The organism is Escherichia albertii NBRC 107761 = DSM 17582 (assembly GCF_000759775.1).
GTDB classification, from domain to species: Bacteria; Pseudomonadota; Gammaproteobacteria; order Enterobacterales; family Enterobacteriaceae; genus Escherichia; species Escherichia albertii.
In genome coordinates, this window is record NZ_BBMY01000014.1 from 1 (window position 1) to 57,671 (window position 57,671).

Annotated in this window: 56 protein-coding genes and 4 pseudogenes; 16 read left to right on the forward strand and 44 right to left on the reverse strand. The window is 51.4% G+C overall.

The features are described from left to right. A partial coding sequence (locus EA14781_RS04000; protein WP_042335396.1) for a hypothetical protein occupies positions 1 to 446 on the forward strand: 446 nt, incomplete at its 5' end. 137 nt (positions 447 to 583) lie between these two features. Here EA14781_RS04000 and cobB read toward each other — a convergent pair. Genes cobB through lolC form a run of 5 tightly spaced genes read right to left on the reverse strand, consistent with a single transcriptional unit; the run spans position 584 to position 5,497 of the window. Next, positions 584 to 1,405 carry a Sir2 family NAD+-dependent deacetylase gene (gene cobB / locus EA14781_RS04005; protein ID WP_000952754.1) on the reverse strand — a complete coding sequence of 274 codons (822 nt, stop codon included), beginning with the start codon at positions 1,403 to 1,405 and terminating at the stop codon, positions 584 to 586. A 15-nt stretch (positions 1,406 to 1,420) separates the two neighbouring features. Further along, complete coding sequence (gene nagK, locus EA14781_RS04010) at positions 1,421 to 2,332, reverse strand: N-acetylglucosamine kinase (RefSeq protein WP_000291317.1); 912 nt, start codon at positions 2,330 to 2,332, stop codon at positions 1,421 to 1,423. Positions 2,333 to 2,359: 27 nt separating this feature from the next. After that, positions 2,360 to 3,604 carry a lipoprotein-releasing ABC transporter permease subunit LolE gene (gene lolE, locus EA14781_RS04015; RefSeq protein WP_001251383.1) on the reverse strand — a complete coding sequence of 415 codons (1,245 nt, stop codon included), beginning with the start codon at positions 3,602 to 3,604 and terminating at the stop codon, positions 2,360 to 2,362. Further along, positions 3,604 to 4,305 carry a lipoprotein-releasing ABC transporter ATP-binding protein LolD gene (gene lolD / locus EA14781_RS04020; protein ID WP_001059715.1) on the reverse strand — a complete coding sequence of 234 codons (702 nt, stop codon included), beginning with the start codon at positions 4,303 to 4,305 and terminating at the stop codon, positions 3,604 to 3,606. The genes lolE and lolD overlap by 1 nt, the downstream gene beginning before the upstream one ends. Then, positions 4,298 to 5,497, reverse strand: a complete 1,200-nt coding sequence (gene lolC, locus EA14781_RS04025) for a lipoprotein-releasing ABC transporter permease subunit LolC (protein ID WP_000284706.1) — start codon at positions 5,495 to 5,497, stop codon at positions 4,298 to 4,300. Before lolC ends, lolD begins: the two co-directional genes overlap by 8 nt. Positions 5,498 to 5,818: 321 nt before the next feature. Here lolC and mfd point away from each other — a divergent pair, with 321 nt between their 5' ends. Together mfd and ldtC are read left to right on the forward strand one after the other, a co-directional pair. Next, positions 5,819 to 9,265, forward strand: coding sequence for a transcription-repair coupling factor (gene mfd / locus EA14781_RS04030; RefSeq protein ID WP_002461988.1), 3,447 nt, complete (start codon positions 5,819 to 5,821; stop codon positions 9,263 to 9,265). Between the two features lie 250 nt (positions 9,266 to 9,515). Further along, complete coding sequence (gene ldtC / locus EA14781_RS04035) at positions 9,516 to 10,478, forward strand: L,D-transpeptidase LdtC (protein WP_000594307.1); 963 nt, start codon at positions 9,516 to 9,518, stop codon at positions 10,476 to 10,478. 81 nt (positions 10,479 to 10,559) lie between these two features. Here the strand turns inward: ldtC and bhsA are convergent, their stop codons facing one another. Continuing rightward, complete coding sequence (gene bhsA, locus EA14781_RS04040; protein ID WP_000800162.1) at positions 10,560 to 10,817, reverse strand: multiple stress resistance protein BhsA; 258 nt, start codon at positions 10,815 to 10,817, stop codon at positions 10,560 to 10,562. 239 nt (positions 10,818 to 11,056) lie between these two features. Between bhsA and comR the strand changes: the two genes are divergently transcribed. Then, a complete protein-coding gene (gene comR, locus EA14781_RS04045) occupies positions 11,057 to 11,689 on the forward strand; it encodes a TetR family copper-responsive transcriptional repressor ComR (protein ID WP_000963396.1) in 633 nt (210 codons plus the stop codon). A gap of 58 nt (positions 11,690 to 11,747) precedes the next feature. Here the strand turns inward: comR and EA14781_RS04050 are convergent, their stop codons facing one another. The 22 genes from EA14781_RS04050 to yceD all read right to left on the reverse strand — a co-directional run bounded on the left by EA14781_RS04050 (position 11,748) and on the right by yceD (position 30,818). Further along, positions 11,748 to 12,287, reverse strand: coding sequence for a glycine zipper 2TM domain-containing protein (locus tag EA14781_RS04050; RefSeq protein WP_002461985.1), 540 nt, complete (start codon positions 12,285 to 12,287; stop codon positions 11,748 to 11,750). 226 nt (positions 12,288 to 12,513) lie between these two features. Next, on the reverse strand, positions 12,514 to 13,818 hold the full coding sequence (gene ndh, locus EA14781_RS04055; protein WP_002461983.1) for an NADH-quinone dehydrogenase: 1,305 nt from the start codon (positions 13,816 to 13,818) through the stop codon (positions 12,514 to 12,516). 407 nt (positions 13,819 to 14,225) lie between these two features. Then, the gene (gene ycfP / locus EA14781_RS04060) at positions 14,226 to 14,768 is read right to left on the reverse strand and encodes an alpha/beta hydrolase YcfP (protein WP_000587933.1); all 543 of its coding nucleotides are present in this window, start codon (positions 14,766 to 14,768) and stop codon (positions 14,226 to 14,228) included. 22 nt (positions 14,769 to 14,790) lie between these two features. Next, positions 14,791 to 15,816, reverse strand: coding sequence for a beta-N-acetylhexosaminidase (gene nagZ / locus EA14781_RS04065; protein WP_000529282.1), 1,026 nt, complete (start codon positions 15,814 to 15,816; stop codon positions 14,791 to 14,793). A 10-nt stretch (positions 15,817 to 15,826) separates the two neighbouring features. Further along, positions 15,827 to 16,651 (reverse strand): thiamine kinase, encoded by an 825-nt coding sequence (thiK, locus tag EA14781_RS04070; protein WP_001116780.1) that lies wholly within the window; start codon positions 16,649 to 16,651, stop codon positions 15,827 to 15,829. Beyond that, complete coding sequence (lpoB, locus tag EA14781_RS04075; RefSeq protein WP_000164433.1) at positions 16,632 to 17,273, reverse strand: penicillin-binding protein activator LpoB; 642 nt, start codon at positions 17,271 to 17,273, stop codon at positions 16,632 to 16,634. Before lpoB ends, thiK begins: the two co-directional genes overlap by 20 nt. 13 nt (positions 17,274 to 17,286) lie before the next feature. Then, positions 17,287 to 17,664, reverse strand: a complete 378-nt coding sequence (locus tag EA14781_RS04080; RefSeq protein ID WP_001225301.1) for a YcfL family putative periplasmic lipoprotein — start codon at positions 17,662 to 17,664, stop codon at positions 17,287 to 17,289. A 2-nt stretch (positions 17,665 to 17,666) separates the two neighbouring features. Beyond that, complete coding sequence (gene hinT, locus EA14781_RS04085) at positions 17,667 to 18,026, reverse strand: purine nucleoside phosphoramidase (protein WP_002461978.1); 360 nt, start codon at positions 18,024 to 18,026, stop codon at positions 17,667 to 17,669. Positions 18,027 to 18,307: 281 nt separating this feature from the next. Next, the gene (gene ptsG, locus EA14781_RS04090; protein ID WP_000475697.1) at positions 18,308 to 19,741 is read right to left on the reverse strand and encodes a PTS glucose transporter subunit IIBC; all 1,434 of its coding nucleotides are present in this window, start codon (positions 19,739 to 19,741) and stop codon (positions 18,308 to 18,310) included. 294 nt (positions 19,742 to 20,035) lie between these two features. Next, positions 20,036 to 20,833 carry a metal-dependent hydrolase gene (locus EA14781_RS04095; RefSeq protein WP_000480241.1) on the reverse strand — a complete coding sequence of 266 codons (798 nt, stop codon included), beginning with the start codon at positions 20,831 to 20,833 and terminating at the stop codon, positions 20,036 to 20,038. Between the two features lie 10 nt (positions 20,834 to 20,843). After that, complete coding sequence (gene holB, locus EA14781_RS04100) at positions 20,844 to 21,848, reverse strand: DNA polymerase III subunit delta' (protein WP_001267904.1); 1,005 nt, start codon at positions 21,846 to 21,848, stop codon at positions 20,844 to 20,846. Further along, positions 21,845 to 22,486, reverse strand: coding sequence for a dTMP kinase (gene tmk, locus EA14781_RS04105; protein WP_001256992.1), 642 nt, complete (start codon positions 22,484 to 22,486; stop codon positions 21,845 to 21,847). Before tmk ends, holB begins: the two co-directional genes overlap by 4 nt. Continuing rightward, complete coding sequence (gene yceG / locus EA14781_RS04110; RefSeq protein WP_000757190.1) at positions 22,476 to 23,498, reverse strand: cell division protein YceG; 1,023 nt, start codon at positions 23,496 to 23,498, stop codon at positions 22,476 to 22,478. The genes tmk and yceG overlap by 11 nt, the downstream gene beginning before the upstream one ends. Before the next feature lie 2 nt (positions 23,499 to 23,500). Next, positions 23,501 to 24,310, reverse strand: a complete 810-nt coding sequence (pabC, locus tag EA14781_RS04115; RefSeq protein WP_000478663.1) for an aminodeoxychorismate lyase — start codon at positions 24,308 to 24,310, stop codon at positions 23,501 to 23,503. A gap of 119 nt (positions 24,311 to 24,429) precedes the next feature. Continuing rightward, complete coding sequence (gene fabF, locus EA14781_RS04120; protein WP_000044662.1) at positions 24,430 to 25,671, reverse strand: beta-ketoacyl-ACP synthase II; 1,242 nt, start codon at positions 25,669 to 25,671, stop codon at positions 24,430 to 24,432. Between the two features lie 88 nt (positions 25,672 to 25,759). Further along, on the reverse strand, positions 25,760 to 25,996 hold the full coding sequence (gene acpP / locus EA14781_RS04125; protein WP_000103754.1) for an acyl carrier protein: 237 nt from the start codon (positions 25,994 to 25,996) through the stop codon (positions 25,760 to 25,762). Between the two features lie 210 nt (positions 25,997 to 26,206). Beyond that, positions 26,207 to 26,941 carry a 3-oxoacyl-ACP reductase FabG gene (gene fabG, locus EA14781_RS04130; protein WP_001008531.1) on the reverse strand — a complete coding sequence of 245 codons (735 nt, stop codon included), beginning with the start codon at positions 26,939 to 26,941 and terminating at the stop codon, positions 26,207 to 26,209. A gap of 12 nt (positions 26,942 to 26,953) precedes the next feature. Continuing rightward, positions 26,954 to 27,883, reverse strand: a complete 930-nt coding sequence (gene fabD / locus EA14781_RS04135) for an ACP S-malonyltransferase (RefSeq protein ID WP_000191391.1) — start codon at positions 27,881 to 27,883, stop codon at positions 26,954 to 26,956. A gap of 15 nt (positions 27,884 to 27,898) precedes the next feature. Further along, on the reverse strand, positions 27,899 to 28,852 hold the full coding sequence (gene fabH / locus EA14781_RS04140; protein ID WP_000288126.1) for a beta-ketoacyl-ACP synthase III: 954 nt from the start codon (positions 28,850 to 28,852) through the stop codon (positions 27,899 to 27,901). 68 nt (positions 28,853 to 28,920) lie between these two features. Further along, complete coding sequence (plsX, locus tag EA14781_RS04145) at positions 28,921 to 29,991, reverse strand: phosphate acyltransferase PlsX (protein WP_000197593.1); 1,071 nt, start codon at positions 29,989 to 29,991, stop codon at positions 28,921 to 28,923. Between the two features lie 80 nt (positions 29,992 to 30,071). Further along, positions 30,072 to 30,245, reverse strand: coding sequence for a 50S ribosomal protein L32 (gene rpmF, locus EA14781_RS04150; RefSeq protein WP_000290727.1), 174 nt, complete (start codon positions 30,243 to 30,245; stop codon positions 30,072 to 30,074). A 51-nt stretch (positions 30,246 to 30,296) separates the two neighbouring features. Then, positions 30,297 to 30,818: a 23S rRNA accumulation protein YceD gene (gene yceD / locus EA14781_RS04155; RefSeq protein WP_001174476.1), complete on the reverse strand. Its 522-nt coding sequence runs from the start codon at positions 30,816 to 30,818 to the stop codon at positions 30,297 to 30,299. A gap of 197 nt (positions 30,819 to 31,015) precedes the next feature. Between yceD and yceF the strand changes: the two genes are divergently transcribed. Then, positions 31,016 to 31,600 carry a 7-methyl-GTP pyrophosphatase gene (yceF, locus tag EA14781_RS04160; RefSeq protein WP_000040070.1) on the forward strand — a complete coding sequence of 195 codons (585 nt, stop codon included), beginning with the start codon at positions 31,016 to 31,018 and terminating at the stop codon, positions 31,598 to 31,600. A 69-nt stretch (positions 31,601 to 31,669) separates the two neighbouring features. Here the strand turns inward: yceF and rluC are convergent, their stop codons facing one another. Beyond that, positions 31,670 to 32,629 (reverse strand): 23S rRNA pseudouridine(955/2504/2580) synthase RluC, encoded by a 960-nt coding sequence (rluC, locus tag EA14781_RS04165; RefSeq protein WP_000846328.1) that lies wholly within the window; start codon positions 32,627 to 32,629, stop codon positions 31,670 to 31,672. 572 nt (positions 32,630 to 33,201) lie between these two features. On the opposite strand from rluC, the gene rne reads away from it, so the two are divergent. Beyond that, entirely contained in the window at positions 33,202 to 36,411 is a 3,210-nt protein-coding gene (rne, locus tag EA14781_RS04175) for a ribonuclease E (protein WP_000827345.1), read from the forward strand. A gap of 197 nt (positions 36,412 to 36,608) precedes the next feature. Here rne and flgL read toward each other — a convergent pair whose 3' ends face one another. The 11 genes and pseudogenes from flgL to flgB form a co-directional block, all read right to left on the reverse strand. Next, the gene (gene flgL / locus EA14781_RS04180; protein ID WP_001212798.1) at positions 36,609 to 37,562 is read right to left on the reverse strand and encodes a flagellar hook-associated protein FlgL; all 954 of its coding nucleotides are present in this window, start codon (positions 37,560 to 37,562) and stop codon (positions 36,609 to 36,611) included. A gap of 11 nt (positions 37,563 to 37,573) precedes the next feature. Beyond that, positions 37,574 to 39,217, reverse strand: coding sequence for a flagellar hook-associated protein FlgK (flgK, locus tag EA14781_RS04185; RefSeq protein ID WP_000096433.1), 1,644 nt, complete (start codon positions 39,215 to 39,217; stop codon positions 37,574 to 37,576). Between the two features lie 65 nt (positions 39,218 to 39,282). Next, positions 39,283 to 40,224 carry a flagellar assembly peptidoglycan hydrolase FlgJ gene (flgJ, locus tag EA14781_RS04190; RefSeq protein WP_002461974.1) on the reverse strand — a complete coding sequence of 314 codons (942 nt, stop codon included), beginning with the start codon at positions 40,222 to 40,224 and terminating at the stop codon, positions 39,283 to 39,285. Next, positions 40,224 to 41,321: a flagellar basal body P-ring protein FlgI gene (flgI, locus tag EA14781_RS04195; RefSeq protein ID WP_002461973.1), complete on the reverse strand. Its 1,098-nt coding sequence runs from the start codon at positions 41,319 to 41,321 to the stop codon at positions 40,224 to 40,226. Before flgI ends, flgJ begins: the two co-directional genes overlap by 1 nt. Before the next feature lie 11 nt (positions 41,322 to 41,332). Beyond that, a pseudogene (flgH, locus tag EA14781_RS04200) lies at positions 41,333 to 42,032 on the reverse strand (flagellar basal body L-ring protein FlgH). A 54-nt stretch (positions 42,033 to 42,086) separates the two neighbouring features. Continuing rightward, positions 42,087 to 42,869 (reverse strand): flagellar basal-body rod protein FlgG, encoded by a 783-nt coding sequence (flgG, locus tag EA14781_RS04205; RefSeq protein ID WP_000625842.1) that lies wholly within the window; start codon positions 42,867 to 42,869, stop codon positions 42,087 to 42,089. Positions 42,870 to 43,022: 153 nt separating this feature from the next. Beyond that, positions 43,023 to 43,778: pseudogene (gene flgF, locus EA14781_RS04210) on the reverse strand (flagellar basal-body rod protein FlgF). Between the two features lie 19 nt (positions 43,779 to 43,797). Further along, a pseudogene (gene flgE / locus EA14781_RS04215) lies at positions 43,798 to 45,002 on the reverse strand (flagellar hook protein FlgE). 24 nt (positions 45,003 to 45,026) lie between these two features. After that, positions 45,027 to 45,722: pseudogene (gene flgD, locus EA14781_RS04220) on the reverse strand (flagellar hook assembly protein FlgD). An 11-nt stretch (positions 45,723 to 45,733) separates the two neighbouring features. Beyond that, on the reverse strand, positions 45,734 to 46,138 hold the full coding sequence (flgC, locus tag EA14781_RS04225) for a flagellar basal body rod protein FlgC (protein WP_001196462.1): 405 nt from the start codon (positions 46,136 to 46,138) through the stop codon (positions 45,734 to 45,736). A gap of 3 nt (positions 46,139 to 46,141) precedes the next feature. Continuing rightward, entirely contained in the window at positions 46,142 to 46,558 is a 417-nt protein-coding gene (gene flgB / locus EA14781_RS04230) for a flagellar basal body rod protein FlgB (RefSeq protein WP_000884691.1), read from the reverse strand. A 154-nt stretch (positions 46,559 to 46,712) separates the two neighbouring features. Between flgB and flgA the strand changes: the two genes are divergently transcribed. The 3 genes from flgA (at position 46,713) to flgN (ending at position 48,162) form a co-directional block, all read left to right on the forward strand. Beyond that, a complete protein-coding gene (gene flgA, locus EA14781_RS04235; RefSeq protein ID WP_000955986.1) occupies positions 46,713 to 47,372 on the forward strand; it encodes a flagellar basal body P-ring formation chaperone FlgA in 660 nt (219 codons plus the stop codon). Between the two features lie 75 nt (positions 47,373 to 47,447). Then, positions 47,448 to 47,741: a flagellar biosynthesis anti-sigma factor FlgM gene (flgM, locus tag EA14781_RS04240; RefSeq protein ID WP_000020868.1), complete on the forward strand. Its 294-nt coding sequence runs from the start codon at positions 47,448 to 47,450 to the stop codon at positions 47,739 to 47,741. Positions 47,742 to 47,745: 4 nt separating this feature from the next. Then, a complete protein-coding gene (gene flgN / locus EA14781_RS04245; protein WP_000197326.1) occupies positions 47,746 to 48,162 on the forward strand; it encodes a flagella biosynthesis chaperone FlgN in 417 nt (138 codons plus the stop codon). A 39-nt stretch (positions 48,163 to 48,201) separates the two neighbouring features. Here flgN and murJ read toward each other — a convergent pair whose 3' ends face one another. The 4 genes from murJ to rimJ form a co-directional block, all read right to left on the reverse strand. Continuing rightward, on the reverse strand, positions 48,202 to 49,740 hold the full coding sequence (murJ, locus tag EA14781_RS04250) for a murein biosynthesis integral membrane protein MurJ (RefSeq protein WP_001050660.1): 1,539 nt from the start codon (positions 49,738 to 49,740) through the stop codon (positions 48,202 to 48,204). Positions 49,741 to 49,849: 109 nt separating this feature from the next. Continuing rightward, positions 49,850 to 50,773, reverse strand: coding sequence for a Gfo/Idh/MocA family protein (locus tag EA14781_RS04255; RefSeq protein WP_000723805.1), 924 nt, complete (start codon positions 50,771 to 50,773; stop codon positions 49,850 to 49,852). 1 nt (position 50,774) lies between these two features. Further along, positions 50,775 to 51,422 carry a YceH family protein gene (locus EA14781_RS04260; protein ID WP_000877091.1) on the reverse strand — a complete coding sequence of 216 codons (648 nt, stop codon included), beginning with the start codon at positions 51,420 to 51,422 and terminating at the stop codon, positions 50,775 to 50,777. 10 nt (positions 51,423 to 51,432) lie between these two features. Beyond that, positions 51,433 to 52,017 carry a ribosomal protein S5-alanine N-acetyltransferase gene (rimJ, locus tag EA14781_RS04265; RefSeq protein WP_000468186.1) on the reverse strand — a complete coding sequence of 195 codons (585 nt, stop codon included), beginning with the start codon at positions 52,015 to 52,017 and terminating at the stop codon, positions 51,433 to 51,435. A 235-nt stretch (positions 52,018 to 52,252) separates the two neighbouring features. Here rimJ and mdtH point away from each other — a divergent pair, with 235 nt between their 5' ends. The 7 genes from mdtH (at position 52,253) to EA14781_RS04300 (ending at position 57,604) form a co-directional block, all read left to right on the forward strand. Beyond that, positions 52,253 to 53,461: a multidrug efflux MFS transporter MdtH gene (mdtH, locus tag EA14781_RS04270; protein WP_000092181.1), complete on the forward strand. Its 1,209-nt coding sequence runs from the start codon at positions 52,253 to 52,255 to the stop codon at positions 53,459 to 53,461. A 174-nt stretch (positions 53,462 to 53,635) separates the two neighbouring features. Beyond that, the gene (locus tag EA14781_RS04275; RefSeq protein ID WP_002461965.1) at positions 53,636 to 54,196 is read left to right on the forward strand and encodes a lipoprotein; all 561 of its coding nucleotides are present in this window, start codon (positions 53,636 to 53,638) and stop codon (positions 54,194 to 54,196) included. 105 nt (positions 54,197 to 54,301) lie between these two features. Further along, the gene (gene pyrC / locus EA14781_RS04280) at positions 54,302 to 55,348 is read left to right on the forward strand and encodes a dihydroorotase (RefSeq protein ID WP_000126570.1); all 1,047 of its coding nucleotides are present in this window, start codon (positions 54,302 to 54,304) and stop codon (positions 55,346 to 55,348) included. 73 nt (positions 55,349 to 55,421) lie between these two features. After that, a complete protein-coding gene (dinI, locus tag EA14781_RS04285; RefSeq protein WP_001217770.1) occupies positions 55,422 to 55,667 on the forward strand; it encodes a DNA damage-inducible protein I in 246 nt (81 codons plus the stop codon). A gap of 288 nt (positions 55,668 to 55,955) precedes the next feature. Then, complete coding sequence (bssS, locus tag EA14781_RS04290) at positions 55,956 to 56,210, forward strand: biofilm formation regulator BssS (RefSeq protein WP_000414438.1); 255 nt, start codon at positions 55,956 to 55,958, stop codon at positions 56,208 to 56,210. A 114-nt stretch (positions 56,211 to 56,324) separates the two neighbouring features. Continuing rightward, entirely contained in the window at positions 56,325 to 57,443 is a 1,119-nt protein-coding gene (solA, locus tag EA14781_RS04295; protein ID WP_000872745.1) for an N-methyl-L-tryptophan oxidase, read from the forward strand. Positions 57,444 to 57,490: 47 nt separating this feature from the next. After that, positions 57,491 to 57,604 carry a YceO family protein gene (locus EA14781_RS04300; protein WP_001253741.1) on the forward strand — a complete coding sequence of 38 codons (114 nt, stop codon included), beginning with the start codon at positions 57,491 to 57,493 and terminating at the stop codon, positions 57,602 to 57,604. Positions 57,605 to 57,671 lie beyond the last annotated feature (67 nt).

A 57,671-nucleotide genomic window follows, 5' to 3' on the forward strand; every position in this document is an offset into this window, starting at 1 on the left:
CCAGCGGTCTGGACGATAAACATCTCGGCCTTCTGATAGAAAATCACACGCTGGCTTATTTACATGCCGATCTTTGGTATCAAGGAATCAATAATGCGCTAAATATTCTACAAGCACAGATATTAAACCAGCCTACGCCGCCGCTAACGTATTATCCACATTCCGGGCAAAGCCATGAAAATGATCCTCCCGGCAGTACCACAACTTTAGGATTTTTCACCTGGGCCGCTACGTTCATCATCTTTGCTGTCATTTTTAACTACACGACGCGCTTTTATTATGCGTTAAAGTTTGCTGTGGCTATGACTATCGCCAATATGGGTTATCAGTCTTTATGTTTGTACATCGATAATAGCTTTGCAATTACCAGAATATCGCTGCTCTGGGCGGGACTGGTAGGTGTCTGTACGTTTCTTGCCGCGCTGCTATTGACGAGTAAACGGTAAAAGAGGCAGTAAAGTGTGCGTCTATTATGCCGGATGCGACGCGAACGCCTTATCTGGCCCACAAAACCCGCAAATTCAATTAATTGCGTCCCCTTGTAGGCCTGATAAGCGTAGCGCATCAGGCAATGCTTCCTGCTTTATAAGCCCTTCAGCAACGTCTCAACAAACTCCGGCACAACCTGACTCGCCGGGCCGTAATGTTTCTCGGCAAATTCATTACCGACCTGACTCGGTTCAAGATTGAGTTCAACAGTATGCGCGCCATGCAATTTTGCTTCATGGACAAAACCAGCCGCCGGATAAACATGCCCGGACGTGCCAATGGCAATGAAAATATCAGCCATTGATAAAGCCGTATAAATTTCATCCATACCGAGCGGCATTTCGCCAAACCACACGACATGCGGGCGCAGCTGCGCCGGGAACTGACAGCAGTGGCATTTGTCTTCCGGCGTGACGTCACCCGTCCAGTCGAGAACTTGCCCGCTTCGAGTACAACGCACTTTCAACAATTCCCCATGCATATGAATCACATTGGTATTGCCCGCACGTTCATGCAGGTTATCGATATTCTGCGTCACCAGCAAAAAGCGATCGCCGAGAGCTTCTTGCAGTTTTGCCAGCGCAAGATGCGCGGCGTTAGGTTGAATTTCTGGCTGCTGTAACTGACGGCGGCGAGCATTATAGAATGCCTGTACCAGCTCAGGATCGCGATCAAAACCTTCTGGTGTAGCCACATCTTCTACCCGATGTTCTTCCCACAGACCATCTGCGGCGCGAAAGGTACGAATACCTGATTCCGCAGAAATCCCTGCCCCAGTCAGTACGAGTACTCTTGGTTTTTCCATTGCTTCCGACACCACTTTATCTCTGAAAAAAATACGCTGACGCAAACGCTCACGCAGGCGACGTTTATTTTTACGAAAACGACTTAACCGATGACCCCGACGCGACAGCATAACAACCTCTGATGTTTAATCGGTTAGATGTAGGAAGGCAGCACCACGCATTCCTCCCGCATCTCCGTGGCGTGCGCGTTCAATACGCGGGACACGAGCTACAGGTAAGAGATGACGAGGCAACCTTTCCGCCAGTTGCGATGTGATTGCCGGGAAATTGGATAATCCGCCGCCAATGACCACCAAATCTGGGTCAATAATGGTCAGAATATTTCCCAGACAAACCGCTAATAAATCCAGATAACGCTCAACATGCGCCCTTGCCTGCTCATCGCCTTGATCATAAAGCGCAATGATCTCGGGAGCCTGCAACGGTTGATGATAATAGTGTTGATACAGCCACGCAAAGCCACGACCAGACAGATAGTTTTCAATACAGCCATGCTGACCACAGCCGCAGCGGCGTAACGGAAAATCCAGCCCCATCAACGTTAATGCATCAACAGGCAAACGCATATGACCAAACTCACCCGTGATGTAGCTTTTGCCGGTAATCGGTTTCCCGTTGAACACCAGCCCACCACCAACGCCTGTACCAAGAATCAACCCCATCACCAGCGGATATTGGGTAAACTCATCGTCCCAGGCCTCAGAAAGAGCAAAACAGTTGGCATCATTATCCAGACGGACGTCCCGCTCCAGACGTGCGCTCAGGTCGGCACGCAGCGGTTTACCGCTGGCGGCGGGGACATTGGCGGCATACAGCGTGCCATCTTCTGTTTCCGGCATTCCCGGAATGCCGATGCCAACAGAACCTTTACTGCCAAAACGCTGGTCAGCTTCGCTAACCAGCTCACACACTGCATCTAAAAATGCGTCATAGCTGTCACTTGGCGTCGGCACCCGCTTTTCCCACTGCAACTGCCGGGAGCTGTCGAACACGCCCAGCGCAATTTTCGTTCCGCCAATATCAAACCCGTAATACATTGCCGCTCCTTGTTTAATGTACTGCCTTTACTGGCCGCTAAGGACTCGCGCAGGGTCAATATTACTGGCGCGCCGCGCCGGATACCAACTTGCCAAAAGACTCAGCAACAATGCTGTGACCAGTACGTAGAAGACATCCAGCCAGTGTAATTCCGATGGCAGGAAGTCAATAAAATAGATATCGCTGGAAAGGAATTGATGACCAATCAGCTTTTCAATCCAATCAATAATCGAGGTAAGTTTAAGCGAAACCACCACGCCGATAACGACACCGCACAAGCTGCCAAGCAACCCCGCCAGCAATCCATACCAGACGAAAATAGCGCGAATTAAACCGTCTTTCGCGCCCAGCGTTCTTAATACTGCGATATCGCCACTCTTGTCTTTCACCGCCATCACTAAAGTGGAGACGATGTTGAAACACGCTACGCCAATCACTAACACCATTGCCAGATACATAATGGCGCGGATCATCTGGATATCACGATACATGTAGCCGTAAGTACCTATCCAGCTCTTAATATAAACATAGCTGTTGGTCACTTCACCCGCATCGCGTACCAGTTTGTTGGCGTTAAAAACATCTGTCATTTTAAGGGCAATACCTGACACGCTGGAGCCCATATCAAGATATTGCTGGGCATCTGCCAGTGGGATCATGGCAAAACTGTGATCGAGTTGACCGCTCAACTGCAAAATACCAGCAATGTGCAAGCGCACGCGTTTCGGCTGCATCAGTTTATGCTCGGGATTCGAGTTTGGGATCATGATCGATACCCAATCGCCCTGCTTCACTTTCAGCGCATCCGCCACGCCTTTGCCGATGATAATCTGCTGCTCACCGGCTTTAAAATGGTTCCAGGCATCTCCCTGAACAAACGAAGGCAGCGCGCTAAGTTGCTGTTCCTGCTGTGGATCAACACCTTTCACCTGCAGAGCGCGCAGATTCGTACCGCTTTCTACCAGTCCGGTGAAATTGATATATGGCGCAGCGGCGGCAATACCTGGCACTTTCTGCACCTTATCCAGTGCTTCTTGCCAGTTGGTCCACGGCTGGTTAACCGCTTCGATTTCACCATGCGGCACCACCGCCAGAATGCGGTTATTCAGTTCGCGTTCAAAGCCGTTCATCGCACTTAAGCCGACGATCAAAACGGCTACGCCAAGTGCAATGCCAATGGTAGAAATAACGGAGATCAGCGACACCATGCCGCCGCGTCGCCGTCCGCGACTAAAGCGCAGGCCAATTAATAACGATAAAGGCATCGCCATTACTCTGCCCCCATCAGGCTTAGTTCCGCCGTCAGCCGTCCATCACGCATTTCCAGTTGACGGCTCATACGTTTCGCCAGTTGCAGATCGTGCGTCACGACTAAAAAGGCAGTTCCCTGCAAACGATTGAGTTCCCCAAGCAACTGGAAAATACTGTCTGCGTTACGCGCATCAAGGTTGCCAGTCGGTTCATCCGCCAGCACCAGACGCGGGTTATTCACCAGCGCACGAGCAATCGCCACACGTTGACGTTCGCCGCCGGAAAGCTCTGAAGGACGGTGATTCGCGCGATGCTCCAGCCCCACGGCTTTGAGCATTTCCAGCGCTCGGCTGTTGATTTCAGCGGGCTTTTTCTTGCCAATCAGCAGCGGCATAGCCACGTTTTCCAGCGCAGTAAAGTCCGGTAGCAAGTGGTGAAACTGATAAATAAAGCCCAGTTTCTGGTTACGTAGTTCCGCTTTCGCCGCCGACGACAATTTGCTTATTGGCTGACCATTAAAAATGACATCGCCGGAGGTTGGCGTATCCAACCCGCCCAACAAGTGCAGCAAGGTACTTTTACCAGAACCAGAGCTGCCGACGATCGCCATCATTTCACCTTCGCCCACGCTGAAACTGACATTGTGCAGCACATCGGTTTGCACACTGCCTTCCTGATAGCGTTTGCACAGGTTGTCGCATTGCAACAGGATATTATTCATAACGTAAAGCCTCAGCGGGTTGAGTGGCGGCAGCGCGCCAGGAAGGATAAAGCGTAGACAACAGCGCGATAGCCATCGCCACCAGCGCAATCACAATGACCTGCAATGGTTCGATAGCCACCGGCAGCGCCGCGCCATCAAGCAGGACGCCAATTATCGGCATCAGATTATTCAACTGGCTGGCAAGCAGCGCGCCAAGCGCGGCTCCGAGTATTGCACCGATAATTCCGGCGCTGGCTCCCTGAACCATAAAGACCATCATGATTTGTCGCGGAGTTAGGCCTTGCGTTTGCAGGATTGCCACTTCGCCCTGCTTCTCCATCACCATCAGCCCCAGCGATGTAATAATGTTAAAGGCTGCAACGGCGACAATCAGACTCAGCAGCAAGCCCATCATATTTTTTTCCATACGTACGGCCTGGAACAGCTCGCCTTTACGGTCACGCCAGTCCTGCCATTTGCTGCCTTCAGGCAATTTTTGCTGGCTTAAAGAGTCGACTTTCAGCGGCTCATCCAGCCATAAACGCCAGCCGGTAATATTGCCCGCCGGATAACGCATCAGACGCGAGGCATCCTCAATATTCACCAGCATTTCATAGCCGTCGACCTCACTGTTGGCGGCAAAAGTGCCAATCACGTTAAACAGGCGCTGGCTGGGTATACGCCCCATTGGCGTAAACTGGCTGGCGGAAGGGACCATCACACGGATTTGATCTCCGCGATTCACGCCCAGCAGTGAGGCAAGCTGCTCCCCGAGAATGACATTATATTTCCCCGGTTCAAGGTCGGCTTGTTTCACATTGACCAGATAAGGCGTTAAAGGATCTTTTTGCGCAGGATCGATACCCAGCATGACGCCGACTGCCACGCTACGTGCGCTTTGCAGTACCACATCACCAGTGGTTATCGGCGCGACGCGATTTACGCCGTCCAGTTTGACTGCCGTTTCCGGGAGTTGCTGCGGGTTAAGTGAGCCATGCTCAGAAGAGAGAATTGCCTGTGGCATCAGGCCAAGGATGTTGTTTTGCAGCTCGCGCTCAAAGCCATTCATCACTGACAATACTGTGACCAGCGCCATCACTCCGAGGGTGATGCCAATGGTAGAAAGCCAGGAGACGAAACGACCGAAGCGATCCGCTGCACGCCCACGCATGTAACGCAGGCCAATAAATAGAGCGACAGGTTGGTACATGAAATCCGTCTGGTTGCTGTTAGCAAAGACACGAGTATATAAGCGAAAGTGGAATGGGTAAACGTCTGAACTGTAAGTGATCGTCAGGGTTAATCTGAAAAGCAGTCGTAAATCAATTAGCTAGCAAACTGTGTTTTTATCACTTCTCCGGGCTGAACGTTAGCGGAAAAAAGCCAAATATCCGGGTTCCCGCCCCCCTCTCCCCGGCAGGGGCGATTCAATTTGCCAAACCATGTTGATTACGGATAATGAACGGCATTGCTTATAGGAGATATGCCCCCATATGTTGAGGCATATCCTAACGAGAATCTGACAACCGTTATGCCTGAACAATATCGTTATACGCTGCCCGTCAAAGCGGGTGAGCAACGTCTGCTGGGCGAGTTAACCGGCGCTGCCTGCGCGACGCTGGTAGCGGAAATTGCCGAACGTCACGCTGGACCAGTGGTGCTTATTGCGCCAGACATGCAAAATGCCTTGCGTTTGCAAGACGAAATCAGCCAGTTCACCGACCAGATGGTGATGAATCTGGCAGATTGGGAAACTCTCCCCTACGACAGTTTTTCGCCTCATCAGGACATTATCTCCTCACGCCTTTCGACCCTTTACCAGTTGCCATCGATGCAGCGCGGCGTACTGATTGTTCCGGTGAATACGCTTATGCAGCGTGTCTGTCCGCACAGTTTTCTCCACGGTCATGCGCTGGTAATGAAAAAAGGCCAGCGTTTGTCTCGCGACACTCTGCGCGCACAACTGGACAGCGCCGGATATCGCCATGTTGATCAGGTGATGGAACACGGCGAATACGCTACGCGCGGTGCGCTGCTGGATCTCTTCCCGATGGGCAGCGAACTCCCTTATCGTCTTGATTTCTTTGATGACGAAATTGACAGCCTGCGGGTGTTTGACGTCGACAGCCAGCGTACGCTGGAAGAAGTCGAAGCCATCAATCTGTTGCCCGCCCACGAATTCCCGACCGATAAAGCGGCAATTGAACTGTTCCGCAGTCAGTGGCGCGACACCTTCGAAGTGAAGCGTGATCCTGAGCACATTTATCAGCAAGTCAGTAAAGGCACATTGCCTGCCGGAATCGAGTACTGGCAGCCATTGTTCTTCAGCGAACCGCTGCCGCCACTGTTCAGTTATTTCCCTGCAAACACATTGCTGGTAAATACTGGCGATCTGGAAAACAGCGCCGAGCGTTTCCAGGCCGATACGCTGACGCGTTTTGAAAATCGCGGCGTCGATCCAATGCGGCCTCTATTGCCGCCACAATCGCTCTGGTTGCGGGTAGACGAGTTCTTCTCAGAGCTAAAAAACTGGCCCCGCGTGCAGTTGAAAACCGAACATTTACCGGCGAAAGCAGCAAATACCAATTTAGGTTTCCAGAAACTGCCAGATCTGGCCGTTCAGGCGCAACAAAAAGCGCCGCTGGATGCGCTACGTAAATTTCTTGAGTCTTTTGACGGTCCGGTGGTGTTCTCGGTAGAAAGTGAAGGCCGCCGTGAAGCGCTGGGTGAACTGCTCGCCCGAATCAAAATTGCTCCGCAACGCATTATGCGTCTTGATGAAGCCTGCGACCGTGGGCGTTATCTGATGATTGGTGCTGCCGAACATGGTTTTGTCGATACAGTGCGTAATCTGGCGCTGATTTGCGAAAGCGATCTGCTCGGTGAACGCGTTGCCCGTCGCCGCCAGGACTCACGGCGCGCCATCAACCCCGACACACTAATCCGCAACCTCGCGGAACTGCATATTGGCCAGCCGGTGGTCCATCTGGAGCACGGTGTCGGACGCTATGCCGGAATGACCACGCTGGAAGCAGGCGGCATTACTGGCGAGTATCTGATGCTCACCTACGCTAACGACGCCAAATTGTATGTTCCCGTGTCATCGCTACACCTGATTAGCCGTTACGCAGGTGGCGCGGAAGAAAATGCCCCGCTGCATAAACTTGGCGGCGATGCGTGGTCACGCGCGCGGCAGAAAGCGGCGGAAAAAGTGCGTGATGTGGCGGCGGAATTGTTGGATATCTACGCGCAACGCGCCGCCAAAGAGGGCTTCGCGTTTAAACACGATCGTGAGCAGTATCAATTGTTCTGCGACAGCTTCCCGTTTGAAACCACGCCGGATCAGGCGCAAGCCATTAATGCTGTGCTTAGTGACATGTGTCAGCCGCTGGCAATGGATCGTCTGGTGTGCGGCGATGTTGGCTTTGGTAAAACGGAAGTCGCGATGCGCGCCGCTTTCCTGGCGGTGGAAAACCACAAACAAGTGGCGGTGCTGGTGCCTACCACCCTTCTCGCGCAACAGCATTACGATAACTTCCGCGACCGTTTCGCCAACTGGCCGGTACGTATCGAAATGATCTCCCGTTTCCGCAGCGCCAAAGAACAGACGCAAATCCTTACGGAAGTGGCGGAAGGGAAAATCGATATTCTGATCGGTACGCACAAACTGCTGCAAAGCGACGTCAAGTTTAAAGATTTGGGGCTGTTGATTGTCGATGAAGAACACCGCTTCGGGGTGCGTCATAAAGAGCGTATTAAAGCAATGCGCGCGAACGTTGACATCCTGACGCTCACCGCGACGCCAATTCCACGTACGCTGAATATGGCGATGAGTGGAATGCGCGATCTGTCGATTATCGCAACCCCCCCCGCCCGTCGTCTGGCGGTCAAAACGTTTGTCCGCGAATACGACAGTCTGGTGGTCAGAGAAGCTATCCTGCGTGAAATTCTACGCGGGGGGCAGGTTTACTATCTCTACAATGACGTGGAAAACATCCAGAAAGCCGCAGAACGACTGGCGGAACTGGTACCGGAAGCGCGGATAGCCATCGGTCACGGACAGATGCGCGAACGCGAACTGGAACGGGTGATGAATGATTTCCATCATCAGCGTTTCAACGTGCTGGTTTGTACCACGATTATCGAAACCGGGATCGACATCCCAACCGCTAACACCATTATTATTGAACGCGCGGATCACTTCGGTCTGGCACAATTACACCAGTTGCGCGGTCGTGTCGGACGTTCGCATCATCAGGCATATGCATGGCTGCTGACGCCGCATCCAAAAGCGATGACTACCGATGCGCAAAAACGTCTCGAAGCAATTGCCTCGCTGGAAGATCTTGGTGCAGGTTTTGCGCTGGCAACGCACGACCAGGAGATCCGCGGTGCGGGCGAACTGCTTGGCGAAGAACAAAGCGGTTCGATGGAAACCATCGGCTTCTCACTGTATATGGAGTTGCTGGAAAATGCCGTCGATGCGCTGAAAGCCGGACGCGAGCCGTCGCTGGAAGATCTCACCAGCCAGCAAACGGAAGTCGAACTGCGAATGCCGTCGCTGTTGCCGGATGACTTCATCCCTGACGTGAATACGCGTCTGTCGTTCTATAAACGTATTGCCAGTGCCAAAACGGAAAACGAGCTGGAAGAGATCAAAGTCGAACTTATCGATCGCTTCGGCCTGCTGCCGGATCCGGCGCGTACCCTGCTGGATATTGCCCGTCTGCGCCAGCAAGCGCAGAAACTGGGGATCAGGAAGCTGGAAGGTAATGAGAAAGGCGGCGTGATCGAATTTGCCGAGAAGAATCACGTGAATCCAGCCTGGTTAATTGGTCTGTTGCAAAAACAACCGCAGCATTATCGACTTGATGGCCCGACGCGCCTGAAGTTTATTCAGGATTTGAGCGAGCGGAAAACGCGTATCGAATGGGTACGTCAGTTTATGCGAGAGCTGGAAGAGAACGCGATCGCTTGATGGCTAATCGGGGGGCGTTTCGCTAAATTACCTGATGCGCTGCACTTATCAGGCCTACACAGGATGCTCCGTGTGTTGCATTTGTAGGCCGGATAAGGCGTTCATGCCACATCCGGCATGAAATGGCATCTCTGCCTCCCCAACATTTACAAATTCTTTGCACTTCCCTGCACTATCCGACACAGCCTACATTCATAATCCATACTTATCTTTTATTCCAATAACCTGTTATTTTTTATGGATTTTGGTGATGATCAAAATGCGTTTTTCTCGCTGGTTGACGTTTTTTACGCTCGCCGCTGCCATAACGCTGGCGCTACCGGCAAAAGCCAATACCTGGCCGCTGCCGCCAGCGGGCAGTCGTCTGGTTGGCGAAAACAAATTTCATGTGGTGGAAAATGATGGCGGTTCGCTGGAAGCCATCGCCAAAAAATATAACGTCGGTTTTCTGGCGCTGTTGCAGGCTAATCCAGGCGTTGATCCGTATGTGCCTCGTGCGGGTAGCGTATTAACCATTCCATTGCAAACTTTACTGCCTGATGCGCCACGCGAAGGTATTGTTATCAACATTGCGGAATTGCGTCTCTATTACTACCCTCCGGGTAAAAACGCAGTAACTGTATATCCAATTGGCATTGGTCAGTTGGGTGGCGATACGCTTACGCCAACGATGGTAACCACTGTTTCAGACAAGCGCGCTAACCCGACCTGGACGCCTACCGCAAACATCCGCGCCCGTTATAAAGCCCAGGGCATCGAACTTCCAGCAGTGGTTCCGGCGGGGCCAGATAACCCGATGGGCCATCATGCGATTCGTCTGGCGGCCTATGGCGGCGTCTATTTACTGCACGGTACAAACGCCGATTTCGGTATTGGTATGCGAGTAAGTTCTGGCTGTATCCGCCTGCGCGATGATGATATCAAAACACTTTTTAACCAGGTTACCCCTGGCACCAAAGTGAATATTATCAATACGCCAATAAAAGTATCGGCGGAACCAAACGGCGCACGCCTGGTAGAAGTGCATCAGCCTTTATCAGAGAAGATTGATGACGATCCACAATTGCTGCCGATTACGCTCAACAACGCAATGCAGGCATTTAAAGATGCGGCGCAAACTGACGCGGAAGTGATGCAGCATGCGATGGATGTACGCTCCGGGATGCCGGTGGACGTGCGTCGTCATCATCAAGTGAACCAACAAGCGCTGTAAATCCCGAATAAAAAATCCCCGCGACACGGCATGTTACGGGGAAAAAAATCAGCAGTAGCAGGCATTAATGAGGGTTAATGCTTATTTATAAATTACTGCTGTTCCATGGAGGGTATTCGGACCGGTTACAGAAGTAATACGGAAAGATTTTGCGCCCATCTCATCCGCTTTTTGCGCTAACTGCTCTTCCAGCGATCCCAGATTAGTCCCTGCGTTAGCACTAATCGTCCCCACTTTCTGTTGACCTTCTGGTGTAGCCTGAACTTCGACGGCCGCAAAGCTGGCGAATGATATAGCGCTTAAAATAGCAGCAGTGATGAGGGTTTTTACGTTTTTCATAATAGTGGCCTTATGCAGGTGAATGGCGTCGCAAGCAATTACTTAACGATCGATAACTAAATGATAGATGTGATCTGGATCACATACAAGAAGTTTTTTATAACAATCATTAATTAATTTAAAAGACTATAAATTTCATACAAATAGCAAATGATTATTTTTCTGATCACCAGACTGGTGAACGGAGGTGATTATTTTTATAATAACCATTCATTCTCAGCCACAGGTACAACGGCATCATGGCAATTGACTCAACACCTTGTGTAAAAAAAAGTCGTGGCCGCCCAAAAGTGTTCGACAGGGACGCCGCACTTGATAAGGCCATGAAATTGTTCTGGCAACACGGTTATGAAGCGACTTCTCTTGCGGACCTCGTCGAAGCGACCGGAGCCAAAGCGCCGACGCTATACGCGGAATTTACCAACAAAGAGGGGTTATTCCGCGCCGTTCTCGACCGCTATATCGAGCGTTTTGCCGCTAAGCATAAAGCACAGCTGTTTTGTGAAGAGAAAAGCGTGGAGTCTGCGCTGGCTGACTATTTTGCTGCCATCGCCAGCTGTTTTACCAGTAAAGACACCCCGGCTGGCTGCTTTATGATCAACAATTGCACCACGCTCTCTCCAGATTCAGGTGATATCGCCCATACACTAAAATCACGTTATGCCATGCAAGAACGCACCCTGCAGCAGTTTTTACATCAACGGCAGACTCGTGGTGAAATCCCCTCTCACTGTGACGTGGCGCATCTCGCCGAATTTCTTAATTGCATTATTCAGGGAATGTCGATTAGCGCCCGTGAAGGCGCATCGCTGGAAAAACTAATGCAGATTGCTCAGACAACGTTGCGCTTATGGCCAGAGTTGGTGAAGTAGCGTAAAAAAAGCCCCTCAACCTGAGCGAATGAGGGGCTAAATTGCAAAACGCAGCTTTTTATACTTTGTTATTCAGAATTAATTGCCCATTGCCATCCAACGGGATCTGCGTGCCTGGATCATGATCCATGCGGATTTTGCCTTGCTGATCGCCAATCTTGTAAGTTACGTCATAACCGAGCATTTTTTCTGATTTGTCATACACGGTTTTACAACGTTGTTGGGTAGTTGTGTAAGTATCGCTTTCCTGCAGAGATCCCTGAATCTGGTTACCGGCATACCCGCCGCCGAGCGCCCCAACCACCGTAGCAACGTCTCTACCACGACCACCGCCAAACTGATGCCCTATCACCCCGCCAGCTACCGCTCCAAGAACAGAACCGGTAATACGGTTTTCATCCTGTACCGGACGGCGATGGGTCACCGTGACATTACGACATTCCTGGCGCGGCGTTTTAATGGTTTCCTTGATTGGGGTTGCAGAAACAACCTGAGCATATTGCGGACCGCGTTCAAACACATTCAGACTGGCCACCGCTGCTACGCCAAGTGCAGCCGCCACACCAATGCCAATACCCGCCAACATAGATTTATTCACGGGAACACCTCCTTCTTTGCAGTTATGCCAATCATGCAAGCGAAGAGGTGAAACGACCATCAGACAGAAGATGAAAAGCGGGGGAATAACAGGAAAAACCGAGGGATTCAGAGGAGTCTGAAAGGATGCCTGATGCGACACTTACCACGTCTTATCAGGCCTACAGTTAGCACTGTTCCTCAAGGGCGGATAAGGCATTTAAGCCGCATCCGCCAGTGTGCGCCGATTAATGCAGTTTCAGACGCGGACGAATAACGCGGTTGATACTCCCCACCAGCATCATTAATCCGGTTTTAAAGTAGCCATGCAGCGCAATCTGATGCATTCGGTACAGCGAGATGTACACAAAGCGCGCAATACGCCCTTCAATCATCATTGAACCACGCGTCAGGTTACCCATCAGACTACCGACGGTTGAGAAGTTAGACAGTGATACCAGCGATCCATGATCTTTATACTGATAATTTTTCAGCGGTTTACCGCTCATCTGCGCCAGAATATTGTTCATTGCGCAGGTAGCCATCTGGTGCGCAGCCTGAGCGCGCGGCGGGACAAAGCCCCCTTCCGGGCGCGGACATGACGCGCAGTCGCCAATGACATAAATGTCAGGATCGCGCGTAGTCTGTAGCGTTGGTTCCACCACCAGTTGGTTAATACGGTTGGTTTCCAGGCCGCCAATATCTTTCAGGAAATCCGGCGCTTTGATCCCGGCCGCCCACACCATCAGATCGGCCTCAATATATTCGCCGTCTTTAGTGTGCAGGCCGTCTTCATCAGCACTGGTAACCATAGTTTGCGTCAGTACGCGAACGCCCAACTTCGTCAACTCACTGTGAGCCGCAGCAGAAATACGCGGCGGCAACGCTGGTAAAATGCGTTCGCCCGCTTCCACCAGCGTCACATTCAGGGCTTCGTTGGTCAGCCCTTTATAGCCATAGCTGTGCAGTTGTTTCACAGCATTGTGCAACTCAGCAGAAAGTTCCACTCCCGTTGCGCCGCCACCGACAATAGCAATATTTACCTTGCCATTCGCGCCCAGGTTAGCTGAGTACTTGAGGAACAGATTCAGCATCTCCTGATGGAAACGGCGCGCCTGATGCGGGTTATCAAGGAAAATACAGTTCTCTTTTACACCCGGCGTATTGAAATCGTTAGAGGTGCTGCCCAGCGCCATTACCAGCGTGTCGTACGCGATCTTGCGTTCCGGCACCAGTAGCTCGCCTTTTTCGTCGCGCAGCTCAGCAATAGTGATTGTTTTCGCTTCACGATCGATATCAACCACAGAACCTAGCTGGAACTCGAAACCATGATTACGCGCGTGTGCCAGATAGCTCAGCGCATCAACGCCTTCATCGAGCGAGCCAGTCGCTACTTCATGCAGCAACGGTTTCCACAGGTGGCTGTGGTTACGATCGACCAGCGTGATTTTGGCTTTTTTCTTGCGCCCCAACTTATGTCCAAGCTGTGTCGCCATTTCCAGCCCACCAGCACCGCCGCCGACAATCACAATTTTTTTCAATGGCGTAGTCAACGTGACCCCCTTAAATTTATTAACCAATTGTTAAGTAATAGTTATTTATATAGCTCTTAATTAACAACAGGTTACGGCCATGAAAATGTTTTTCGTTGTTGAGAATAACATGAATGGTGCATTGGTCATACCAAAATTGATGTGAATCAAGTTTTGTTGCTGGAAAGATAGGCGATTTTACCGGGTGAGATCAAAAAACAGAGTTCATTGTTTGTTATTTGAGCGAATTTTTGAGAGTGATATAGCGTGAGTAGGGTATGGAGGGCGTTTGGTAGGCCTGACAAGATGCGTAGCATCGCATCAGGCATTGATGCTTGACTGTCGGATGCGGCGTGAACGCCTTTTCCGACTTACAGAATCTGGAGCGCATCAGGTATCGGCAAGGTTACCTGATGCGGCGAGGGCATTTATCCGAGGGTTTTGAACGCTTTAATGCGTTGCAGATGCGGGGAGATATTTTTGAATTTGTGGGTCTGCTCTTCGTCCCAGACAATCTCGTAATAATGATGCAATTCTTCCGATGTTCGCTGGCTGTTAAGGGCTTCATCGTTACGCGATAAAATCACCAGACAACGATCGCGATTTTTCTCGCGGAAGTTAGTCACACACTTAGTGGCGATATCAGCGTACTCTTCCGGGCGATCAATCTTCCCTTCCATATTCTCGTACGGGAATAAATTAGGGTTGAAGATCACCTGGCGGATATCACAGAGAAAACCAATTCGCTCGGCCCAGTAACCGCCCAGCCCAACGCCACAAATCAGCGGACGCTCGTCAACATTGAGTTGCAGCATTTTGTCCACTTCTTTGAGTAAATGCTGCATATCGTGTTTCGGATGTCGCGTACTGTAGCTTATCAGCCGTACATCCGGGTCAATAAACTGTAGTTGCAAAACTTTCTCGTGGTTACCCGGACTGTTAGAGTCAAAACCGTGTAAATAGATAATCATCGCTTCCTCACATAAGTCAGGGTTAGTGACCTGCTTTCTCTTCCTGCCAGCGTTCATGTAACTGATTCAGACGGGCGCTGACCTCTTTCCAGCGAGCCGAGTCCATCAGTTCCTGTCGCGAAAATGAACCTTTATGATACAAACTTGTAACACGTTCTGCTTTGATCGGTGACAGATTATCTAACACGCTGACGGCCCCTTTACGATTATTGCAGACCAGGATCATATCGCAACCCGCATCCAGAGAAGCCTGACCTCGTTCAGCGTAACTGCCCATAATCGCAGCGCCTTCCATCGACAAATCGTCAGAGAAAATGACGCCGTCAAAACCCAATTCCTGGCGTAAAACGGTCTTCAGCCAGTAGGGAGAACCGCTCGCCGGACGCGGGTCAACATCGCAGTAGATCACATGCGCAGGCATAATGGCATCGAGTTTATTTTCGCGGATTAAGCGACTGAAGACCGACATATCTTTAGCGCGAATTTCCGCTTGTGGGCGAGGGTCGCACGGCGTTTCTTTATGTGAGTCTGCCGTGACTGCGCCATGACCCGGGAAGTGCTTGCCGGTGGTCTTCATTCCGGCTTCATGCATACCATCAATAAACCGGCTGGCGATTGCCAGCGCTTTTTCGGGATCGGCATGATAAGAACGCTCGCCAATCGCCGCGCTGATATGCCCTACGTCCAGCACGGGCGCAAAACTGATATCAATATCCATGGCAATCATCTCGCTGGCCATGAGCCAACCTGCTTCTTGCGCCAGTTTTCCGCCCTCTTCCATCCCCAACAGCGCGGCAAAAGATTGCGCCGCTGGTAAACGGGTAAAACCTTCACGAAAGCGTTGCACGCGACCACCTTCCTGATCCACCGCCACCACCAGATGATTGCGGGAAGCTGCGCGGATCTGGCGCACCAACTCACGTAACTGCGCCGGATCGTGATAGTTACGCGTAAAGAGAATCAGCCCTCCTACCAGCGGATGCGCCAGAATTTCACGCTCTTCCGCGTCCAGTTCGTAACCTTCGACATCCAACATTACTGGACCCACACTGCTCTCCTTATTGTTTTATTGATAGCTGCCGCCAGGTGTCATCGGCCAGCCTGATAAATTGTTGATCGCCGGTTTGTCGCCAGCGGTACTCAAACCATCCTGCTTTCAGCATCAGCAGCCAGGGAAACCAACGCCTGATCTGATGCCATAATCGCGTCGGGTCAATCTTCGCCTGCGCGGCATAGTCATTAACCAACCGTCGGTGCTGGTCAGTATTTTCCACCCACACTGCCGCCAGTTCCAGCGCAATATCCCCATCGCCGGCATACTCCCAGTCGATAAGTTTCAGCCCAGACACGCTATGGACCAAATTTCCAGCGTGGACATCCATATGCAACGGGCTTAAGCGTAATGGCTGTGGTTCACGTATTTTGCGCAGACGTTTTAACTGCCGTAACCAGCCCGGAGTCCGCCGTGCCGGATCGCTTTGTTGCCAGTATTGTTCCAGCAACGGTAGCAGCGCTATTCGCCAGCCAAAACGTGGTTGCTGATGCAGATAATACAGCAAGCGTGCCAGTTCGTCGGTATCCGGCAATTGCGTTTTTACTTCGCCAGGCAAATAGTCAACGACCATCCAGCCGCGAAGATATAAACGCGGCTTTGGCGCAAGGCTGGCGGGTAATTGCGATAAAGCCCGATACTGGCGCAAAAACGCGAACTGCGGCGCATCAGGATCATGCGGCTGGCGCACAACAAAACGTTGATCCTGATGCTCTATGAGAAAACTCCCGCCGCTAAGTCCACGATTAAACGTCGCGACGGGGTGATACTGCGGGAAATAACGCGACAGTAATTTGTCGCGCGTAATGGGATTATTGTTGCTGAACGGCACCTTTACCTGACCAGATAATTTCGCCAGTCTGGACCAGCATCAGTTGCATTTGCAGGGTTGGCGTATTCACATTACCAGAGGCACTGGAGTACAGCACATAATGAGCGCCCACGTTGCGGGCAATACCGATGGCTTTACTGCGAGTGCCTAAGCTGTCCTGCGGCGACAAACCTAACTGCTGCTTGGCCATTGAAAGCTGCTGGGCAGAAACGAGGGTAAACTTGCCGTTATTAGCCAGCGCATTACGTAGCGTTTCTGTCGCTTCCCCTGCATTCAGCGAACCGTTGGTACGGTTATTGACGCTATCCACCAACAGAACGCTACCCGCCGTCACGCCATCAGCCGCGAGCATCTTACTGACCATCGGCTGCATCGCGCCATTCCAGTCATAATGGCGAACATGCGGCGCAGGCGGTGCGGTTTGCTCTTCATGCTCAATCGGCCCCGGCTGCTGCGGGATCGTCGGCACTGTTGGTACGGTCGGTACCGGCTGTTGCGGCTCGGTTGGTTGCTCTGGAACAGGTTTCACCTCTTCTACTGGCGCAGGCTCACGTTGCGCCACACACCCGGCGAGAAACATCGCCAGCGCGGTGATTAAGGCGTAGCGACTCATTTTTGTCATCAAGATTCACCCCTTACAAATAAAGATAAAGTCTGACTTTATGCGCCCCCAGAAAATTGGCGCTGCCGTACAAGGTCACCGCTGAACGTGCAGGAATAGTGACACTGCGTGGCGTTTCCAGAGGATGCATCTCCAACCCTCTGGCGTCATACCAATAAAAACGATAATGAACGGTAACGGGTTCTTGCCTTTCGTTATAAAGCGTCGAGGATGCTGAAGGCTGAATATCAGACGTCGAAAGAATGGGCTTTTCTGCGCTAATGCCTGCAGCCAACAGAGATGACTCCATCACCAGCGATTGCTCATCATTCACCGGAATTTCCGGGTGTGAGCGACACCCCACCAACAATAACAACATCAGTGACGCCAGCCTAAAGCATCCTTTTCTCATCGTTACAAACCTTTATGCGCCAGCATTGGGCCCAGCGGACGGCCTCCCAGCAGGTGCATATGGATGTGATACACCTCTTGTCCACCATGACGATTGGTATTCATGATCAAACGATAGCCATCTTCGGCAATACCTTCTTGCCTGGCGATTTTTGCCGCGACGGTAATCATGCGCCCCAGCGCCTGCTCGTGTTCGGCAGACACATCATTGACGGTCGGAATGAGGGTATTTGGGATAATCAGTATATGCGTTGGCGCTTGCGGCGAAATATCGCGAAACGCCGTTACCAGCTCATCCTGGTAGACGATATCGGAGGGGATCTCACGACGAATAATTTTGCTAAAAATAGTTTCTTCTGCCACGACATTTTCCTTTTTCAAATAGCCATGCGTTGCGCCATGCTACGCCGCACCACACTGCGAGTATAGAGTATGGTCGAGTTAAACCTGCTCTTTCAACCTTAACCCACGATTTATTAAGCAAAAAATCGTTTTGCTGCCGCATACATCGCCATTTTCCCATTTCTACATGCGAATGAGCAGACAAGGTGGCTCCTTTTCATGTCGAGCAGGATAACGTTGATCAACACACCTGTAAAAAAGGCAGCCATTTGGCTGCCTTAGTCTCCCCAACTTCTTACGGATTAGTGGTTACGGATGTATTCATCCATTTCGGTTTTCAGGTTATCGGATTTAGTACCGAAAATTGCCTGAACACCAGAACCAGCAACCACTACGCCCGCTGCGCCCAGTTTCTTCAGGCCAGCCTGATCCACTTTGGACACATCAGCGACGCTGACGCGCAGACGAGTAATACATGCGTCGAGGTTAGTGATGTTTTCTTTACCACCAAATGCAGCAACCAGTGCCGGCGCCATTTCGCTGGTACCTGCGGCTTTTGCATCTTCGGTCGCATCTTCACGCCCCGGCGTTTTCAGATCCAGTGCTTTAATCAGCACGCGGAAGATGGTGTAGTAAACAATCGCATAACCGATACCGACAATCGGGAACAGCCACAGCTTGCTGCTGTTGCCAGAAAGAACGATAAAGTCGATCAGACCGTGCGAGAACGAGGTGCCATCACGCATCCCCAGCAAAATACAGATCGGGAATGCCAGACCTGCCAGAATCGCGTGGATGATGTACAGGATCGGCGCAACGAACATGAAGGAGAACTCGATCGGCTCGGTGATACCGGTCAGGAACGAGGTCAACGCTGCGGAGATCATGATACCGCCCACTTTAGCGCGGTTTTCTGGTTTAGCAGAGTGCCAGATAGCAATCGCGGCAGCCGGCAGACCGTACATTTTGAACAGGAAGCCGCCAGACAGTTTACCCGCCGTCGGGTCGCCTGCCATATAACGCGGAATGTCGCCATGGAATACCTGACCAGCCGCGTTGGTGTACTCACCAATCTGCATCTGGAAAGGTACGTTCCAGATATGATGCAAACCAAACGGCACCAGACAACGTTCGATGAAACCGTAGATACCAAACGCAACTACCGGGTTCTGATAAGCAGCCCACTGGGAGAACGTCTGGATTGCGGAACCAATCGGCGGCCAAATGAAGGACAGCACAACGCCGGTAAAGATGGCAGCCAGACCTGAAATGATCGGCACAAAGCGTTTACCGGCAAAGAAGCCAAGATACTCAGGCAGCTTAATACGGTAGAAACGGTTAAACATGTACGCTGCAATCGCACCGGAGATAATCCCCCCGAGTACGCCCGTATCCGCCAGATGCTTAGCGGCGATTTCTTCAGCAGGTAAATGTAGTACCAGCGGTGCGACCACGGCCATGGTTTTCACCATGATGCCATAAGCGACAACCGCGGCCAGCGCAGAAACGCCATCGTTATTGGTGAAGCCAAGGGCGACACCGATAGCAAAAATCAGTGGCATGTTTGCAAAGACGGAACCGCCTGCTTCTGCCATGACATGCGACACAACGGCGGGCAGCCAGCTGAAATTCGCGGAACCGACGCCCAGCAGAATACCTGCGATAGGCAGTACGGATACTGGCAGCATCAGCGATTTACCGACCTTTTGCAGGTTAGCAAATGCATTCTTAAACATAATTGAGAGTGCTCCTGAGTATGGGTGCTTTTTTTACGTTCTCACGCGTAGCAAGGGGGGAGAGCCTCGCCATGTACAGGGCATCTAAGCGCCCTTTATTTATTACACAGAGTAAAATAATTCAGTATCGATTTGTTTGACGGCTATCACGTTTCAACTTCAGATCTTTAGCGAAGTTGCACATATTGACAAAATAGATGTCACAATATTTCAAACATGGTTATTCACCGCCCAATTTGCGGCGGTGAACTTTACTCGTTTTATCTATTAATTACGAGCTTTAAAAAAACTCATTCAACGGATGGATTGAAGGCGGGAAGCATCGATGTGAAACAGACGGGCGAAGTTATCGGTGGTTACCTGCGCCAGTTCTTCAACGGCAACACCTTTCAACACAGCCATGTATTCTGCAACGTCACGAACCATCGCAGGTTGATTCTCTTTTCCTCGATGCGGCACTGGCGCCAGATAAGGCGAATCCGTTTCGACCAGCAACCGATCCAGAGGTACATAACGCGCGGCATCACGCAATTGTTCAGCATTACGGAAGGTCACAATGCCAGAGAAAGAGATATAAAATCCAAGATCCAGTAATTTGCCCGCCGTTTCTTTGTCCTCTGTAAAACAGTGTAGTACGCCACCGCAATCCGTCACTTTTTCTTCGCGCAGAATTGCCAACGTGTCGGCACGAGCGTCACGGGTATGAACGATAACCGGTTTGTTCAGTTCACGACCAATCTGAATATGATGGATGAAGGACTCTTGCTGACGAACCTTAGTTTCCGGCGTGTAATAATAATCCAGCCCGGTTTCTCCCAGCGCAACAACCCCCTCTTCCGCCGCCAGACGGCGTAAATCTTCTACATCGTAGGGATCATTCTGGTTGAGCGGATGCACACCGCAAGAAAATACGACGTTATCGCGTTCTCCTACCAGATCCCGCATATGCAGATAACCAGGTAATGTCGTGGCGACCGCCAGACAAAATTTCACATCGCGCGCAGCGGCTTTTGCCAGAACGTCATCTACGTCCTTATGCAAAGATTCATAATCCAGACCATCGAGATGGCAGTGTGAGTCGACTAAAAACATGATGTCTCTCTTAAAGATGAGGAACCGGTAACACAACGCCCGGTTGCAGGTAATGCTCAATACGCAGTAAAAGATCGGTGATAAGAAGTTCGCGGTTTACGCCTGTAACAGAAATTAACTGCTCGCGACTGTGGCAAACATCCCCCAGCATAGCTTGCAGGCGCGAGGGAGAAAGACGATTTGCCAGCGAGATAACGACACCAGGAACATCAACATTGGTAACTTGCGAAGCACCATGATGGCGTTTTAGCGCATCCATCAACAACGTTGCCAGCCAGTGCAGGCGCGCCGGAGCTTGTTCGTGATTAAGCGCCGCTAACATCGAATACCAGTCGCCAGATTGCACACTGTATGCCAGCGCCTGACAAAGTGTTTCGCGGGCCTGCCAGCTATCTCCCTGAAACAGCGCCAATGCCGCGCCGGGCGAACCGGCGCTTAAGCGCAGTGCGGCAAGCAACGCCTCTTGTGACATTGTCACTTCACGTGAAAGCCAGGTCACAGCGTACTGTTCTGGCGGCGGCGCGAGGTAATGTAACCGACAACGGCTACGTAATGTCGCCAATAAACGTTCAGGCTCTCGGGTAGCGAGGAAAAACCAGGTTTCTGCTGGCGGCTCTTCCAGTGTCTTCAGCAATGCGTTAGCTGCGGCGTCGGTCAGCAAAGCAGCATCGGTTACCCAGACAACTTTTGCACCGCCTAAACGTGCGTGCTCATTTAGCTTTTCGGTGACTTCCCGTACTGCATCAATGCCCAGCGCGTTCTTCCCTTTTTCGGGAATCAGGGTGTAATAATCGGGATGCGTGCCAGCCTGCATCAACTGACATCCACGGCAGTGACCGCAACTTTTGTGCCCCTGCGGTTGTTGGCAGAGTAAAAAACGGCTCAGAGCGTAGATTAAGGCATCATCGCCCATACCTGGTAACGCCTGAATAAGTAGCGCATGGTGACCTCTTCCTGCCTGATAGCTGGCTACCAGTTTTTCGAAATCAGGTCGTAACCATGGATACCATCTCATGCGCCCTGCTCCTTAACCCAATTGGTCACGGTGGTACGAATTGCGTCCATGACGGCATCCAGCGGCTGGGTAGCGTCAATGGTGTGAATGCTTCTATCTTGTGCGGCCAGTTCCAGATAGCGGGCGCGAGTGCGATTAAAGAAATCGAATGACTCTTGCTCAATACGATCCAACTCTCCACGTGCGCGAGCGCGTTTTAAGCCAACTTCCGGGGTAACATCGAGATAGAGCGTTAAGTCAGGACGAAAATCGCCCAAAACAGCATCACGTAGCGTTGCCAGCATATGTTGATCAATACCACGTCCCCCCCCCTGATACGCCTGAGTAGAGAGATCGTGACGATCGCCAATCACCCAGGTGCCGTTAGCCAGCGCCGGTTTGATAACCGTTTCTACCAATTGAACACGCGCGGCATAAAACATCAGCACTTCGGCTTTATCAGTAATAACTTCGTCGCCTACCGATTTGATATCCAGCACCAGGCTTCTTAACTTCTCGGCAAGTTGCGTACCGCCAGGTTCACGAGTGAAAATCATATCGTGGATACCCAGTTGCTCAAGCGTCTCGACCACCACGTTACGTGCCGTGGTTTTGCCTGCGCCTTCCAGCCCTTCAATGACGATATACTTACTGCGCATTTTTTTCCTTAAGCACTTTCAGATAATCCTGCACAGACTTGTTATGGCTGGCAAGATTGGTATTAAACGTGTGTCCGCCTTTACCATCGGCCACAAAATAGAGATACGGTGTTTTTGCCGGATGTGCGGCAGCCTTCAGCGAATCTTCTCCCGGCGTGGCAATCGCCCCCGGCGGCAGTCCGGTGATGGTATAGGTGTTATACGCTGTCGGCGTCTCAAGATCAGCACGAGAAAGCTTGCCATTATAACGCTCCCCCATCCCGTAAATCACCGTCGGGTCAGTCTGTAGGCGCATGCCAATACGTAATCGGTTAATAAATACCGAGGCAACCTGAGCGCGCTCGCTGGCAACGGCAGTCTCTTTTTCGATAATCGATGCCATGGTTACCAGTTGATTTTTATCTTTGTACGGCAGTCCGTCCACACGCCCTTCCCAGACACTATCAACCGCCTTCACCATTTTCTTATGCGCTCGCTTAAGCAACGCAACATCAGTGGTATTAGCGGTATACATCCAAGTGTCTGGCCAAAACCAACCTTCAATCCACTGCGGGTTTTCAAGTTCCAGTGCCTGCGCCACGGTAGCGTACTTATCGTCGCTCAGCGTGTGTTTGATATACGGCGCTTCACGTAATTGCTTGAGGTAATCGCTCAGGCGCATCCCTTCCACCAGCCGAAGAGGGAACTGCGCTTCTTTACCACTTTCCAACAGTTGCAGCATTTCGCGCACGGTCATCTGCGGTGTAAAGCGGTAAGTCCCGGCTTTAAAGTGAGAAAGCTCCGGCTCCACACGCAATAGCCACTGAAAGACACGGGGTCGATTGATGATTTTGTCGGCGTAAAGCTGTTCACCAAGTGCCAGTCGCCCGGTCCCTGGTTTCAGAGTGAAAATGGTCTCTTCTTTAATGAGTAATTTGCTATCGCCAAAATGGCGAACCTTCCAGACGCCCGCACCGGAGGCAATACCCAGTACCACCAACAATAACAAAACAATCGATAACACTTTTTTCATGACTAATTCGGGTGCTCACAAAGTGGGGCTAAATATTCATATAGCGTTGTTGACGAAAAGGAGATATCGCCACAGGCGCGTACGGGAATAACCGGCATCAACGCATTACAAACAATCATCTCATCCGCCTGCATCGCTTCTTCCAGTACGGCTTGTACTTCGACAACCTGATAAGAAGATTGTGCCAGTAAACGGATACAGAATTGTCGCATAATGCCGTTAACTCCAGCCTGATCCAGACGCGGCGTGTAGACCACATCGCCTTTGCGCCAGAACAAATTAGCCGCACAGCATTCCGTAACCCACCCTTCGCTGTCAAGAACCAGCGCCTCATCGGCGTTTGTCTGCTCAAGATGAGAGCGAATCAACACCTGCTCCAGACGGTTAAGGTGTTTAATCCCCGCAAGGTGAGGATTACGTCCCAGGCGAATCGGGCTTAACGCCAACGTCGCTCCCTCATTACGTAAGCGGTCGTAATGCGCAGGATAAGCCGCAACCGAGAGAATGCGCGTTGCCGGTCCGCTATTTAACGTACTGTACCCTCTTCCACCACAACCGCGGCTAATTATCACCTTCAGCACGCCGTTTTGCTGCTTTGCTGCCAGGTATTTCATTTCTTGTTCAAGCTGCAACCAGAAATCGCAGGCGATCATTAAGCGTTGGCAGGCTTCCTGTAGCCGCTGCGTGTGCGCGGATAACAAGCTAACTTTACCGTCAATAATTCTGGCTGTCGTGAAACAACCATCGCCAAACTGCGTTGCCCGATCGCTTGCTGCCAGCGATTCCTGTTTATGACCGTTAATTAAGAACATAGCAGCTCCTTATAAGAGTATTGTTAGTGTCGCAGCATGTTCACCGCAGAACAAGTCTGGGTCAGAGTCAAGAAAAAAGGCCCGCAAGCGGACCTTTTATAGAGGTGTAAAACAGCAACTTAGATCTTTTTAAAGATCAAAGAACCGTTAGTGCCACCAAAGCCGAAGGAGTTACACAAGGTATACTCCATTCCGCTAACCTGACGCGCTTCGTGCGGCACGAAATCCAGGTCGCAACCTTCATCCGGGTTATCCAGGTTGATGGTCGGCGGAACAGCCTGATCGCGCAACGCCAGGATGGAGTAGATAGACTCTACTGCACCAGCAGCACCTAACAGGTGACCGGTCATGGATTTCGTGGAGCTTACCAGCACGCGGCTTGCAGCTTCACCGAAGATAGTTTTCACGGCCTGCGCTTCCGCCTTATCGCCTGCCGGCGTCGACGTACCGTGCGCGTTAACGTAGCCAATCTGGCCCGGCTCAATACCTGCGTCACGCAGAGCATTCGCCATTGCCAGTGCCGCGCCTGCGCCGTTTTCCGGCGGCGACGTCATATGGTAAGCATCGCTGCTCATACCAAAACCGACAACTTCAGCGTAAATTTTCGCACCGCGTTTTTTCGCGTGTTCGTACTCTTCGAGCACCAGCATACCGGCACCATCACCCAGTACAAAGCCATCACGATCTTTATCCCACGGGCGGCTGGCCGCTTGCGGGTTATCATTGCGGGTAGATAATGCACGTGCTGCGCCGAAACCACCAACGCCAAGCGGCGTACTGGCTTTCTCTGCGCCGCCTGCAACCATCACGTCAGCATCGCCATACGCGATAATACGCGCAGCATGACCAATGTTGTGCACGCCAGAAGTACAGGCGGTCGCGATAGAGATGCTTGGGCCACGCAGGCCATACATGATAGTCAGGTGACCTGCCACCATGTTCACAATCGTTGACGGAACGAAGAACGGGCTGATCTTACGTGGACCACCATTCATCAAAGATGAGTGGTTTTCTTCGATCAATCCAAGTCCGCCAATCCCGGAGCCAATAGCAGCACCAACACGGGTTGCGTTCTCTTCCGTTATTTCAAGGCCAGAATCCTGCATGGCCTGAACGCCAGCGACAATTCCATATTGAATGAAGGCATCCATCTTGCGCTGTTCTTTGCGCGAGATGATGTCATCACAGTTAAAATCCTTTACTAAGCCAGCAAATTTCGTTGCATAGGCGCTAGTATCGAAATGGTCGATTAGGCTGATGCCACTCTGACCGGCAAGCAGAGCTTTCCAGGTAGACTCTACGGTATTGCCGACAGGAGACAACATGCCCAGTCCGGTCACAACTACACGACGCTTAGACACGTTTGTCCTCCAGGGAGGGAAAAAATGATTCTAGTGGGACAAAAAAGAAAAAACTCAGGCGGTCGAACGACCGCCTGGAGATGTTCACTTACGCCTGGTGACCGTTGATGTAATCAATGGCAGCCTGAACGGTGGTGATTTTCTCAGCTTCTTCGTCCGGAATCTCAGTATCAAACTCTTCTTCCAGAGCCATTACCAGCTCAACGGTGTCAAGAGAATCCGCGCCCAAGTCTTCAACGAAAGAAGCATTGTTGGTAACTTCTTCCTGCTTAACGCCCAGCTGTTCGCCGATAATTTTCTTAACGCGTTCTTCGATAGTGCTCATACTCTTAAATTTCCTATCAAAACTCGCTTTCGCGATGGTTTTCGTAGTGTATAAAATGTTGAAAAATTTGCAACTAAATCCCGGCAGGTCTTACCACGATTTTACGTTATTTTGAGGCCTTACCCCCCAATAACGCAAATCATTTTGCACTAATAATTACTCATGACCACGCAGACTGCGCGCAACATGAGCATTTTGTGCAAATCACGATCAGACCATGTACATCCCGCCGTTCACATGCAAAGTTTCACCCGTGATGTAAGCTGCTTCGTCGGATGCCAGGAATGCAACCGCGTTGGCGATCTCCTGTGCGCCGCCGAGGCGACCCGCAGGAACCTGCGCCAGGATACCCGCACGCTGGTCATCGCTCAGCGCACGTGTCATGTCCGTTTCAATAAAACCCGGAGCAACAACGTTTACAGTAATACCGCGTGACGCAACTTCACGCGCCAGTGATTTACTGAAGCCGATCAAGCCAGCTTTCGCCGCAGCGTAGTTAGCCTGACCGCCATTTCCCATGGTACCAACCACAGAACCGATAGTGATAATACGACCATGACGCTTTTTCATCATAGCGCGCATTACCGCTTTTGACAGACGGAAAACAGATGAAAGGTTGGTTTCGATGATATCGTTCCACTCATCATCTTTCATTCGCATTAACAGGTTATCACGAGTGATACCGGCATTATTGACCAGGATATCGACTTCACCAAATTCTGCGCGAATTTTTTCCAGAACAGATTCAATAGATGCCGGGTCGGTCACATTCAACATCAGACCTTTGCCGTTAGCACCTAAATAATCACTGATCGCCTGTGCGCCGTTTTCACTGGTCGCAGTACCGATAACTTTCGCGCCACGAGCTGCGAGCGTTTCAGCGATTGCGCGGCCAATCCCGCGGCTTGCACCGGTTACCAGTGCGATTTTTCCTTCAAAATTCATGTTGTTCCTCTTTTAAAGCTCGAGCGCCGCTGCCATCGCTGAAGGTTCGTTCAGCGCCGAGGCGGTCAGGGTGTCGACAATGCGTTTCGTCAGGCCAGTCAGCACTTTGCCCGGGCCAACTTCATAAAGGTGTTCTACACCTTGTGCTGCCATGTATTCAACGGACTTCGTCCACTGAACCGGGTTATACAACTGACGTACCAATGCGTCACGGATGGCATCACCATTGGTTTCGCATTTCACATCAACGTTGTTCACCACTGGAATGGTCGGAGCGTTAAAGGTGATTTTCGCTAATTCTACCGCCAGCTTGTCCGCCGCGGGCTTCATCAGCGCACAGTGAGACGGTACGCTCACCGGCAACGGCAGTGCACGTTTTGCACCTGCTGCTTTACAGGCGGCGCCTGCACGCTCAACAGCTTCTTTATGACCCGCAATAACCACCTGGCCCGGAGAGTTGAAGTTAACCGGAGAAACGACCTGACCTTCTGCCGCCTCTTCACACGCTTTGGCAATAGACGCATCATCCAGACCGATGATTGCCGCCATTGCGCCAGTCCCTTCCGGTACAGCTTCCTGCATGAACTTGCCGCGCATCTCAACCAGACGCACCGCATCAGCAAAATCAATCACCCCAGCGCAAACCAGCGCGGAGTATTCCCCCAGGCTATGACCAGCCATCATTGCCGGTGCTTTGCCGCCCTGTTGCTGCCATACGCGGTACAGTGCAACGGATGCAGTCAACAATGCTGGCTGGGTTTGCCAGGTTTTATTCAGTTCTTCGGCTGGCCCCTGTTGGGTCAACGCCCACAGGTCATAGCCCAGCGCGGCAGAAGCTTCAGCAAAGGTTTTTTCGACAATTGGATAGCTCGCCGCCATATCAGCCAGCATTCCAACGGTTTGAGAACCCTGACCAGGGAACACAAATGCAAATTGCGTCATGTTTTAATCCTTATCCTAGAAACGAACCAGCGCGGAGCCCCAGGTGAATCCACCGCCAAAGGCTTCAAGCAGAACCAACTGCCCCGGCTTAATACGCCCGTCGCGTACGGCTTCATCCAGCGCGCACGGTACAGACGCGGCAGATGTATTACCGTGGCGGTCCAGCGTCACGACGACATTGTCCATCGACATACCGAGTTTTTTCGCCGTGGCGCTGATAATACGCAGGTTCGCCTGATGCGGAACCAGCCAGTCCAGTTGGGAACGGTCAAGATTATTTGCTTCCAGCGTCTCATCAACGATGTGCGCCAGCTCCGTTACCGCAACTTTGAAGACTTCGTTGCCCGCCATGGTCAGATAAATTGAATTCTCTGGATTTATACGGTCAGCATTAGGTAACGTCAACAATTCACCATAGCTGCCGTCGGCATGAAGATGAGTGGAGATGATTCCTGGCTCTTCAGAGGCAGCCAGCACTGCAGCGCCCGCGCCATCGCCAAAAATGATAATTGTTCCGCGATCTGCTGGATCGCAGGTGCGCGCCAGTACATCGGAACCGACGACCAGAGCATACTTAACCGCGCCAGATTTCACGTATTGATCGGCCACGCTCAGTGCGTAGGTGAAACCCGCGCAGGCTGCGGCAACGTCAAACGCCGGGCAACCTTTAATACCCAGCATGCTTTGAATCTGACATGCCGCGCTCGGAAAGGCGTGCGTGGCAGAAGTCGTCGCCACAACGATCAGTCCAATCTGGTCTTTATCGATGCCCGCCATTTCAATTGCACGCGTCGCCGCTTCGAATCCCATAGTCGAAACGGTTTCATTTGGCGCTGCAATATGGCGTTCACGGATACCGGTACGCGTGACAATCCACTCGTCAGAGGTATCCACCATTTTTTCCAGATCGGCGTTTGTCCGCACTTGTTCGGGCAGATAGCTGCCAGTACCAATAATCTTCGTATACATGTACGCTCAGTCACTTTTCGGTTATATACCGTCACTTGCAAACTGCGAGTGGCGCTGGCAGCGTCCTGCTACCGCAGAGTTCCGCTTTTGCCACCGTCCAGCAGTTCAAAACCAGCTGGGTATACAGATTTCAGGCGAGCGGCAATTCGCTGAGGAACTTGTCGCTGCACCGCCTGCACTGCCTGTTCAATCGCGACCGCAAAAGCTCGCTGATTGGCCGCACCATGGCTTTTTATCACCGTGCCGCGCAATCCTAACAGACAGGCGCCGTTATACTGGTCGGGGTTGAGGTGACTGAATCGCCTCGTCAGGCTCTTTTGTAGCCAACGCTTTAATAACAGTAGCCACCACGACCGTTTTTTCCCTTCTCCCTGAGATTTCAGCAGAGAAAGGAACATCCTGACAACACCTTCCATCGTCTTTAATGTGACATTTCCTGTAAATCCGTCGCAAACCAGCACATCCGTCTTGCCAGTTAATAACTCATTGGCTTCAAGATAGCCGATGTAATTGATGGAAGGGATTTTTTTAAGCACAGCAGAGGCATCCCGAATACTGTCCAGCCCCTTTACTTCCTCTTCACCAATATTGAGCAACGCCACGCGAGGATTAGGGATTTCCACCACCTCTTCTGCCAGAACAGAACCCATAATGGCGAATTGCACCAACATAGTGCTGTCACAATCGACGTTAGCCCCCAAATCAAGGACTACCGTTTTGCCCTTTTGCTGATGCGGCAGTACCGTCACCAACGCAGGGCGCTCAATCCCCTCAAGGGGCTTGAGTAATAATTTTGCCAGCCCCATCAGCGCACCGGTATTACCCGCGCTGACACAGGCCTGTGCTCGACCTTCTTTTACCAATTCCAGCGCCACGCGCATTGAGCTACCGCGACTGGCGCGGATAGCTTGCGAAGGCCGGGCATCACTGGCGATAACTGACTGCGCAGGAATAACCTGCAGACGCGAACGTTGTTCAAAGTCAGCTTTAGCAAGTAATGGCGTGATGGCGTCGGGATTGCCGACCAAAAGAAGAGTGAGTTGCGAATTAGAATTCAGTGCCTGCAATGCAGCAGGCACTGTCACAGAAGGACCAAAATCGCCCCCCATGACATCTAACGCCAGGGTTAGACGTGTCAAGGTATCGTCGCCGCCCGGTTTGGTCTTTCCCCAGTTGCCTGGGGAAAATCCTCACTAAGCTTCATCACGCAAACGCGTGATTACTTAGCGATGACCTTGCGGCCGCGGTAGTAACCGTCGGCAGTGATGTGGTGACGCAGGTGTTTTTCACCAGAAGTTTTGTCTACAGACAGGCTGGTGACTGCGGTCAGCGCGTCATGGGAACGACGCATGCCACGTTTGGAACGGGTTGGTTTATTCTGTTGTACGGCCATGGACCTTACTCCTCAATTACGGTTTATCCCCGATCCAACGGGGAGCACCAATTACTTACGCTTTAAGCTGGCTAATACGGCAAATGGGTTTGGTTTTTGCACTTCTTCAGGCAGTTCACCAAAGACCATGTCCGCTTCGGACACTTCACAGTGTTCAGAATCATGCACCGGAACTACCGGCAAGGCGAGGATGATTTCATCTTCCACCATTGCAAGCAGATCGATTTCACCGAATTCGTTAACCTCAATCGGTTCATACGCTTCCGGCAGTGCTTCAGCCTGTTCGTCTGAACGTACAGGACTAAAACAATACGTTGTGTAGACCTGATGAGAAAACGGCTTCCCGCAACGCTGACACTCGAGCGTTACCGTCACCTTCGCATCGCCGTTTAACACTGCGAGACGTTGGTTATCGATAGCGAACGACATGGAGCATTCCACATCACTGTCCACACTGACTACAGATTCGGCGACGCGCTCGACTTGATCAGGAGTATAAATACCCTGGTAATCAAGGCGTTTTTGAGCCGTACGAACCGGATCGAGAGTCAGGGGTAATTTTACCTTTTGCATAGGGCGCGCATATTAACTTTGTAACGTCATAGAGTCAAAGAAAAAGGCAGCCTGTGGTTGCCTTTTGCCAATAATTCGCACACATTGCGGGTTACTGCTTTATTTTCGTTCAGTGCTGACAACGAACATCAAACTGCAAAACGAAGCGCATAGTTTAAAATGGCTATCATCAATACGCTATATCTGATGGAAAAAATATGTCTAAACTTATTTTAGCCTCCACCTCGCCCTGGCGCCGCGCTCTACTTGAAAAACTGCAAATTGCTTTTGAATGTGCAGCGCCGGAAGTCGATGAAACCCCACGCAACGATGAATCACCACGCCAACTGGTACTTCGGCTGGCGCAAGAAAAAGCGCAATCCCTGGCGTCACGTTATCCGAAACATTTAATTATCGGTTCAGATCAAGTGTGTGTACTGGATGGAGAGATCACCGGAAAACCATTAACGGAAGAAAATGCCCGTCTACAATTACGCAAAGCCAGCGGCAATATTGTCACCTTCTATACTGGGCTGGCACTGTATAATTCCGCCAATGGACATTTGCAAACAGAAGTAGAACCTTTTGACGTCCATTTCCGTCACCTGAGCGAGGCGGAGATTGATAATTATGTGCGCAAGGAGCATCCCCTGCACTGTGCAGGAAGCTTTAAGAGTGAAGGATTTGGCATTACGCTGTTTGAGCGTTTAGAAGGGCGCGACCCTAACACGCTGGTAGGTTTGCCACTAATCGCGCTCTGTCAGATGTTACGTCGGGAAGGAAAAAATCCGCTGATGGGATAGTTTTATCTGCCAGATAAGGCGTAAACGCCTTATCTGGCCTACCGTCCATTACAGGCTTATATATTCATATTAACGTGCGTTACGCAACTTCTGCAAACAACGCTTCAACCCCTCATCCATCGGTGCTTCAATGCGCATCACCTCACCCGTTCCCGGATGGGTAAACTTCAACGCTGCCGCGTGCAGGAATAAGCGATTTAATCCCGTTCCCGCTTCAGTGAACTGTTTGTCAAATTCACGGTCGCCGTAGCGATCATCAAAGGCAATCGGATGGCCGGCATACTGCGTATGTACACGGATCTGGTGAGTACGTCCGGTAACCGGGCTGCAACGAACCAGCGTGGCAAACGCATAGCGTTCTTCCACTTTAAAGCGCGTTTCTGACGGTTTACCTTCCTGACTCACACGCACAATACGCTCGCCGCTTTGCAGAATGTTTTTCAGCAACGGCGCTTGCACGCTCTTGACATGCGACTGCCACTGACCACGCACTAGCGCCAGATAATCTTTTTGCATGCCTTTTTCACGCAACTGCTCATGCAGAGAACGCAACGCCGAGCGTTTTTTCGCCACCAACAGTACGCCTGAAGTGTCCCGATCGAGTCGATGCACCAGTTCAAGAAAACGCGCTTCCGGGCGCAACGCTCGCAGCCCTTCAATAACGCCAAAACTTAAACCGCTACCGCCATGCACTGCCGTGCCGGATGGTTTATTCAGCACCAGAATATGATCATCTTCATATAAGATGACATCGGCCAGCGCCGCCACTTTTTGCAAATGCGGCGAAACGGCGTCTTCTTCTCGTTCGGCAACACGAACCGGAGGGATACGCACTTCATCGCCAGCATCGAGTTTATATTCAGGCTTAATACGTTTTTTATTCACCCGTACTTCACCTTTACGCAAAATACGGTAGATCATACTTTTTGGCACACCTTTCAGTTGGGTACGCAAAAAGTTGTCGATACGTTGCCCCGCTTCATCGGCGGTGATAGCAACGATTTTTACGGATGGAGTCTCTGTTTTCATGGTGGGCGATTCTAATTAGCCAGCAGGATTCGCGCCACTCATTTTTCTATGCTTATATTTAGTTTTGCACCTTATTACTTCATTACGTGATCACTTTATTGATGGTTATTAAACCAATCACCAGCAAGAAGTGAAAAAACTGTGAGTAAGCGGGTGATAAATGGTAAAAGTCATCTTGCTATAACAAGGCTTGCAGTGGAATAATGAGGCCGTTTCCGTGTCCAACCTTGTTAAAACAAGAAATTTTACGGAATAACCCATTTTGCCCGACCGATCATCAACGCAGCAATGGCGTAAGACGTATTGATCTTTCAGGCAGTTAGCGGGCTGCGGGTTGCAGTCCTTACCGGTAGATGGAAATATTTCTGGAGAGTAACACCCAGTCTGTTTCTCTGATAATTGCGCTGTTTTTCCGCATGAAAAACGGGCAACCGACACTCTGCGCCTCTTTGAGCTGACGATAACCGTGAGGTTGGCGACGCGACTAGACACGAGGCCATCGGTTCACACCCGGCAAGGCGTTACTTTGCCCGCAGCTTAGTCGTCAATGTAAGAATAATGAGTAAGTTACGATGAAAAGAATGTTAATCAACGCAACTCAGCAGGAAGAGTTGCGCGTTGCCCTTGTAGACGGGCAGCGTCTGTATGACCTGGATATCGAAAGTCCTGGGCATGAACAGAAAAAGGCAAATATCTATAAAGGTAAAATCACCCGCATTGAACCGAGTCTGGAAGCTGCTTTTGTTGATTACGGCGCTGAACGTCACGGTTTCCTCCCATTAAAAGAAATTGCCCGCGAATATTTCCCTGCTAACTATAGCGCTCATGGTCGCCCGAACATTAAAGATGTGTTACGTGAAGGCCAGGAAGTCATTGTTCAGATCGATAAAGAAGAGCGCGGCAACAAAGGCGCAGCACTCACCACCTTTATCAGTCTGGCAGGTAGTTATCTGGTTTTGATGCCGAACAACCCGCGCGCGGGCGGCATTTCTCGCCGTATTGAGGGTGATGACCGTACCGAATTAAAGGAAGCGCTGGCAAGCCTTGAACTGCCTGAAGGCATGGGGCTTATCGTGCGTACTGCCGGCGTCGGCAAATCTGCCGAAGCGCTGCAATGGGATTTAAGCTTCCGCCTGAAACACTGGGAAGCCATCAAAAAAGCTGCAGAAAGCCGCCCTGCTCCGTTCCTGATCCACCAGGAGAGCAACGTAATTGTGCGTGCTTTCCGTGACTACCTGCGTCAGGACATTGGCGAAATCCTGATCGATAACCCGAAAGTACTCGAACTGGCGCGCCAGCATATCGCCGCGCTGGGTCGCCCGGATTTCAGCAGCAAAATCAAACTGTACACCGGTGAAATTCCGTTGTTCAGCCACTATCAAATCGAATCGCAGATCGAGTCGGCCTTCCAGCGTGAAGTCCGTCTGCCATCCGGTGGTTCCATCGTTATCGACAGCACCGAGGCATTAACCGCCATCGACATCAACTCTGCACGCGCAACCCGCGGCGGCGATATCGAAGAAACGGCGTTTAACACCAACCTCGAAGCGGCCGATGAAATTGCTCGCCAGTTGCGTCTGCGAGACCTCGGCGGTCTGATTGTTATCGACTTCATCGACATGACGCCAGTACGCCACCAGCGTGCGGTAGAAAACCGTCTGCGTGAAGCGGTACGCCAGGACCGTGCGCGTATTCAAATCAGCCATATTTCTCGCTTCGGCCTGCTGGAGATGTCCCGTCAGCGCCTGAGCCCGTCACTCGGTGAATCCAGCCATCACGTCTGTCCGCGTTGCTCTGGTACTGGCACCGTACGTGACAACGAGTCCCTGTCACTCTCTATTCTGCGCCTGATTGAAGAAGAAGCGCTGAAAGAGAACACTCAGGAAGTCCACGCGATCGTTCCTGTGCCAATCGCTTCTTACCTGCTGAACGAAAAACGTTCTGCGGTGAATGCCATTGAAACGCGTCAGGACGGCGTGCGCTGTGTGATTGTGCCAAATGATCAGATGGAAACCCCGCACTATCACGTACTGCGCGTGCGTAAAGGCGAAGAAACGCCAACCTTAAGCTACATGCTGCCGAAGCTGCATGAAGAAGCGATGGCATTGCCGTCTGAAGAAGAGTTCGCCGAGCGTAAGCGCCCAGAACAACCTGCGCTGGCAACGTTTGCCATGCCTGATGTTCCACCAGCGCCAGCCCCGGCAGAACCAGCAGTTCAGGCAGCGACGCCTTCACCCAAAGCCGCCGCTCCGGCAACACCTGCACAACCAGGTCTGTTAAGTCGCTTCTTCGGTGCACTGAAATCCCTGTTCAGCAGCAGTGAAGAAGCGAAACCCGCTGAACAGTCAGCACCCAAAACAGAAGCGAAACCTGAGCGTCAACAGGATCGCCGTAAGCCTCGTCAGAACAACCGCCGTGACCGTAATGAACGTCGCGACACCCGAGGCGAACGTACAGAAGGTGGCGATAACCGCGAAGATAACCGCCGTAACCGTCGCCAGGCGCAGCAGCAGACAGCCGAGACTCGTGAGAGCCGTCAGCAAGCTGATGTAACGGAAAAAGCACGTACCACCGACGAACAGCAAACACCGCGTCGCGAACGTAGCCGCCGCCGTAACGATGATAAACGTCAGGCGCAACAGGAAGCGAAAGCGCTGAATGTTGAAGAGCAGTCTGTACAGGAAACCGAACAGGAAGAGCGTGCGCGTCCAGTTCAGCCACGTCGTAAACAGCGTCAACTAAACCAGAAAGTACGTTATGAGCAAAACGTTGCGGAAGAAGTGGTAACCGCACCGGTGGTTGAAGAAACTGTTGCGGCAGAACCTGTCGTTGAACAGGAAGCGCCTGCCCCACGTACTGAACTGGTGAAAGTACCTCTGCCGGTAGTTACGCCAACTGCGCCGGAACAGCAAGAGGAGAACAATACAGATAACCGTGATAATGGTGGCATGCCGCGTCGTTCCCGCCGCTCGCCGCGTCACCTGCGCGTCAGCGGTCAACGCCGTCGCCGCTATCGTGATGAACGTTATCCGGCCCAGTCGCCAATGCCGTTAACCGTCGCCTGTGCGTCTCCAGAACTGGCTTCTGGCAAAGTCTGGATCCGTTACCCGGTTGTTCGTTCGCAAGATGTACAGATTGAAGAGCCGCGTGAGCAGGAAGAAATGCAGGTGCAACCGATAGTGACTGAAGTCCCTGTTGCTGCCGCTATCGAACCTGTTGTTAGCGAGCCGGTTGTTGAAGAAGCGGCTGAAGTCATAGAAGCTCCCGTTCAGATTGCCCAACCGCAACCGGAAGTTATCGAAACGACGCATTCTGAAGTGATTGCCGCCGAAGTAACTGAACAACCGCAGGTGATTACCGAAGCTGATGTTGCCGTAGCGCAGGAAGTCGCAGAACACGCGGAACCGGTTATCGAACCGCAGGAAGAGACGGTAGCTATTGCAGATGTCGACGAAACAACTGAGGTTATGGTTGCTGAACCGGAAGTCGTTGCTCAACCTGCTGAACCTGAAGCCGTTGCTCAACTTGCTGCACCGATCGTCGCTGAAGTCGCGGCGAAAGTGGAAACGGTAGCCCCTGTTGTCCCTGAGGTAGTCGTTGAGCATAATCACGCTACCGCGCCGATGACTCGCGCTCCGGCGCCGGAATATGTTCCAGAAGCACCGCGTCACAGTGACTGGCAGCGCCCGACCTTTGCTTTCGAAGGTAAAGGTGCCGCAGGTGGTCATACGGCAACGCATCATGCTTCTGCCGCTCCTGCGCGTCCGCAGCCTGTTGAGTAATCATTAGCTCAAAGAGATCAAGCCCTGGCAATCGCTGGGGCTTTTTTATTTCAGGTATAAATAAAAATATTCAAATTCATCCAATGGCATTCTTGTTACCTAACCACTCAAAAATAAGACAAAAAAAACCTACTCCGGCAATCCCCGGAGCAGGCAGACAAAACATCCCAGGCTTCATGGAATGTTCTGACAGACGCTTATTTATTAAGCTGAAATAGAGACAACCCCTGCATATCGGTAAACGCTTTGTACGACGCCTGGAGCGCCGTTTGCTGCATCACGTAAGATGAAATGGTCGCGTTCCAGTCTACATCAACCAAATCACTCATCTGCTGCGTTTGTCCTAAGGCGCGATCGCTACCTAATGAATCCAGCGACTCCAGTTCATTTAGCTGCGTGCCTAATTCTGCGCGTACAGTCAGGACATTATTCAGCGAATTTTTCAGTCCACGGTTGGTTTTATCCAATGCCGCTGCGGCGGTTTCTTTATCTACTTCGCTCTCCTCGACCGGTATTTTCAGCGCCGCGATGGCGCTATCCAGCATGGCAAAAAGATTGGTTTCAGAACTGCTACCGTCCGGTTCCTTCACCGCATTGCTGGTAATGTTGTTGAAAATTTTGTCGCCGGTATGCCCTATCACCATCGAACGCGAAGCATCGACCTGTTGCTTAATACTTTCTTTTCCGCCGATATATTCGCCATCCGTTTCGCTAAACGGCGCAGATTCTGTTTTATAACCGGCAAAAATGTAGCGTCCGTTACCGTCAGTGGTATTCGCCAGATTCAACAACTGGTCGCGGATCCCCTGAATATCCGTTGCTAACGATGCCCGGTCATCGTCACTCAAAGTGCCGTTGCTGGCGTAGACAATTTTTTCCTGCGCGCTCTGGATTGCGGTGGTAACCTGGCCAAGCACACTCTCCTCCAGTGACACTTTTTGAGTGGCGAAAGTTCGCGTCAGCGTATACTGGCTGTTTTGCGCCTGCGCCTGGGAGAGCACGACAGCTTGTGATGCAGCAACAGGATCGTCAGAAGGGTTAACGACTCGCTTACCCGTCGACATCTGTTCGCCGTACTTCATCCATTCCGCCTGAGAACTGGTGATACCGCGCATATTTTGCTGGTACATCATCTGGGTACTGAAACGCATCTTATCTCCCCTTAGCGAATGTTAATCAGCGCATCAAAAATAGCATTCGCCGTCTGCAGAACCTGTGCATTGGCCAGGTAATACTGCTGAAAACGTTGCAGGTTGCCGTACTCTTCGTCGAGATTGACGCCAGAAATAGACTGCTGCTGATTAGAAAGTTGCGTTACCACATTACCCTGCGAGGTACTGCTGGTTTTCAACGTGGCAGTTTTATTACCGATATCGCTAACCAGTATGGCGTAGGCATCATTAAACGATTTCGTTCCGCCCACTGTTTTACTGTTGTTTTGCAGATCCAGCAGGGCCTGACCGTTACGATTGTCGCTTTCCCCCGCGTCTTTATCACTTGCCATCGCAATTTTCGCTTCATCAGTGATTAATACATCCATATTGACGATGGCATCGCTTACTGGTTTCAGCGTGAAACTATCATTGGCTTTGGGCGTTCCAGTGAACGTTAACTCCATACCATCAAACGAGACTTTACCGTTAGCATCAGGCATCACTGTAAAAGAGGTATTGCTGGCAAGGCGGGTGACCTGCCACTGGTTATTGCTAAATGAGATTTTATAATCAGTAGCCAGCACCGCTGAACCTTCAGTCACCGTGGCACTGAGTGCGCTATTGCCTTTGTTATTACTGTTTTGCAGAGCCGCAGGCTTGCCGATGGCAAAGAAATTCCCCCCTTCCTTACCATTGGCATCAAATCCCTTGTTATGTTGGGTATTGAAAGCCTCAGCAAATGCCAACGCCAGTTGCCCAAGCGTATTACGCGTCTGGTCGAGATCCTGAGAACGGAATGTCAGAATGCCGCCCAGCGACCCGCTCGTCAGGAGTTTATCCGGTATTTCGATATCTCCCGCGCTCGCATCGACATACGCGATCGTAGTGCGAGACGGATCGGTGCTGGAAGGTACTGCCGCTAGCTGGCGAGCCGTGCTGCTCTGAACCAACGAGTAACCATTGGCCATAGTGATATTGTAAGTGCCGCTGTCCTGCACGCTGACCTCAACACCAACAATCTGGTTTAATTCGCTCACCAGCTGATCGCGTTGATCCAGCAGATCGTCAGGAGACGCCCCTGCCCCCACGCCTGTTAAACGGGAGATTTGATCGTTCAGACTGGCGATTTGTTTGGCGTAATTATTGACCTGGTTAACGCTGGCGCCTATCGCGATATTAACCTGTTTGTCCTGGTCACGCAGATACTGATCTGTGGTTTTAAACTGATTCACCAGTCCTTCTGCTTTACCAATCAGCGCCTGACGCGCCGCCGGATCTTCCGCGTTACTCACCAGCGTTTGCAGGCTGGTGAAGAAATCCTGCATTTGCGTTGCCAGCGAAGAGGTGCTGCCAGAGAGCATATTGTCGATTTTCGACATCTGCTCATAGCGGGAAGTCAGGCCGCTACTTTGTGTCTGCGCCGCATGTAACTGGTTGGTAATAAACGCATCATATTCACGCTGTACGCCAGAAACGTAGACGCCATTGCCAACCCAGCCGCCAGCACCGAGAGTGCTTTTAGCCTGCGCCATAATAGTCGTCTGGCGGGTATATCCGGCAACGTTATAGCTGGAGATATTATTACTTGCCGTATTTAACGCCGCCTGGGCCGCGTTCAGTCCGCTCATGGCGTTATTGATCAAGCTGGACATGGAGGTTCCTTATAAGCCTTTAATTACAGAGTATTATCGGCAGCCACTCGCCGGACTTGAGCTGATCAGAACAGATTATCAATATTCATACTGTAGGTTTTGCTCACCTTGCCACTTATCGATTTCATCTGCTGGATCATACAGGTGAGTTTACGGGCATAATGGGGATCGGTGGCATAGCCCGCGTCCTGTAGGGCCTGTGCCCCCTGTTCAGCACTCGCGGCGGTCGTCACGGCGGCGTAGCGCGGGTTACGTGTTAATAGCCCAACGTAATCCGACAATGCTTCAAGATACGAGCGGTAAACCCGAAACTTCGCTTTTACTTTCTTCGCTTCGCCGTTTTCATATTCAGTCGTGGTGATTTCAGTAACTGGCCCTTTCCAGTTGCCAGAGGCTTTGACGCCAAACAGGTTGTAGCTCGGCTCGCCGTTTTCACGACGGATTTGCCGTTGACCCCAGCCAGATTCCAGCGCCGCCTGGGCAAGAATCAAATGATGCGGCACACCGCTTTGCTGGCTTGCCAGTTGGGCGGGTAACGAGAGTTGCGCGAGAAACGCTTTACTATCGCCCGGCAGCAAATCATCGTAATTACGCGGTACGGCCTTTTGCACCAACTGCGAAAACGTCTGATTTTGATAACGCGCCACGGTTTCGAGCGAGAATTTCATCGGTGCCGCGGGTTGTGCTTCATCTGGCAATGGTTGTGCCGGAGTCATCTGTTCAACCATCATCTCCGCCAGTCCCAGACCTTTACCTGCCGTCATCTGCTGGGCAATCTGTTGATCATACATGCTGGTGTAAAGGCGAGTGTGTTCGCTACTGAACAGCCCCTCCTTCGGCAAGGCTTCACGCATGCTTTTCAGCATCATCTGCACGAACATCCCTTCCACCTGGCGAGCAACCGGACGAATATTCGCCGCTGGATCTTCGCCTGCTTTCGCTTTCAGTTCGTTGAGCGATTGTGCATCCCAGGCGGCACTCACCAGTAGTTTGCCGTCGCTAATCATCAGATGATTTCCAGTTTTGCCCGCAGACATCCTGCGCTTTGCATTGATTGCAAAATAGACATCAGATCCATCGGCGTAGCGCCGAGCGCATTAAGCGCACGCACCACATTATTAAGACTGGCGCTGGAACGTACACTTTGCAGCGAACCGCCGCTCTGGCGTAAATCGATCTGGGTTTGTGGAGTCACCACGGTCTGCCCGCCGCCAAACGGTGTATCTGGCTGGCTGACATTAGCCTGACGGTTTACCGTAACCGAGAGATTGCCCTGCGCTACTGCGCAACTGTCGAGGGTCACTTCGCGATTCATTACCACCGATCCGGTGCGCGAGTTAATAATCACTTTGGCGTCCTGCGGGGTGGCATTAACCGGCATATTCTGAATATCAGCAAGGAAACGCACCTGGGAGCTGTTACCACTCGGCACGCGCACCTGAACAGTACGCGCATCTAACGCCATAGCGCTGCCATAGCCGCGCACACGGTTGATGGTGTCAGCGATTTGTTGCGCCATCGTGAAATCTTCGTCATTAAGCTGCAAATTGAGGGTATTCCCAACGCCAAACTGGCTGGGCAATTCACGTTCGATAACCGCACCGTTGGTGATCCGCCCACCGTTAAGCTGGTTAACCTGGACACTGCTTCCCCCCGCAGATACCCCTGCGCCGCCAACCAGAATATTACCCTGCGCCAGCGCATATACCTGGCTATCGACCCCCTTAAGCGGCGTCATCAGCAACGTACCGCCACGCAGACTTTTGGCATTTCCCATGGAAGAGACCACCACGTCAATGGTTTGCCCCTGACGTCCAAATGGTGGAAGTGATGCTGTCACCATTACCGCTGCGACGTTTTTTAACTGCATATTGGTGCCAGCTGGAACAGTAATACCCAACTGTGAAAGCATGTTATTAAGCGTTTGGGTCGTAAACGGCGTCTGGGTTGTCTGGTCACCCGTACCATCCAGCCCCACCACCAGCCCGTAACCAATTAGCGAGTTTTGCCGTACTCCCTGTACGCTGGTGAGATCGCGGATCCGATCGGCCTGTACCACTGTCGCCGTCAGCAGAAGAATGAATGCAGAGAGAAATTTAATCACCACAGCCTCACTTACATTGGCGACAGGTTAAGGAAGAAACGCTGCAACCAGCCCATATTTTGCGCTTCGTTAATGTAGCCATTACCTACGTATTCAATGCGCGCATCCGCCACCTGAGTAGACGGCACAGTGTTGCTGCCGCTGATGGTGCGCGGATTAACAACACCAGAAAAACGAATAAATTCAGTGCCCTGATTAATGGCGATCTGTTTTTCACCCACCACATGCAGATTGCCGTTAACCAGCACTTGATCCACGGTTACGGTCAACGTACCGCTAAAAGTATTACTGGCATTGGCGCCGCCTTTACCGTTGAAGCTATTGCCCCCGGATGCATCAACATCAGCGCGGGCATTGCCAAACAGGCCCTGCAAATAGCGCGGCACGGTATCAAAGCCGAAACTGGTTTTGCCATCGCCGACTGGCATTAGCGGACGAGCTTTTACTGGCGCTAACGTTTTCCTGCAACACGATAGTCAGTGTGTCGCCGATATTGCGGGGTCGACGATCTTCAAACAGAGGTTGATAGCCATAGTTAATCGGCTGAGCAGACTGAAAAATGGAGCCGTTGGCGATGGGCGTCGGACCGGGCACCGGTTGTGCACTGGTCGCCCCCTGTACCAGCGGCGTGGACGGTATCCAGGCACAACCGGACAGAGAGAGCGCCAACAAGCTGGAAATGGCGTATACGCGCGCAGCGTTTTTATGCATGGCTATCATCTTCAAAAATCAGTAATCCGGTGGGAACTTTCCACCGGTTATGCCTTAGAGTTGCGTCAGTTTTTGCAGCATCTGATCGGTGGTAGATACCGCTTTACTGTTGATTTCGTAAGCACGCTGTACCTGGATCATGTTGACCAGCTCTTCCGCCACGTTGACGTTAGACGTTTCAACATACCCTTGATACAACAGCCCCGCGCCGTTCAGGCCCGGTGTGCTTTCATTCGGCGCGCCGGAGGATTGCGTTTCGCTGTAGAGATTTTCGCCAATGCTCTCCAGCCCGGTATCATTCATAAAAGTGGTGAGATTGAGCTGCCCGACCTGAACCGGAACGGCCTGGCCTTGCTGGGTAACGCTGACCACGCCATCACGACCAATGGTAATGCTTAACGCATTCGCCGGAATGGTGATTGCTGGTTGCACCTGAAAACCGCCCGCCGTCACCAGTTGCCCATTTTGATCCACCTGGAAAGATCCATCGCGGGTATAGGCCGATGAACCATCCGGCAGCATCACCTGGAAAAAGCCCTGTCCTTTAATTGCCACATCTTTGCTGTTATTGGTTTGCGACAGGTTGCCCTGACTGTGTAAGCGTTCAGTGGCGACCGGACGCACCCCCGTACCAATTTGTAACCCGGAGGGTAAAGTGGTTTGTTCGGAAGACTGCGCCCCAGGCTGGCGAATAGTTTGATAAAGCAAATCTTCAAACACCGCTCGCTGGCGCTTAAAACCGTTGGTACTGACGTTTGCCAGGTTATTGGCAATGACGTCCATATTGGTTTGCTGGGCGTCAAGACCCGTTTTGGCGATCCATAATGAACTGATCATAAAGTGTCCTGTTGTGGAGTGCTGACAAAGTGCATATGTCTTCTTGCCGGATACGGCCTACAATATCTTGTAAACTCAATATATTGCGACGCAACCTGTAGGCCCGATAAGCTTGCGCATCGGGCGACGTATGTTTGTCATTTACCCTTGTAATTAACTCATCGACAGCAGTTGGTTGGCGCGGCTTGCGTTATCATCGACGCTGCTTATTACCTTCATCTGCATTTCAAAACGCCGCGCACTGGCAATCATGTCGCTCATCGCCGAAACGGCATTGACGTTGCTACCTTCCAGCACGCCCGATATTACCCGTAACGTCGGGTCAGCCTGCAGCACAGATCCACGCGTGACCTGACTTTTCACGCTTAAACGGAACATCCCGTCATCACCACGCTGCACTTCACTGCCCTAGGCTTTCACCAGTTTTAATTTCCCGACTGGCGCGACGGTATTTGCCGGGTCGCCCGGATTGAGCGCCGAAATGGTACCATCGGCCGCGATGGTGATTTCTGCCCCTTCCGGCACAGCAATCGGGCCTGCCTCGCCAATTACCGGATGCCCCTGAATCGTCAGTTGACCGCCAGGATCAACCTGAATGCTGCCGTTACGCGTATACCCCTCGCTACCCTCGGCGGTCTGCACGACCAGCCAGCCGTCCTGCTGTAATGCGACATCCAGCGGACGCGAGGTGTAATCCATCTTGCCGGGCGTCATATCTGCTCCCGGCGTAGAGGCCGTCACCAGCGTGCGCGTCGGCAGGGAAAGCCCTTCAACGGGCACTGCACGCAAGGCGTTTAACTGGGCGCGAAAACCGGGCGTGGAGGCATTGGCCAGATTACTGGCAGTCACCGCCTGTTGATTCAACGTCTGGCTGGCAGCGCCCATCGCGGTATAGATTGCGTGATCCATTAAGCTATCCCGTCAGCGATTAGCGTAAGTTAACCAGTGTGTTAAGGATCTGGTCCTGCGTTTTGATGGTCTGGGCGTTAGACTGATAGTTACGTTGGGCAACGATCATATTGACCAGCTCTTTACTGAGATCGACGTTAGACGTTTCCAGCGCGCCATTGGTCAACGCGCCAAAATTGCCGGTTCCTGCAGTTCCCAATAGCGCCACGCCAGAAGATTGCGTCGCAGACCAGACGTTGTCACCTTCTGATGCCAGGCCTTCATTGTTGGCGAAATTAGCCAGCACAATCTGCCCCAGCAGTTGGGTTTGTTCGTTGGAATAGTTGCCTACCACGGTGCCATCATCATTGATTTGGTAACTCACCAGATCGCCCGGTTTGTAGCCGTTCTGGGTGGTTGCCACAATGTTGTTAGCACCGGTGTTTTGCTGCATGGAGTTGAAGAAGCTAAGGGAGAATATTGCAGGATCGGCACCATTAATGGCGCCAGTCTTGATATTTGCTATCTCTCCCTTAACTAATACGCCATTGGCATTAAATTCCAGCGTGGTCGCCAGATCTGCTTTGCTTGCTGTATCGCTGCTATCCTGAGTGTAAACATCCCAGTTATTATCCCCGGTCTTCACAAAGTAGATACTCATATCATGAGCATTGCCCTGGCTATCGAAAACCGTCACCGAGCTTTTTTGTTATAGCTATCGGCATTCGTGACATCGAACGTTTTAACGGTGGGAAGCGGATCGCTGGAGTTCAGGTTAATCTGCATTGACGCCGTGGTGGTGTTTTTTGCCGCCATGAGTGTATTCGGAATCGAAATATTGGTTGGATTCGCGCCTTGCTGAATAGTCGGCGGCGTGCCGGTTGCCGGATATCCCGTCAACTGCAAACCTTGCATATTCACCAGGTTGCGGTTTTCATCAAGTTTGAACTGCCCGTTACGGCTGTAAAACACCGAACCGTTGCTGTCTACCAGACGGAAAAAACCGTTCTGGCTGATAGCCACGTCCAGACCACGCCCGGTGTTGGTGGTGGTGCCATCGGTAAAATCCTAGGTAATTCCGGCAACCTTTACCCCCAGACCGACTTTAGAACCGGCAAACATATCAGCAAAAGAGGCCGTGCCGGATTTAAAGCCATAAGTGGCGGAGTTGGCGATATTGTTGCCAATAACATCGAGGTTGGTGGCGGCAGCGTTTAATCCACTCACCGCTTGAGAAAAGGCCATGACTGACTCCTGAAATGTGAAGGCTTAAATGATCTGCCGTACTTCGTCGAGGGGGGTAGTACCGTAAGTGCCGAGATCCAGCGTGTTACCGTTATTGTCGCGGATCACCCCCTGCACCAGAGCAAACTGCAGTGGCTGAACAACCCGTTGTGTACCGCCGTTACTGGCGCTGATCGCGACGTTATAAGCACCGTTTGGCGCAGTGGCGCCGTCAGTCAACGTGCCATCCTAGGTAAAGCTGTGGACTCCGGCGGTCAGTTCACCGATATCGATAGTACGGACAACCGCGCCGTTTTTATCGGTGATGGTGGCGGTCACTTTATCCGCGGCCTGTTGCAGTTCAACGCCAAACGGCGTGGTGGTCGTCACGGCCCCTTCGTCACTGCCGGTTCCAACAAGAACGGTGGTACCGGGGATCATGACGCCGTGACCAATCAGGTTGCTGGCCTGTAGCGACTGGCTGTTATCAATCTGCCCGGAAATCGAACCAAGTGTGGTGTTGAGCTTTTCAATTCCGCTGACCGTGCTAATTTGCGCCAGTTGCGATGTCAGCTCATTGTTTTCCATTGGATTGGTTGGGTCCTGGTTTTTCAGTTGCGCCACCAGCAACGTCAGAAAACTGCTTTGTAAATCCGCAGAATTGCTGCCCGTAATCGAACTACTGCTGGTGGTGCTGACGCCGATATTTGTCGGATCGGTGGTGGTCACCGCAATGGACATGACTTTCTCCTTTATTGACCGAGCGTGAGGTTTTTCAGCATCATGCTTTTCACCGTATTAAGCACTTCAACGTTAGCCTGATAGCTGCGCGACGCCGACATGGTATTAACCATCTCGCCTACCACATCGACGTTTGGCATTTTCACGTAGCCTTTCGCATCCGCCAGCGGATTACCCGGTTCATAAACCCATTTGTCTGGTGCCTGACTTTCAATCACGTCAGCCACTTTAACGCCGCCTGTCGCAGCCCCTGGAGCGGCGTTCACCTGAAACACCACCTGTTTTGCCCGATACGGTTGACCATCCGGTCCGGTTACACTATCGGCATTCGCCAGATTACTGGCCGCCACGTTTAGACGCTGAGACTGGGCGGTTAACGCCGACCCGGCAATATCAAAAATATTCAGCAGTGCCATCCGTTAATTTCCGCTCTGTAAAACATTCATCACGCCTTTGATTTGGCTACTCAACGCGCTAAGGCTCATCTGGTATTGCAGGCTGTTATCGGCAAACTGGGTACGTTCGCGATCCATATCGACGGTATTACCGTCCAGAGAAGGCTGGTCCGGGATCCGGTATTGCAATTCTGCAGAAGGAGGCGTCAGCACCTGCGCCGGAATGTGCTGCGTCGAAGTCAACGTCAGGGCGACCACGCGGGTTTCATCCCGTCTACGTTGCATAACTCTTTTAAGTTCACTGGCAAAATCGATATCGCGCGCCTGATAAGCGGGGGTATCGGCATTGGCGATATTTGCCGCCAGCACTTCCTGACGCTGGGCGCGCAGATTGAGCGCCTCTTGTTGAAAACGTAAGGCGGCGTCGAGTTTATCGAGCATATCTCCTCCGCAGGTATCAAAATTCTGCCATCAGATTAAATGCCTTTACGCGCGTGTTATCGGCAGAATAAACGCAAAATAGCTCGCTATTTATGCCGTTGATGGTCATTGCACACAGGTACAATTCAGTCGGTCAAAATGGCTGGAGGCAAAGATGCTGACAATCAGGCGTGGCGTGGCAATCATCGCGATGCTGTTCAGTCCGTGGAGTACGGCGGGCAATCTCACATCGCAATTGCAAACCTTTTTTGCAGCACAACTGGCAGGCTTGAGTGATGAAGTACGAGTGTCCATTCGTACGGCGCCAAATCTACTGCCGCCATGCGAGCAACCGTCGCTTTCCCTGCTCAATCATGCCCGCCTGTGGGGCAATGTGAATGTGCTGGCACGTTGCGGTAACGACAGGCGATATTTGCAAGTCAATGTGCAGGCTACGGGGAACTATGTGGTCGCCGCGATGCCGATTATGCGGGGCGGGAAGTTAGAAGCCGATAGCGTCAAATTGAAGCGCGGGCGGCTGGACACCCTACCGCCGCGCACCGTGCTGGATGTAAATCAATTAGCTGATGCCGTCAGTCTGCGCGATCTGTCGCCCGATCAGCCTATACAGCTCCCCCTGTTGCGCCAGGTCTGGCGGGTAAAAGCGGGACAACGCGTCAACGTCATCGCCAGCGGCGATGGGTTTAGCGCCAATGCCGAGGGTCAGGCGCTGAACAATGCCGGCGTCGCGCAAAATGCGCGGGTACGCATGGTGTCAGGGCGGGTGGTCAGTGGCGTTGTTGATGCAGATGGGAATATTCTTATAAACCTGTAAGCAGTTAAAGATTACCCGCCCTTTGCCGATAAATAAGCAACATATGATAAAAGCGCCCTCAATGAGGAATAAACCATGAGTATTGACCGCACTTCCCCTCTGAAGCCCATAAGTACCGTTCAGCCACGCGAAACCACTGACACGCCGGTAACGAATACCCGCGCGGCAAAAACGACTGCCGCCACCAGCACCAGTGTGACATTAAGCGATGCACAAGCAAAACTGATGCAGCCCAGCAGCAGTGATATCAATCTTGAACGTGTCGAAGCGTTAAAACTGGCGATTCGTAATGGTGAGCTAAAAATGGACACCGGCAAAATTGCCGATGCGCTGATCAGCGAAGCACAGCAAGACTTGCTGAGTAACTGATTATATGACGCGTCTTGCAGAGATCCTCGATCAGATGTTCGCTGTGCTTAATGATCTCAAAACGGTAATGGCTCAAGAGCAGCAACATCTCTCTATGGGGCAAATCAACGGCAGCCAGTTGCAATGGATAACAGAACAAAAAAGCTCGCTGTTGGCGACGCTGGATTATCTCGAACAGTTACGCAAGCAGGAATCGAATGCAGGAAATAGCGTTGATACGACACAACGCTGGCAGGAAATGACTGAGAAAACACAGCAACTGCGCCAGTTAAATCAACATAACGGCTGGTTACTGGAAGGACAGATTGAGCGCAATCAACAGGCGCTGGAAATGTTGAAACCACATCAGGAACCCACGCTGTACGGGGCAAACGGTCAAACCTCAACGTCCCACCGCGGCGGTAAAAAGATTTCTATCTGAAGATTTTCTCCGGCCTGCAATGCAGGCCGGAATTCAGTATTAAGCCGTACGACGAGCAAACTCTTTGACTTTAAAGCCCAGCACCGCCAGCGCGGCAAAGTACGCGGCTGCCCCTGCAATAACAACTGCCATCAGACGCAGTAATCGCCAGAGCATGGAGCCCAATGACCAGTCCGGCATGATGTGCAACATACCTAAAAGCACGCCAGACATAACCAGAACGGCCACCACCAGACGCAACAGAAACGCTATCCAGCCGGGTTGCGGGGTAAAGATTTTCTGCTTACGCAATTGCCAGTAAAGCAACGAAGCATTCAAACAAGCTGCCAGACCAATGGACAGCGACAGTCCGGCATGTTTCAACGGCCCGATAAACGCAAGGTTCATCAATTGCGTCAAAATCAGCGTGACGATGGCAATTTTCACCGGCGTTTTAATGTCCTGGCGAGAATAAAAGCCCGGCGCCAGCACTTTCACCACAATCAGACCAATCAACCCCACAGAATAAGTAATCAACGCCCGCTGGGTCATCAACGCGTCAAAGGCAGTAAATTTGCCGTACTGGAACAGCGAAACGGTCAACGGACCGGAAAGAATACCCAATGCCACAGCACTTGGCAGCGCCAGCAGAAAACAAAGACGCAGGCCCCAGTCCATCAAACGGTTGTATTCATCGTGATTACCGCTGGCAAAACTTTTCGACAGCGATGGCAGCAAAATGGTCCCCAGCGCCACGCCCAGCACGCCAGACGGGAACTCCATTAAACGGTCGGCGTAGTACATCCACGATACGGAACCAGAGGCAAGAAACGAGGCAAATATGGTGTTGATGATTAAAGAAATCTGGCTCACAGAGACGCCAAGAATCGCCGGCCCCATCTGTTTCACCACGCGCATCGCCCCGGCATCACGGAAGTTAATACGCGGCAGAACCAGCATACCAATTTTCTTCAGGTGCGGTAGCTGATACACCAGTTGCAGGATACCGCCGACCGTAACAGCCCACGCCAGCGCCAGCACCGGCGGATTAAAGTACGGCGCAGCAAATAGCGCAAAACCAATCATGCTGATGTTAAGTAACGTCGGAGCAAATGCCGGAATCGAAAAACGGTTCCAGGTATTCAGAATCGCCCCCACCAGCGACGCCAGAGAGATCAGCAAGATATAGGGGAAAGTAATGCGTAAAAGTTGTACGGTCAGCGCAAATTTTCCCGGGTCGGTATGATACCAACCGGGCGAAGTCGCCAGGATAACCCATGGCGCAGCGAGCATACCTGCGACCGTTACAACTGCCAGCGCCAGCGTCAGAAGACCGGAGATATAAGAGACAAAGACTCGCGAGGCATCTTCACCCTGCTTACTTTTATATTCCGCCAGAATAGGCACAAATGCCTGGGAGAAAGCCCCTTCGGCAAAAATACGACGCAGTAAATTAGGAAGTTTAAAAGCAACGAAGAAGGCGTCGGTTGCCATCCCTGCGCCAAATATTCTGGCGACAATTGCGTCACGTGCAAAGCCAAGCACGCGAGAAAACATGGTCATCGAGCTGACGGCAGCCAGCGATTTTAATAAATTCATCGGTGTTCTAATCCAGACCCTCGGGCAAAACGCCTGCAACGCAGACGCTGAAAGAGGCGAATAGTCTACCTGGATTATGATGAATTGCTACCGTCAGATGTTACAGGGTTTATTCGCTCATTGCGTCGCGCCAGATCCTGTCAACAACGCGTTGCGCCAGCACCGCTTGTTCTCCAGCAGTTTGCGGAACTGTTTGATTTTGCACACATTCGATGAAGTGCCGTGCACAACCGACAAATCCCCGCTGCTCGAGGGTGCTCTGCCAGCCTGGAATCGGTTTATGCACCACGCCCTGCCCGCGCTCCTCACGCCACTCGCGCATATCCGTAATGTCGATAAGCGCACCGTCAGTCACGGCCAGCACGGCTTCGCGCTGACTTCCCGCACGGCGATGCATACAGGTGGTGATCTGCAAAGGGCCTGCTGAAAAATGATGCTCAGCAAACAGCATTTCACCCGCATCGTTAGTCAGTAGCGTGCCACCATCCAGGACAGCTTTGCCACCAGATAGCCACAGCGCGGTATCCACCACATGCAGATAATCATCCAGCAATGTGAAATACAGATCGTGTGGCCCGACGTTATCGGCGCGATGTTTATCCATTCTTAGCGAGGCGGCAGTCGTAAGTTGTGTTTTTAATTCACAATAGAGCGGAGCGAAACGACGGTTAAAGCCGACCATTAGCGTCAGTTTTTTCCGTGCGGCCAGCTCCACCAGGCGCTCAGCATCGCACAAATTTTCCGCCAGCGGTTTATCGACGCAAACATGTACGCCCGCGTTTAATAGTGCGCTAACCACCGCAAAGTGGCTGGCAGTACTGGAATGCACAAAAACCGCATCACAACAGGCGGCAAGGCTGGATAACGAATCGGTATAAGGAATACGCCAGCTTTCACAAATTGGCAGGGCTTTCTCACGCGTTGGCGACCACGCACCTTGCAACGTCCAGTCAGACGCAGCCGCCAGCACCGGCAACCACGCTTTTTGTGCGATACCGCCTAATCCCACCACGCCGATACGTATTTTTTTCACGTTAATCTCCCGGATGGGCCAGCAACGAATCAAGACGCTGTTTCAGTTCTGCCACTTCGATTTCCAGGGCTTCAACGCGGGCCTGTAAATCACCGTCAACCACGTTCGACGTTTCCGTTACCACAGGATTATCATCCACCTCGCCACTGAAAAGATGCATATAGCGGCTTTCTCGCTTACCTGGTTCACGAGCCAGGCGGACCACAAAAGGCCCCTCTTCGCGATTCGCCAGTTGTTCCAGCGTGGACTCCACTTCCGCCATGTCGCTGAATTCATACATCCGCGCGGCACGGCTGCGCAGCTCGCCTGGCGTCTGGGCACCGCGTAGCAACAACGTGGTTACCAACGCCACTTCCGCCGCGTTCAGTTTCAGGTCGCCAAACTCCGAGTTGCAGAAACGCTGTTCATATTTGGTGACCCGATTACCAAAACCACTCACTGTACGCAGGTAATGACGTTTCACCAGATTATCCAGTTGCTCCTGCACCTCGGATTCACTCAGGTTCATTACCGGTTCGCGGTTCGTTTTCTGATTACAGGCCGTCACTACGCCATTTACGGAGAGAGGGTACTGCTCCGGCGTCGTCACCTGTTTTTCTAATAAACAACCAATCACGCGGGCTTCCAGTGCAGTAAGTTGGTACTTCATGAAATTCTCCTTAGCGGCCAGGCGTCCAGTCTGGGGTGGTTAATGCAGTCAGTACGTGATCGCGCCATTGCCCATCAATCAACAGATAATCTTTCGCATAGCCTTCTTTTTCAAATCCCAGCCTCGCCAGTAAATCACCGCTGCGTTTATTGTGCGGCATGTAGTTGGCCATAATGCGATGAATATGTTGGGTACGCTGCATATAGCGAATGGCGGCGGTGAGGGCTTCAAACATTAGCCCTTTACCCTGCCATTTTTGCCCGATCGAATAACCGAGATAGCAGGCGTGAAAAGATCCGCGTACAACATTCGAAAAATTAGCTACGCCTATAATCTCTTTCTCGTCAGGATCAAATAAGCCAAAGTAGAATGCAGAACCTTGTTTATGAAATTCGTTGATCATACCTAGCCTGGCCTGCCAGCCAGAAGGATAGCAGTGGCTTTCGTCGCGCACCGGCTCCCAGGGCTTGAGAAAATGACGATTCTCTGCGTAATAATCCGCCAGACGCCAGGCATCACGATCATGCACCAGACGCACGACCAGTCGGTCCGTGGTTAAGCGCACTTTTGGCACGTTACTGCGATAGCCAAACATTCTATACCTACTCCTTCCCGTAACGTCTTTAATACGCTGTAAGTATTACTATACCTGCACAACCAGACCCTGTGAAAAGTCCAAAAGAGCATTTTCTGCATTATTCACATATTTGATAAAAACTCTCTATCAAAGCGGCGTTTTGATAAAAAAATATTGTCCCCGAACCGATGGGAAAAGTCTTAACATCAATGCAGAATAGAAAGTGCTCATCTTTTATTTCCCGGGAGGGGAAATGTCGCGCGTGTCGCAGGCGAGGAACCTGGGTAAATATTTCCTCCTCATTGATAACATGCTGGTTGTGTTGGGGTTCTTTGTTGTCTTCCCGCTGATCTCTATCCGCTTCGTGGATCAAATGGGTTGGGCCGCCGTCATGGTCGGTATTGCCCTCGGCCTGCGTCAGTTTATTCAGCAAGGTCTGGGTATTTTCGGCGGCGCTATCGCCGACCGTTTTGGTGCAAAACCAATGATTGTTACTGGTATGCTGATGCGTGCCGCCGGATTCGCCACGATGGGGATCGCCCACGAACCTTGGCTGCTGTGGTTTTCCTGCTTTCTCTCGGGCCTTGGCGGCACGTTGTTTGATCCCCCTCGTTCAGCGCTGGTGGTCAAACTGATCCGCCCAGAGCAACGCGGTCGTTTTTTCTCCCTGTTGATGATGCAAGACAGTGCTGGTGCGGTCATTGGTGCCTTGTTGGGCAGTTGGTTGTTGCAATACGACTTTCGTCTGGTCTGCGCCACGGGGGCGATTTTGTTTGTACTGTGTGCGGCATTTAACGCCTGGTTATTACCCGCCTGGAAACTCTCCACCGTGCGCACACCGGTCCGTGAAGGGATGGCGTGCGTAATGCGCGATAAACGTTTTGTTACCTATGTCCTGACGCTGGCGGGCTACTATATGCTGGCCGTTCAGGTGATGTTAATGCTGCCGATTATGGTTAACGACGTCGCCGGAGCGCCTTCTGCTGTTAAATGGATGTATGCTATTGAAGCGTGTCTGTCGTTAACGTTGCTCTACCCTATCGCCCGCTGGAGCGAAAAACGTTTTCGCCTGGAGCACCGACTGATGGCCGGGCTACTGGTAATGTCGTTAAGCATGATGCCAGTCGGCATGGTCAGCAGCCTGCAACAACTCTTCACCCTGATTTGCCTGTTTTATATCGGATCGATCATTGCCGAACCTGCACGTGAAACCCTTAGCGCCTCACTGGCTGATGCCCGGGCACGCGGTAGCTATATGGGATTTAGTCGTCTGGGGCTGGCAATTGGAGGCGCTATCGGTTATATCGGCGGCGGCTGGTTATTTGATCTGGGAAAATCGGCGCAACAGCCGGAACTACCGTGGATGATGTTGGGCATCATTGGCATCATCACTTTTCTTGCGCTGGGTTGGCAATTTAGCCAAAAACGCGCCGCGCGTCGGTTACTGGAACGCGATGCCTGAAAAATACCGTCAAACAAGCGTCATTCAATTTGCTATCATCAATAGCGATGTCATCCTGACCTGTCTGGCGCGGACTGTCTCAGTTTTAAGTTTTTTCTGCTGGCGGGATTAACGCTGGTAGCACATGCTGCGTTGTGTCAGGATATTGACGCAGATTTCATGTCGAGGATTACCATGAACAAATTTTTATTTGCCGCTGCACTCATCATCAGCGGCCTGCTCGTTGGCTGTAATCAACTCACCCAGTACACCATTAGTGAACAAGAAATTAACCAGTCGCTTGAGAAACATAATCAGTTTTCAAAAGATATTGGTTTGCCCGGCGTGGCGGATGTACATATCGTCCTGACGAACCTGGCCAGTCAGATTGGGCGCGAAGAACCGAACAAGATTACTCTAACCGGGGATGCCAATCTGAATATGAACTCTCTGTTCGGCAGCCAGAAAGCAACCATGAAACTGAAGCTGAAAGCACTGCCTGTGTTTGATAAAGAAAAAGGCGCTATCTTCCTGAAAGAGATGGAAGTGGTCAGCTCAGCGGTACAACCGGAGAAAATGCAGACGGTGATGCAAACGCTGCTTCCCTATTTAAATCAGGCATTACGCAACTACTTTAACCAGCAACCAGCTTACATCCTGCGCGAAGATGGCAGCAAAGGTGAAGCTATGGCGAAAAAACTGGCGAAAGGTATTGAGGTGAAACCAGGCGAGATAGTCATTCCATTCACTGATTAATCACGAGGGCGCATTCGCGCCCTTTATTTTTCGTGCAAAGGAAAACGTTTCCGCTTATCCTTTGTGTCCGGCAAAAACATCCCTTCAGCCGGAGCATAGAGATTAATGACAGCACCATCCCAGGTATTAAAGATCCGCCGCCCAGACGACTGGCACCTTCACCTCCGCGATGGCGACATGTTAAAAACTGTCGTGCCATATACCAGCCAAACCTATGGTCGGGCCATCATAATGCCCAATTTGGCTCCGCCCGTAACGACCGTTGAGGCTGCCGTGGCATATCGCCAGCGTATCCTTGACGCCGTACCTGCCGGGCACAATTTCACCCCGCTGATGACCTGTTATTTAACCGATTCGCTGGATCCTAATGAGCTGGAGCGTGGATTTAACGAAGGCGTGTTCACCGCTGCAAAACTTTATCCGGCAAACGCAACCACCAACTCCAGCCACGGTGTGACATCGGTTGACGCAATTATGCCGGTACTTGAGCGCATGGAAAAAATCGGTATGCCGCTACTGGTGCATGGTGAAGTGACACATGCAGATATCGACATTTTTGATCGTGAAGCGCGCTTTATTGAAAGCGTGATGGAACCGCTGCGCCAGCGTCTGACCGCGCTGAAAGTCGTTTTTGAGCACATCACCACCAAAGACGCTGCCGACTATGTTCGTGACGGAAATGAACGACTGGCTGCTACCATCACTCCCCAGCATCTGATGTTTAACCGTAACCATATGCTGGTTGGCGGCGTGCGTCCTCACCTGTACTGCCTGCCGATTCTCAAACGAAACGTGCATCAGCAAGCACTGCGTGAACTGGTCGCCAGTGGTTTTGAACGCGTGTTTCTCGGTACCGATTCTGCGCCGCATGCGCGTCATCGCAAAGAGAGTAGCTGCGGCTGTGCGGGCTGTTTTAATGCGCCTACAGCGCTGAGCAGTTACGCCACCGTCTTTGAAGAGATGAATGCGCTGCAACACTTTGAAGCGTTTTGCTCCTTAAACGGCCCGAAATTCTACGGGCTGCCGATCAATGAGTCATTTATTGAACTGGTACGCGAAGAGCAGAAAGTTGCTGAGAGTATTGCCCTGACGGATGACACACTGGTGCCTTTCCTGGCTGGGGAAACGGTACGCTGGTCTGTTAAGCAATAAAATATATAGCTGCCTGTTGTCTTTAGGTTATTTTACCTGTATAAATAACCAGTATATTCAACAGGGGGCTATTATGCGAATTGAAGTCACCATAGCGAAAACATCGCCACTACCCACCGGAGCCATTGATGCTCTGGCGGGTGAACTTTCTCGCCGCATTCAATATGCGTTTCCAGACGATGACACTCACGTTTCGGTACGTTATGCGGCGGCGAATAACTTATCAGTTATTGGCGCGGTAAAAGAAGATAAACAGCGCATTAGCGAAATTCTACAAGAAACGTGGGAAAGCGCCGATGATTGGTTTGTCAGCGAATAATATGCAGTGATGTTTGTTTTGCCGGGTCGCCCCGGCTTTTTTATTTTACTTAATAGCGACGTGTACAAAATGCCTACACTTCCTCAAAATAATTGCACAATATGCTAAAAAAATATGAATGACATGCTGTTTTATTGTTCATATAAATCTTAAAGGCAAAAAATTATCTTCTTCCCCCTTTAAAAATTCGGTGAATACCCTTACTTATTGGTATACTGAAGTTGCTTCAGATAAAAACGCATTGAACCTCGAATAACGTTGTCTAGTAACACGAATTAGGGGGCCATGATGGAAAAAAATAATGAAGTCATTCAGACTCATCCGCTCGTTGGGTGGGACATCAGCACCGTTGATAGCTATGATGCGCTGATGTTGCGTTTGCACTACCAGACCCCAAATAAATCCGAGCAGGAAGGGACTGAAGTTGGTCAAACGCTCTGGTTAACCACTGATGTTGCCAGACAATTTATTTCGATATTAGAAGCAGGAATCGCCAAAATTGAATCTGGTGATTTCCAGGTAAACGAGTATCGGCGTCATTAACATGACATGACCATCCACCCTAAAGGCACCTGAACGGTGCCTTTATCATTTCTGGGTTGTATATCTGCATTCAGTTAATTACTCTGCTTAAACCATGAGAGCAGAGAGAAAAAAATGAAATACGATCTCATCATTATTGGCAGCGGTTCTGTAGGCGCCGCCGCCGGGTATTATGCCACCCAGGCTGGTTTGAAAGTGCTGATGACCGATGCCCATATGCCGCCACATCAACACGGCAGTCACCATGGTGATACGCGATTAATTCGCCATGCTTATGGTGAGGGAGAAAAGTATGTCCCGCTGGTTCTTCGCGCACAAATCTTGTGGGATGAGCTCTCCCGTCACAACGAAGATGATCCCATTTTTGTTCGTTCCGGCGTTATCAACCTTGGCCCAGCCGATTCCAAATTTCTCGCTAATGTCGCCCACAGCGCCGAACAGTGGCAACTCAACGTTGAAAAACTGGATGCGCAAGCCATTATGTCCCGTTGGCCGGAAATACGCGTCCCGGATAATTACATCGGCTTATTTGAGGCTGATTCCGGCTTTTTGCGCAGTGAACTGGCGATAAAAACCTGGATCAAGCTGGCGAATGAAGCAGGTTGCGCGCAACTGTTTAACTGCCCGGTCACCGCAATTCGTCATGACGACAACGGCGTCACGATTGAAACGCCTGACGGCGAGTATCAGGCGAAGAAAGCGATTGTTTGCGCGGGAACATGGGTGAAAGACCTGCTGCCTGAACTACCTGTACAGCCGGTACGTAAAGTGTTCGCCTGGTACCAGGCTGATGGTCGTTATAGCGTAAAAAATAAATTCCCGGCCTTTACCGGTGAACTACCCAATGGTGATCAATACTACGGTTTTCCTGCCGAAAACGATGCCCTGAAGATTGGTAAACATAACGGCGGTCAATTGATCCACTCCCCAGATGAACGTGTTCCGTTTGCAGAAATTGCCAGCGATGGTTCAGAAGCCTTCCCGTTCTTACGCCAGGTATTACCCGGTATCGGCTGCTGCCTGTACGGCGCGGCCTGCACTTATGATAATTCGCCGGATGACGATTTTATTATTGATACCCTGCCAGGTCACGACAATACGCTGCTGATTACCGGTCTGAGCGGGCATGGTTTTAAATTTGCTTCAGTATTAGGGGAAATAGCCGCCAACTTTGCGCAAGGTAAAAACAACGATTTTGATTTAACACCTTTTAGACTTTCCCGTTTCCAATAATCATCTAAACGGCCTCAATCATGAGGCCGTTTTTACAGGAGATTTTAATGCGCCGGCTGGTGAACTATCTCATTAATAATATTCGCGAGCATCTCATGCTTTATCTTTTTCTCTGGGGGGTACTGGCGATTATGGATCTTATCTACGTGTTTTATTTTTAATCAACGTTCAGTGAAGCAAATTGACAAAGATTTAATTTATCTTTCATTTAGCGCACGTGAATAGACA

Coding starts and splice junctions, on each gene's coding strand:
- pyrC (WP_000126570.1), top strand. CDS start 54,302: ATGACAGCACCATCCCAGGTATTAAAGATCCGCCGCCCAGACGACTGG.
- flgL (WP_001212798.1), bottom strand. CDS start 37,562: ATGCGTTTCAGTACCCAGATGATGTACCAGCAAAATATGCGCGGTATC.
- murJ (WP_001050660.1), bottom strand. CDS start 49,740: ATGAATTTATTAAAATCGCTGGCTGCCGTCAGCTCGATGACCATGTTT.
- mfd (WP_002461988.1), top strand. CDS start 5,819: ATGCCTGAACAATATCGTTATACGCTGCCCGTCAAAGCGGGTGAGCAA.
- flgN (WP_000197326.1), top strand. CDS start 47,746: ATGACGCGTCTTGCAGAGATCCTCGATCAGATGTTCGCTGTGCTTAAT.
- mdtH (WP_000092181.1), top strand. CDS start 52,253: ATGTCGCGCGTGTCGCAGGCGAGGAACCTGGGTAAATATTTCCTCCTC.
- EA14781_RS04275 (WP_002461965.1), top strand. CDS start 53,636: ATGAACAAATTTTTATTTGCCGCTGCACTCATCATCAGCGGCCTGCTC.
- comR (WP_000963396.1), top strand. CDS start 11,057: ATGGCAATTGACTCAACACCTTGTGTAAAAAAAAGTCGTGGCCGCCCA.
- bssS (WP_000414438.1), top strand. CDS start 55,956: ATGGAAAAAAATAATGAAGTCATTCAGACTCATCCGCTCGTTGGGTGG.
- EA14781_RS04080 (WP_001225301.1), bottom strand. CDS start 17,664: ATGAGAAAAGGATGCTTTAGGCTGGCGTCACTGATGTTGTTATTGTTG.
- bhsA (WP_000800162.1), bottom strand. CDS start 10,817: ATGAAAAACGTAAAAACCCTCATCACTGCTGCTATTTTAAGCGCTATA.
- dinI (WP_001217770.1), top strand. CDS start 55,422: ATGCGAATTGAAGTCACCATAGCGAAAACATCGCCACTACCCACCGGA.
- acpP (WP_000103754.1), bottom strand. CDS start 25,996: ATGAGCACTATCGAAGAACGCGTTAAGAAAATTATCGGCGAACAGCTG.
- lolD (WP_001059715.1), bottom strand. CDS start 4,305: ATGAATAATATCCTGTTGCAATGCGACAACCTGTGCAAACGCTATCAG.
- rpmF (WP_000290727.1), bottom strand. CDS start 30,245: ATGGCCGTACAACAGAATAAACCAACCCGTTCCAAACGTGGCATGCGT.
- cobB (WP_000952754.1), bottom strand. CDS start 1,405: ATGCTGTCGCGTCGGGGTCATCGGTTAAGTCGTTTTCGTAAAAATAAA.
- lpoB (WP_000164433.1), bottom strand. CDS start 17,273: ATGACAAAAATGAGTCGCTACGCCTTAATCACCGCGCTGGCGATGTTT.
- flgC (WP_001196462.1), bottom strand. CDS start 46,138: ATGGCACTGCTGAATATTTTTGATATTGCCGGGTCGGCGTTAACCGCC.
- ptsG (WP_000475697.1), bottom strand. CDS start 19,741: ATGTTTAAGAATGCATTTGCTAACCTGCAAAAGGTCGGTAAATCGCTG.
- yceD (WP_001174476.1), bottom strand. CDS start 30,818: ATGCAAAAGGTAAAATTACCCCTGACTCTCGATCCGGTTCGTACGGCT.
- flgB (WP_000884691.1), bottom strand. CDS start 46,558: ATGCTCGATAAACTCGACGCCGCCTTACGTTTTCAACAAGAGGCGCTC.
- ldtC (WP_000594307.1), top strand. CDS start 9,516: ATGATCAAAATGCGTTTTTCTCGCTGGTTGACGTTTTTTACGCTCGCC.
- fabD (WP_000191391.1), bottom strand. CDS start 27,883: ATGACGCAATTTGCATTTGTGTTCCCTGGTCAGGGTTCTCAAACCGTT.
- flgJ (WP_002461974.1), bottom strand. CDS start 40,224: ATGATTAGCGACGGCAAACTACTGGTGAGTGCCGCCTGGGATGCACAA.
- rluC (WP_000846328.1), bottom strand. CDS start 32,629: ATGAAAACAGAGACTCCATCCGTAAAAATCGTTGCTATCACCGCCGAT.
- tmk (WP_001256992.1), bottom strand. CDS start 22,486: ATGCGCAGTAAGTATATCGTCATTGAAGGGCTGGAAGGCGCAGGCAAA.
- holB (WP_001267904.1), bottom strand. CDS start 21,848: ATGAGATGGTATCCATGGTTACGACCTGATTTCGAAAAACTGGTAGCC.
- ycfP (WP_000587933.1), bottom strand. CDS start 14,768: ATGATTATCTATTTACACGGTTTTGACTCTAACAGTCCGGGTAACCAC.
- lolE (WP_001251383.1), bottom strand. CDS start 3,604: ATGGCGATGCCTTTATCGTTATTAATTGGCCTGCGCTTTAGTCGCGGA.
- fabH (WP_000288126.1), bottom strand. CDS start 28,852: ATGTATACGAAGATTATTGGTACTGGCAGCTATCTGCCCGAACAAGTG.
- rimJ (WP_000468186.1), bottom strand. CDS start 52,017: ATGTTTGGCTATCGCAGTAACGTGCCAAAAGTGCGCTTAACCACGGAC.
- EA14781_RS04300 (WP_001253741.1), top strand. CDS start 57,491: ATGCGCCGGCTGGTGAACTATCTCATTAATAATATTCGCGAGCATCTC.
- yceF (WP_000040070.1), top strand. CDS start 31,016: ATGTCTAAACTTATTTTAGCCTCCACCTCGCCCTGGCGCCGCGCTCTA.
- pabC (WP_000478663.1), bottom strand. CDS start 24,310: ATGTTCTTAATTAACGGTCATAAACAGGAATCGCTGGCAGCAAGCGAT.
- flgG (WP_000625842.1), bottom strand. CDS start 42,869: ATGATCAGTTCATTATGGATCGCCAAAACGGGTCTTGACGCCCAGCAA.
- solA (WP_000872745.1), top strand. CDS start 56,325: ATGAAATACGATCTCATCATTATTGGCAGCGGTTCTGTAGGCGCCGCC.
- nagK (WP_000291317.1), bottom strand. CDS start 2,332: ATGTATTACGGGTTTGATATTGGCGGAACGAAAATTGCGCTGGGCGTG.
- flgM (WP_000020868.1), top strand. CDS start 47,448: ATGAGTATTGACCGCACTTCCCCTCTGAAGCCCATAAGTACCGTTCAG.
- fabG (WP_001008531.1), bottom strand. CDS start 26,941: ATGAATTTTGAAGGAAAAATCGCACTGGTAACCGGTGCAAGCCGCGGG.
- flgA (WP_000955986.1), top strand. CDS start 46,713: ATGCTGACAATCAGGCGTGGCGTGGCAATCATCGCGATGCTGTTCAGT.
- rne (WP_000827345.1), top strand. CDS start 33,202: ATGAAAAGAATGTTAATCAACGCAACTCAGCAGGAAGAGTTGCGCGTT.
- EA14781_RS04095 (WP_000480241.1), bottom strand. CDS start 20,833: ATGTTTTTAGTCGACTCACACTGCCATCTCGATGGTCTGGATTATGAA.
- yceG (WP_000757190.1), bottom strand. CDS start 23,498: ATGAAAAAAGTGTTATCGATTGTTTTGTTATTGTTGGTGGTACTGGGT.
- EA14781_RS04260 (WP_000877091.1), bottom strand. CDS start 51,422: ATGAAGTACCAACTTACTGCACTGGAAGCCCGCGTGATTGGTTGTTTA.
- lolC (WP_000284706.1), bottom strand. CDS start 5,497: ATGTACCAACCTGTCGCTCTATTTATTGGCCTGCGTTACATGCGTGGG.
- flgK (WP_000096433.1), bottom strand. CDS start 39,217: ATGTCCAGCTTGATCAATAACGCCATGAGCGGACTGAACGCGGCCCAG.